The organism is Mesorhizobium sp. dw_380, from assembly GCF_018588885.1.
Taxonomy (GTDB): Bacteria; Pseudomonadota; Alphaproteobacteria; order Rhizobiales; family Rhizobiaceae; genus Mesorhizobium.
Window position 1 is genome coordinate 1 of the sequence record NZ_JAFFIW010000022.1, and the last position, 55,925, is coordinate 55,925.

The 55,925-nt window shown below is 62.8% G+C and carries 56 protein-coding genes (1 of these 56 running past the window's edge); 25 read left to right on the plus strand and 31 right to left on the minus strand.

All coding sequences use genetic code 11. The features are described from left to right. The first annotated feature begins 585 nt into the window (after positions 1-585). The 4 genes from JT360_RS20565 to JT360_RS20580 all read left to right on the plus strand — a co-directional run bounded on the left by JT360_RS20565 (position 586) and on the right by JT360_RS20580 (position 5,172). Positions 586-1,698 carry a helix-turn-helix transcriptional regulator gene (locus JT360_RS20565; protein ID WP_214473581.1) on the plus strand — a complete coding sequence of 371 codons (1,113 nt, stop codon included), beginning with the start codon at positions 586-588 and terminating at the stop codon, positions 1,696-1,698. Positions 1,699-2,146: 448 nt separating this feature from the next. Beyond that, positions 2,147-2,512 (plus strand): hypothetical protein, encoded by a 366-nt coding sequence (locus JT360_RS20570; protein WP_214473582.1) that lies wholly within the window; start codon positions 2,147-2,149, stop codon positions 2,510-2,512. Further along, positions 2,509-3,282, plus strand: coding sequence for a DUF1194 domain-containing protein (locus tag JT360_RS20575; protein ID WP_214473583.1), 774 nt, complete (start codon positions 2,509-2,511; stop codon positions 3,280-3,282). The genes JT360_RS20570 and JT360_RS20575 overlap by 4 nt, the downstream gene beginning before the upstream one ends. A gap of 714 nt (positions 3,283-3,996) precedes the next feature. Then, positions 3,997-5,172, plus strand: a complete 1,176-nt coding sequence (locus JT360_RS20580; RefSeq protein WP_214473584.1) for an MFS transporter — start codon at positions 3,997-3,999, stop codon at positions 5,170-5,172. A gap of 194 nt (positions 5,173-5,366) precedes the next feature. Here JT360_RS20580 and JT360_RS20585 read toward each other — a convergent pair whose 3' ends face one another. From JT360_RS20585 to JT360_RS20645, 13 genes are all read right to left on the minus strand, one after another. Beyond that, positions 5,367-5,744 carry a hypothetical protein gene (locus tag JT360_RS20585; RefSeq protein ID WP_214473585.1) on the minus strand — a complete coding sequence of 126 codons (378 nt, stop codon included), beginning with the start codon at positions 5,742-5,744 and terminating at the stop codon, positions 5,367-5,369. 107 nt (positions 5,745-5,851) lie between these two features. Further along, the gene (locus JT360_RS20590) at positions 5,852-6,061 is read right to left on the minus strand and encodes a YybH family protein (protein WP_214473586.1); all 210 of its coding nucleotides are present in this window, start codon (positions 6,059-6,061) and stop codon (positions 5,852-5,854) included. A gap of 15 nt (positions 6,062-6,076) precedes the next feature. Next, positions 6,077-6,304, minus strand: a complete 228-nt coding sequence (locus JT360_RS20595) for a YybH family protein (protein ID WP_214473587.1) — start codon at positions 6,302-6,304, stop codon at positions 6,077-6,079. 1 nt (position 6,305) lies between these two features. After that, the gene (locus JT360_RS20600; protein ID WP_250888950.1) at positions 6,306-6,989 is read right to left on the minus strand and encodes a DUF1194 domain-containing protein; all 684 of its coding nucleotides are present in this window, start codon (positions 6,987-6,989) and stop codon (positions 6,306-6,308) included. A gap of 170 nt (positions 6,990-7,159) precedes the next feature. Next, complete coding sequence (locus JT360_RS20605; protein WP_250888951.1) at positions 7,160-8,209, minus strand: DMT family transporter; 1,050 nt, start codon at positions 8,207-8,209, stop codon at positions 7,160-7,162. Positions 8,210-8,764: 555 nt separating this feature from the next. Further along, positions 8,765-9,061, minus strand: a complete 297-nt coding sequence (locus JT360_RS20610; RefSeq protein WP_214473589.1) for a hypothetical protein — start codon at positions 9,059-9,061, stop codon at positions 8,765-8,767. Positions 9,062-9,199: 138 nt separating this feature from the next. Next, complete coding sequence (locus JT360_RS20615) at positions 9,200-10,225, minus strand: SMP-30/gluconolactonase/LRE family protein (RefSeq protein ID WP_214473590.1); 1,026 nt, start codon at positions 10,223-10,225, stop codon at positions 9,200-9,202. A gap of 119 nt (positions 10,226-10,344) precedes the next feature. Next, entirely contained in the window at positions 10,345-10,680 is a 336-nt protein-coding gene (locus tag JT360_RS20620) for a hypothetical protein (protein ID WP_250888952.1), read from the minus strand. Between the two features lie 131 nt (positions 10,681-10,811). Continuing rightward, positions 10,812-10,958: a hypothetical protein gene (locus JT360_RS20625; protein WP_115140441.1), complete on the minus strand. Its 147-nt coding sequence runs from the start codon at positions 10,956-10,958 to the stop codon at positions 10,812-10,814. 28 nt (positions 10,959-10,986) lie between these two features. Next, positions 10,987-11,241 (minus strand): GlsB/YeaQ/YmgE family stress response membrane protein, encoded by a 255-nt coding sequence (locus tag JT360_RS20630; protein WP_214473591.1) that lies wholly within the window; start codon positions 11,239-11,241, stop codon positions 10,987-10,989. A gap of 108 nt (positions 11,242-11,349) precedes the next feature. Beyond that, positions 11,350-11,553, minus strand: coding sequence for a hypothetical protein (locus tag JT360_RS20635; protein WP_137932772.1), 204 nt, complete (start codon positions 11,551-11,553; stop codon positions 11,350-11,352). 80 nt (positions 11,554-11,633) lie between these two features. Continuing rightward, a complete protein-coding gene (locus JT360_RS20640; protein WP_214473592.1) occupies positions 11,634-12,254 on the minus strand; it encodes a ribonuclease D in 621 nt (206 codons plus the stop codon). A 78-nt stretch (positions 12,255-12,332) separates the two neighbouring features. Next, positions 12,333-13,718, minus strand: coding sequence for a M20/M25/M40 family metallo-hydrolase (locus JT360_RS20645; RefSeq protein WP_214473593.1), 1,386 nt, complete (start codon positions 13,716-13,718; stop codon positions 12,333-12,335). Between the two features lie 422 nt (positions 13,719-14,140). On the opposite strand from JT360_RS20645, the gene polA reads away from it, so the two are divergent. Beyond that, positions 14,141-17,092, plus strand: coding sequence for a DNA polymerase I (gene polA, locus JT360_RS20650; RefSeq protein ID WP_214473673.1), 2,952 nt, complete (start codon positions 14,141-14,143; stop codon positions 17,090-17,092). Positions 17,093-17,332: 240 nt separating this feature from the next. Here polA and JT360_RS20655 read toward each other — a convergent pair whose 3' ends face one another. The 8 genes from JT360_RS20655 to JT360_RS20690 form a co-directional block, all read right to left on the minus strand. Next, positions 17,333-17,737 carry a Fur family transcriptional regulator gene (locus JT360_RS20655; RefSeq protein ID WP_214473594.1) on the minus strand — a complete coding sequence of 135 codons (405 nt, stop codon included), beginning with the start codon at positions 17,735-17,737 and terminating at the stop codon, positions 17,333-17,335. 328 nt (positions 17,738-18,065) lie between these two features. Further along, positions 18,066-19,112 (minus strand): L-glyceraldehyde 3-phosphate reductase, encoded by a 1,047-nt coding sequence (mgrA, locus tag JT360_RS20660; RefSeq protein ID WP_214473595.1) that lies wholly within the window; start codon positions 19,110-19,112, stop codon positions 18,066-18,068. Positions 19,113-19,244: 132 nt separating this feature from the next. Further along, positions 19,245-20,387, minus strand: coding sequence for a Gfo/Idh/MocA family protein (locus JT360_RS20665; protein WP_214473596.1), 1,143 nt, complete (start codon positions 20,385-20,387; stop codon positions 19,245-19,247). An 11-nt stretch (positions 20,388-20,398) separates the two neighbouring features. After that, entirely contained in the window at positions 20,399-21,145 is a 747-nt protein-coding gene (locus tag JT360_RS20670; RefSeq protein WP_214473597.1) for a sugar phosphate isomerase/epimerase family protein, read from the minus strand. A gap of 39 nt (positions 21,146-21,184) precedes the next feature. After that, positions 21,185-22,285 carry an ABC transporter ATP-binding protein gene (locus JT360_RS20675; RefSeq protein ID WP_214473598.1) on the minus strand — a complete coding sequence of 367 codons (1,101 nt, stop codon included), beginning with the start codon at positions 22,283-22,285 and terminating at the stop codon, positions 21,185-21,187. After that, positions 22,285-23,220: a carbohydrate ABC transporter permease gene (locus JT360_RS20680; RefSeq protein ID WP_214473599.1), complete on the minus strand. Its 936-nt coding sequence runs from the start codon at positions 23,218-23,220 to the stop codon at positions 22,285-22,287. The genes JT360_RS20675 and JT360_RS20680 overlap by 1 nt, the downstream gene beginning before the upstream one ends. Beyond that, positions 23,217-24,113, minus strand: a complete 897-nt coding sequence (locus tag JT360_RS20685; RefSeq protein WP_214473600.1) for a carbohydrate ABC transporter permease — start codon at positions 24,111-24,113, stop codon at positions 23,217-23,219. Before JT360_RS20685 ends, JT360_RS20680 begins: the two co-directional genes overlap by 4 nt. Positions 24,114-24,303: 190 nt before the next feature. Beyond that, on the minus strand, positions 24,304-25,560 hold the full coding sequence (locus tag JT360_RS20690; RefSeq protein WP_214473601.1) for an ABC transporter substrate-binding protein: 1,257 nt from the start codon (positions 25,558-25,560) through the stop codon (positions 24,304-24,306). Between the two features lie 406 nt (positions 25,561-25,966). Here JT360_RS20690 and JT360_RS20695 point away from each other — a divergent pair, with 406 nt between their 5' ends. Next, positions 25,967-27,025 carry a LacI family transcriptional regulator gene (locus JT360_RS20695; protein WP_214473602.1) on the plus strand — a complete coding sequence of 353 codons (1,059 nt, stop codon included), beginning with the start codon at positions 25,967-25,969 and terminating at the stop codon, positions 27,023-27,025. Here the strand turns inward: JT360_RS20695 and gnd are convergent. The 6 genes from gnd to JT360_RS20725 all read right to left on the minus strand — a co-directional run bounded on the left by gnd (position 27,022) and on the right by JT360_RS20725 (position 32,863). Then, the gene (gene gnd, locus JT360_RS20700; RefSeq protein WP_214473603.1) at positions 27,022-28,449 is read right to left on the minus strand and encodes an NADP-dependent phosphogluconate dehydrogenase; all 1,428 of its coding nucleotides are present in this window, start codon (positions 28,447-28,449) and stop codon (positions 27,022-27,024) included. The genes JT360_RS20695 and gnd overlap by 4 nt on opposite strands. Positions 28,450-28,582: 133 nt before the next feature. Next, positions 28,583-30,187 carry a copper resistance CopC/CopD family protein gene (locus tag JT360_RS20705; protein WP_214473604.1) on the minus strand — a complete coding sequence of 535 codons (1,605 nt, stop codon included), beginning with the start codon at positions 30,185-30,187 and terminating at the stop codon, positions 28,583-28,585. An 88-nt stretch (positions 30,188-30,275) separates the two neighbouring features. Beyond that, on the minus strand, positions 30,276-30,794 hold the full coding sequence (locus JT360_RS20710) for a YcnI family copper-binding membrane protein (protein WP_214473605.1): 519 nt from the start codon (positions 30,792-30,794) through the stop codon (positions 30,276-30,278). Between the two features lie 35 nt (positions 30,795-30,829). Next, on the minus strand, positions 30,830-31,366 hold the full coding sequence (locus JT360_RS20715; RefSeq protein ID WP_214473606.1) for a copper chaperone PCu(A)C: 537 nt from the start codon (positions 31,364-31,366) through the stop codon (positions 30,830-30,832). 98 nt (positions 31,367-31,464) lie between these two features. Further along, on the minus strand, positions 31,465-31,821 hold the full coding sequence (locus tag JT360_RS20720; RefSeq protein ID WP_214473607.1) for a DUF2946 family protein: 357 nt from the start codon (positions 31,819-31,821) through the stop codon (positions 31,465-31,467). Positions 31,822-31,960: 139 nt separating this feature from the next. Then, the gene (locus tag JT360_RS20725; protein WP_214473608.1) at positions 31,961-32,863 is read right to left on the minus strand and encodes a GntR family transcriptional regulator; all 903 of its coding nucleotides are present in this window, start codon (positions 32,861-32,863) and stop codon (positions 31,961-31,963) included. A gap of 252 nt (positions 32,864-33,115) precedes the next feature. On the opposite strand from JT360_RS20725, the gene JT360_RS20730 reads away from it, so the two are divergent. The 6 genes from JT360_RS20730 to JT360_RS20755 all read left to right on the plus strand — a co-directional run bounded on the left by JT360_RS20730 (position 33,116) and on the right by JT360_RS20755 (position 40,760). Continuing rightward, positions 33,116-34,621, plus strand: coding sequence for a UxaA family hydrolase (locus JT360_RS20730; protein WP_214473609.1), 1,506 nt, complete (start codon positions 33,116-33,118; stop codon positions 34,619-34,621). A gap of 63 nt (positions 34,622-34,684) precedes the next feature. Continuing rightward, on the plus strand, positions 34,685-35,683 hold the full coding sequence (locus tag JT360_RS20735) for an aldo/keto reductase (RefSeq protein WP_214473610.1): 999 nt from the start codon (positions 34,685-34,687) through the stop codon (positions 35,681-35,683). 336 nt (positions 35,684-36,019) lie between these two features. Continuing rightward, positions 36,020-37,015 carry an ABC transporter substrate-binding protein gene (locus JT360_RS20740; protein ID WP_214473611.1) on the plus strand — a complete coding sequence of 332 codons (996 nt, stop codon included), beginning with the start codon at positions 36,020-36,022 and terminating at the stop codon, positions 37,013-37,015. Positions 37,016-37,152: 137 nt separating this feature from the next. After that, on the plus strand, positions 37,153-38,706 hold the full coding sequence (locus tag JT360_RS20745) for a sugar ABC transporter ATP-binding protein (RefSeq protein ID WP_214473612.1): 1,554 nt from the start codon (positions 37,153-37,155) through the stop codon (positions 38,704-38,706). Beyond that, complete coding sequence (locus tag JT360_RS20750; RefSeq protein ID WP_214473613.1) at positions 38,703-39,671, plus strand: ABC transporter permease; 969 nt, start codon at positions 38,703-38,705, stop codon at positions 39,669-39,671. Before JT360_RS20745 ends, JT360_RS20750 begins: the two co-directional genes overlap by 4 nt. A 72-nt stretch (positions 39,672-39,743) precedes the next feature. After that, a complete protein-coding gene (locus JT360_RS20755) occupies positions 39,744-40,760 on the plus strand; it encodes a zinc-binding alcohol dehydrogenase family protein (protein WP_214473614.1) in 1,017 nt (338 codons plus the stop codon). Positions 40,761-40,910: 150 nt separating this feature from the next. On the opposite strand, the gene phnF is transcribed toward JT360_RS20755, so the two are convergent. Next, positions 40,911-41,663 (minus strand): phosphonate metabolism transcriptional regulator PhnF, encoded by a 753-nt coding sequence (gene phnF, locus JT360_RS20760; RefSeq protein ID WP_214473674.1) that lies wholly within the window; start codon positions 41,661-41,663, stop codon positions 40,911-40,913. Positions 41,664-41,795: 132 nt separating this feature from the next. On the opposite strand from phnF, the gene phnG reads away from it, so the two are divergent. The 13 genes from phnG (at position 41,796) to phnE (JT360_RS20825) (ending at position 52,777) form a co-directional block, all read left to right on the plus strand. Beyond that, positions 41,796-42,257: a phosphonate C-P lyase system protein PhnG gene (gene phnG, locus JT360_RS20765; protein WP_214473615.1), complete on the plus strand. Its 462-nt coding sequence runs from the start codon at positions 41,796-41,798 to the stop codon at positions 42,255-42,257. Further along, positions 42,257-42,868 carry a phosphonate C-P lyase system protein PhnH gene (gene phnH / locus JT360_RS20770; RefSeq protein ID WP_214473616.1) on the plus strand — a complete coding sequence of 204 codons (612 nt, stop codon included), beginning with the start codon at positions 42,257-42,259 and terminating at the stop codon, positions 42,866-42,868. Before phnG ends, phnH begins: the two co-directional genes overlap by 1 nt. Before the next feature lies 1 nt (position 42,869). Then, positions 42,870-43,982 carry a carbon-phosphorus lyase complex subunit gene (locus tag JT360_RS20775; RefSeq protein WP_214473617.1) on the plus strand — a complete coding sequence of 371 codons (1,113 nt, stop codon included), beginning with the start codon at positions 42,870-42,872 and terminating at the stop codon, positions 43,980-43,982. After that, the gene (gene fosX / locus JT360_RS20780; RefSeq protein ID WP_214473618.1) at positions 43,979-44,398 is read left to right on the plus strand and encodes a FosX/FosE/FosI family fosfomycin resistance hydrolase; all 420 of its coding nucleotides are present in this window, start codon (positions 43,979-43,981) and stop codon (positions 44,396-44,398) included. The genes JT360_RS20775 and fosX overlap by 4 nt, the downstream gene beginning before the upstream one ends. Then, positions 44,395-45,276: an alpha-D-ribose 1-methylphosphonate 5-phosphate C-P-lyase PhnJ gene (locus JT360_RS20785; protein ID WP_214473619.1), complete on the plus strand. Its 882-nt coding sequence runs from the start codon at positions 44,395-44,397 to the stop codon at positions 45,274-45,276. The genes fosX and JT360_RS20785 overlap by 4 nt, the downstream gene beginning before the upstream one ends. Beyond that, positions 45,273-46,049 (plus strand): phosphonate C-P lyase system protein PhnK, encoded by a 777-nt coding sequence (phnK, locus tag JT360_RS20790; protein ID WP_015315654.1) that lies wholly within the window; start codon positions 45,273-45,275, stop codon positions 46,047-46,049. The genes JT360_RS20785 and phnK overlap by 4 nt, the downstream gene beginning before the upstream one ends. A gap of 211 nt (positions 46,050-46,260) precedes the next feature. Further along, complete coding sequence (gene phnL, locus JT360_RS20795; RefSeq protein ID WP_214473620.1) at positions 46,261-46,968, plus strand: phosphonate C-P lyase system protein PhnL; 708 nt, start codon at positions 46,261-46,263, stop codon at positions 46,966-46,968. Next, the gene (locus JT360_RS20800) at positions 46,965-47,582 is read left to right on the plus strand and encodes a DapH/DapD/GlmU-related protein (RefSeq protein WP_214473621.1); all 618 of its coding nucleotides are present in this window, start codon (positions 46,965-46,967) and stop codon (positions 47,580-47,582) included. The genes phnL and JT360_RS20800 overlap by 4 nt, the downstream gene beginning before the upstream one ends. Before the next feature lie 86 nt (positions 47,583-47,668). Further along, positions 47,669-48,379 carry a DUF1868 domain-containing protein gene (locus JT360_RS20805; RefSeq protein WP_214473622.1) on the plus strand — a complete coding sequence of 237 codons (711 nt, stop codon included), beginning with the start codon at positions 47,669-47,671 and terminating at the stop codon, positions 48,377-48,379. 131 nt (positions 48,380-48,510) lie between these two features. Further along, the gene (gene phnC, locus JT360_RS20810; protein WP_214473623.1) at positions 48,511-49,368 is read left to right on the plus strand and encodes a phosphonate ABC transporter ATP-binding protein; all 858 of its coding nucleotides are present in this window, start codon (positions 48,511-48,513) and stop codon (positions 49,366-49,368) included. 102 nt (positions 49,369-49,470) lie between these two features. Further along, the gene (gene phnD, locus JT360_RS20815; protein ID WP_214473624.1) at positions 49,471-50,379 is read left to right on the plus strand and encodes a phosphonate ABC transporter substrate-binding protein; all 909 of its coding nucleotides are present in this window, start codon (positions 49,471-49,473) and stop codon (positions 50,377-50,379) included. Positions 50,380-50,436: 57 nt separating this feature from the next. Next, entirely contained in the window at positions 50,437-51,408 is a 972-nt protein-coding gene (gene phnE, locus JT360_RS20820) for a phosphonate ABC transporter, permease protein PhnE (RefSeq protein ID WP_214473625.1), read from the plus strand. A gap of 1 nt (position 51,409) precedes the next feature. After that, positions 51,410-52,777, plus strand: a complete 1,368-nt coding sequence (gene phnE / locus JT360_RS20825) for a phosphonate ABC transporter, permease protein PhnE (protein ID WP_214473626.1) — start codon at positions 51,410-51,412, stop codon at positions 52,775-52,777. An 83-nt stretch (positions 52,778-52,860) separates the two neighbouring features. On the opposite strand, the gene JT360_RS20830 is transcribed toward phnE (JT360_RS20825), so the two are convergent. The 3 genes from JT360_RS20830 to JT360_RS20840 form a co-directional block, all read right to left on the minus strand. Next, the gene (locus JT360_RS20830) at positions 52,861-53,712 is read right to left on the minus strand and encodes a sugar phosphate isomerase/epimerase family protein (RefSeq protein WP_214473627.1); all 852 of its coding nucleotides are present in this window, start codon (positions 53,710-53,712) and stop codon (positions 52,861-52,863) included. A gap of 185 nt (positions 53,713-53,897) precedes the next feature. Further along, a complete protein-coding gene (locus tag JT360_RS20835; protein WP_214473675.1) occupies positions 53,898-55,085 on the minus strand; it encodes a Gfo/Idh/MocA family protein in 1,188 nt (395 codons plus the stop codon). A 56-nt stretch (positions 55,086-55,141) separates the two neighbouring features. Beyond that, positions 55,142-55,925, minus strand: the 3' portion of a protein-coding gene (locus JT360_RS20840) for a sugar phosphate isomerase/epimerase family protein (protein ID WP_214473628.1). Its footprint extends 272 nt past the window's final position; 784 of the gene's 1,056 nt are visible here — the last part of the coding sequence; its start codon lies off the right edge, out of view — the gene reads right to left on this strand; its stop codon occupies positions 55,142-55,144.

Sequence of the window (55,925 nt, forward strand, 5' to 3'; positions counted from 1 at the left end):
GAGTTCACAACGGGCCTTGGTGTGCTAGTTGCCCACCTGATCCACCAATCGGGGCTTATGTGAAGACGTTACCTTCCGCGATCACACCTTACTGCTGGCGGCAAGCGCGCACCGTCGACGCATTCGCCCGCCCTGCCCGCGTCGCCGTAGAGTGCGTAGGCAAGCGCCGTCGCTGGCAAGGTCCCTGTCAGGGAAAAGTGTACGGTTAATGTCGCCTTCCCTTCAATGGCGTGTGGGCGCTTGGAAGCCAAACTTCGGTGGACGCCGCAGAGGACAATGAGGTTCACGGGTATCCCGGCGAACATCCGCATAGAGCGGTCAATAGCGGATGAACTGCCCGACCAGATCCGGGTGCATGGACCCATGGTCAGGCCGAGGCGACCGATCAGAGCCTGGATTTCGAACTGGGCTTCGAGTGCCTGATGTGAACGGCGCATTGATGCAAATCCAAAACATCAAGTCTGGACATCCGGAACAAAATTCACCTCGGGAATATCCACTTTTCCACTCAATGAAGGTAGCGGAACAAAGCTTATTAGTGCATTCTAAAGTAGAGTTGTGGGGGCTTCATCGACGGGAGTGGCGATGTCCACAGCATTCGATTTTGCTGCGATCGAAGCCAGTCTGGTCGAGGCGGCTGTTGATCCCACGCGATGGAATGAGGCGCTGGAAAGGGTGGCAAAGGCCACCAGGAGCTTCGGCGCGCTGCTGTTTGACGTGGACGGCCGTTTGCCAATCCTGCCCCGTACTCGCTCGCTGGCTCGATCATTTGATGCCTACGTCAGCGGCGGCTGGATCGAACACGACGAGCGCTTCCGCCTGGTCCCCTTCCTGCGTGCCCGCGGAGTGGCCACAGATGAGGATCTTTGGACATCAAATGATGTTGCCCGCCATCCGTATTTCCAGGAATTCCTTGCCCCGTGCGGGTTGCGATGGTGCGCCCTCGTCAGGATCGCAGCAGATACTGCTTTCTGGTCGCTGTCATTGCAGAGATCCGCTGAGCAAGGGCCATACTCTGAAGACGAACTTCAGCAACTGGCGGCTCTCTCCCATCGGACCGGATCCATCGCTGCACTTGCAACCATGCTTGGCCTTGCACGTGCGGAAGCGGCACTGGATGCATTCACGGCGAGCGGCATGGCCGCCATCATGATTGGCAAGGACGGAACTGTGCTCGGAATGAACGGCGCTGCGGAGTCCCTGCGGATGCGTGGACTGGTAATAAATGGTCGCCACGTGGTCTCGGTCGACAAAGGCGCGACCGACGCATTAAACCGGGCACTGCGAGCACTCCTGCGTGGCCAGCCCTCCGCCATGTCCGCGCCGCCGATAGCGCTCCCTAGAATTCAGGGACGCCCGTTGATAGCTTACCCGGTCCGGTTGCCGCACGTTTCGTACAATTCGCTGGCTCCATGCCAAGCGATCATCACCCTTGTGGATCCGGACACCCAACGCCAGCCACCGGAGATTCACCTTCAGACTACCTTCGCCCTAACAGGCGCCGAAGCAAGTTTGGCATCCATGATGTCGACCGGCGAGTCGCTTGAGGCTTCAGCCGACAAACGCCGGATCTCTTACCAGACCGCACGCAATCAGCTGAAAGCGGTGTTTGCGAAGACCGGCACACACCGCCAGGCTGAACTTGTATCGCTGTTGGCGAGCCTTTTGCCGAAACAATCAGGCGACCGGCCATGTTGACGAAACACCGATTCGAGCCGCCGCTCGCAAATGCGGATCCGCGCAATCGGTCGCCTCAGAACGTTGATCCGGCGGACCAACATAAGCTGCAAACATTGAATTCAACGCGCCCCTGACAGGCTGGTCCACTGCCGCCTTCGCAAGGGAGGCGCCAATTGCCTGAAAGTCAAACGCTGCGCCCCCACTGATCCTGCCGCGCATGACGCAAATGGGTCATGCGCGGTATATTAGTAATCGCTTATTGTCTCTAATCAATGGGATCCGGGAGGCGCAGACGTTGTTGTTGATCGCGGCAGCCGACAAGCTAGCTGCGGCGACGATGTCTCGTCGCCGACAAGTCGGCGGCCATCCTACCCTTGCTGACGCGGGAGGTCTGCTTCGCATCGAAGCCAGCAGGCGGTCCCCCGTGCCCGCCCACAGAGCCGGCGGCGGCATAGGAACGGCCAGCATGACGAGGCGCTTCGGAATTATGGAAGATCCAAGCTGTCGCTTCTCGATCTGGGACAATCAGAAAGGCGAGGCCGTCACTCATTGCGGACGCTTGCTGTCATACTCTTTGGCAACGGATGCGGCATGGGTCACGGACACCCTAAATGCGACGGCGGAAGCAGAGCTCGATCATGGGACAATTTCGATCAACGAAGCTGTCCTTGATCCAAGCTGCCGATTTGAGGCACGGGATAATGAGGCTGGCGAACCCATCATTCATCAAGGGCGACTGCTCACATTCCCTACGACAGAACCTGCAACCAGGACGACCGATGCTCTCAACGCCGCAGAAGCGGGAGAAGCTGCTGCAGGAACGCGGCCATGAGCGGGCGCCTGTTGCAAGCTATTGTGGCATTCGGAGCCTCGGCGACGTTGGCACTGCCGGCACATTGCGCTGACCTCGACGTCGACGCGGCCATTGTGTTCGCAGTGGATATATCGGCATCGGTCGACCCGGCGACAGCCATCATGATGCGCGACGGACATGCCGAGGCACTGTACGCGCCAGAGGTCATCGCCGCTATCATGGGCAACCAACTTGGATGTATCGGGGTGACCTATTTTGAGTGGTCTAGCCACGGCCATTTGCACTTGGTTCTGCCATGGACAAGGGTGTGTGGGGTGAGCGACGGAAAGGCCGCTGCATCTGTCATTCTCAAGAACGGCCAACGAGGATATGGGCGCAGCGAAGGCGACACGTCCATATCCTTCGCCATCGACGAGGGAAGCCTGCTTCTTGACCGCTTCCCGGGAGGGGCGCTCCGCAAAGTGATCGACATCGCCGGCAACGGGACGAACAACGACGGCCCCCTTCAGCAGAGTCGACTTCAAGCGCTCGCGAAGGGCTACACGATCAACGCGATCGTACTATCCCCCCTTATGCGGGGCGTGAAGTACGACCTCACCGGCTATTTCGCTGCGAATGTCATAGGCGGACCGCGAGCCTTCCTCATCGCTCCCGTCGATAAGCGCGATTTCACCTTCGCGCTCCGCCGCAAACTGGTGGACGAGATTGGCCTGTCGATCGACGGAAATGAAAGCTGGCGAGATGGCGAGGTCAAGCTGGTGGCACCCCACATGGAAGCGAGTCGCTAACACGCTCAGGGTATTGTTACGGCCGCCGTGGTACTCGCGACATGCTCCTCCCCCTGCAAATCCGGTTTGGCAACACCGGCGCAGGATTGCCGCTCTTCGGGTAAATGAGGCCTTCGCCATGCGCCACCTACGTGAGCGCCTTGAGCTCTTACCATCGCGATTCACTAAATCGCCGCCGCATCCCTCTCTCGAACATTCTGCCCTTGGCTTGGTCGCGAGGCTCTGTGCGAGAAAGCAACAAATGAAAACGTGCAAAAGCAGGGGCGGAATGTTTGGTTGAAATTTCTGAGCGAGGGATCGGATAACAAGCACGCGCGTCGACCCCCCATGCCCCTTCTCGATCCCACAGCTTGGTACCTTGATCACGTTGCGGCAATGGTTTGGCCGTTTCCCTTGGTCGACGCGCCCGGAGAGAACTCCCGATATGCGCTCCGGCCGAGACGGAGGATACCCTGACCACCAGGTATGGCAGGGGTATACAAACCTATACCTTGGTGAACATACCGTCGTCGTGACAGCCGCCGCCGGCGAGGTTGTTGCGCTCTGTCGCCAATGCTCGTTGCGCACATATCCCTCTTGCTCCTGCACCGGCGGGTTGTATGGCATCACAGATCTTACCTTATCGAGGGTCGCCCTTACCGCTACCGAAGTTACATGTTACTCTCCTAATATAACAAAACATACCGCGCACCGCGCGGTGTTGGGAGGATCCAGGTGCGAAGCCGCTGGACCATTCTTGGCGCTTTGTTTGTTGCTCGGGCCGCCTTCGCATTTCAGTTCGGAAGTGTGGGGGCCGTCGCGCCACAGCTTAGCCAAGGCCTCGGTGCGAGCTTGGCTGACATCGGCATACTTATCGGAATCTATTTTGCACCAGGCGTCCTCCTTGCCCTGCCCGGTGGCACGATCGGACGCCGCTATGGCGACAAGGCGACTGTTCTCGCAGGGCTCCTGGCGATGCTCGCCGGCGAATTGCTTATGACCACATCGGCATCGTGGAGCATGCAGATTGCAGGCCGACTGATTGCGGGCACTGGCGGCATTCTCTTGAGCGTTCTGATGACCAAGATGGTCGCCGACTGGTTCACTGGTCGCGAAATCGCAACCGCGATGGCCATTTTCGTCAACTCGTGGCCGGTGGGCATCGCAATATCGCTCATGCTCCTGCCATGGATCGGAGCGAGATTCGGGCTTCATCTAGTCAACCTTGCCGTCGCAGGGTGGATCCTGATCGGCTTCGGCCTCATGGCTTTTGTCTATCGCGCGCCAGAGGCGGCGCTCTCCGTTGAAGGTGAGCGAGGCAGTCTGACCTCGGAAACGGTCTACGCAGTGATTGCCGCTAGCTCGATCTGGTGTCTCTACAATATCGGTTTATCGATGATCTTCAGTTTCGGACCATCGATGCTGGTTGAGCGAGGCTGGTCCATGGCTGCAGCTGGATCAACGATCAGTATCGTGCTCTGGCTCGCAGCGCTTTCGGTTCCCTTCGGTGGCTTCCTCGCCGATCAGACCAAACGTGGCGAAGCCATCATTGTCGCAGGCTGCATCGCCTTCGCCCTGCTGACAGTTCTCCTGTCGCGAAGCGGTCCGGTGCTTCCCATCGTCATTGCCGTCGGGGCTGTTTGCGGCCTCCCCGCCGGTGCGATCATGACCCTTCCAGGTCGTGTGCTCGAGCGGAAAACGCGGGCGATCGGAATGGGAGTATTCTATACGGCTTTCTACGCCGGGAGCCCGATTGGATCGGCGATCGGCGGAAAGCTTTCCACCTCGATCGGCTCCGCGGGCGCCGCGCTCGACTTCGGCGCCGTCATGCTCCTGGTTTGCCCAGCCATTCTATGGTTCTTCCGCCGTATCGTTGCTGGCCAGATTCGGCTGGCTGTTCCATCGATATAGCGCGAGAGCACCGGACCAAGAATAGCTTGCTGGCCCCATCTGTGGGCCGGACTTGCGCCCCGAGATCGGTTGTTTAGCTTAGTCGATATTTGCCCGGCTTCATCGCTGCCGCTTTTGCTGCCATTTTCCGGTGCCAGTCGGCCTATCCCGCGCTGCGTCAGCGGCCGCAGGCCACACAGTCGAGACCAGCCCAGTCAGGCCGAGATGATCGCCCACAGCTGCGTCACCCCCGTCGCGATAATGAGGATGACGCTTACTCCGATCAACAGCGCCGTAGGTATCTGCTTCAGGTGAGCGCCGAAGCGGCTGCCGGAGAAGTCGTCGACCGCATCGTCCAGCATCGCCTTTAAGTCATCCATAGCGGCCTTGGCTGCCAAGACCCCATAAACCGTGATTGAGACCACAATCGTCGCGAGCGCGAACCTGGCGGCTAGTCCCGCTGATGATGCGTACGCCAGTATCGCGAACATGGTCGCGATACTGGCGAAAAATACGATCGCATAGGTCTGCGTCAGATGGGCAAGTCGCGCAGCCGCCGCCGCCAGGTATTGATCAACGGTGAGTTTCGCCATGTGCTCCTCCGGCAGGTGACCCGCTTGGGTACCGAGCTGCAATGAACTCCACCAAATTGGCGAGGTCTATGATTGGCCATGAGGCGCTCGCCATCCAAGGCTAACCTTCATTTCCCGGGATCGGAGTTCCATATGTCCCGGTAGAGCTTCCAGCCGCCATCCTGTCCTTTCTTCCAGACCACCACATACTTCCCGGCGGCATCCACCAGCTTCGAATCCTTGCCTGGCGCCTTAAGGGAGAAAGTCCCGGACTCATATGCGAAATCTCCGCTTTCCTGGACCTCAAGCGTGGTGAGCGCGAGCTGCGATATGCCCATATCGATCGCGCCCTGCTAGAACTTCTGGATATTCTGGCGGCCGTCGACCCGCGCCATATCTGGCGGCAACGCGGCCGCATCATCCGCGTACTTCGACGCGACCCCGGCCGCATCCTTACTGTTGTACGCCTTCACGAACTCGGCATTGGCGGCTTCAATGGCTTGTTTAACAGACTGGGCCTGGGCAGATCCGAGGCAGAGTGACGTGACAGCGACGACCAAAAGACAATGCTTGAAAGTCATTTCATCCTCCCGTGTTTCGGTCTCTAGCTATTCCTTGTTTGTAGGTTATCACATTCATGCTGACCTCGATGACCAGCTTGCGGCGGAGGGCAGCTGTGTAATCGCGAGGCCCCGTCGGCGATATGACGAACGCCTGGAAGCCGCCGATGACGGACCGGGCGAAGTAGGTTGCCAGCGGTTGCTTGGGGTCCTCGTCGCTCGGTGGAATCGCTATCGCGTTGATCGTGTATCCCTTTGCAATGGCGTTCTGCCTGCTCGGCTGGACGGGAAGCCCGTCGTTGTTCTCGCCGTTGGAAGAGATGTCGATCACCTTCTTCATCGCATTCCCTGGAAACTGGTCGAGCAGAAGGCTTCCGACATCTATTGCCGCCGAAACCGACGTTCCGCCCCGGCCGCGACGAATATAGCCAGTGTCGCCTGTCCTTCTGATCACCGCCGCGGCTGCTTTGGCGTCGTCCAGGCCGCAGATGCGGGTCCAGGGCAGCACCGTGCGAGCGTGGCCGACGCTTGACCATTCAAAATAGGCCACGCCGATGCAGCCAAGGTAATTATCGGAGATGGCGCCGATGATCTCGGGCGAGGTGAGCGCCGCAGCATGCCCCTCGCGCTGCATGTCAGCGGTCCTGGGGTCGATCGAGGACGAGAAATCCACGGCGAACACGATCGCAACGTCGACGTTCGCCATCGCAGCATCGGCGTTGGCGGCATGTGCCGCCGGACAGCAAAATACCACAGCTGACACGACTGCCAGTATCAGCCAAGGACTGGACCGCGTCCCCGACCCTCCGGCTAGCCGACCCGTCAAAGTCGGCAAACTGCCGCGCACCCACGCGGAGGGAGCGTTTGATCGGGAATTCAATTGCTCATGGAGGAGTCGAACCATGTTGCACTCCGTCTCACTGAGGGATCGTTTTCGACGCGGTGCAATTGCGGCCGGGCGCAGCGGCGCGCGTTGCCGACAAGAGCCCCCAGGCCTGCCGGTGCGCCGGCAAAGCCATGGATCGGTGCCTCGGCAGCGCTGGGCTGGTTTGCAAGGGCAGGCTTGCCGCCGGCGTTCGGCTCGCAATTGCGACCGACAGAATTGAAGCGAGGATGATGGTGGCACCCAGCGTGCCTACTGCTGAACACTGCTCGCCCGAGGAAGATCGACCCGCCGAGGGCTCCGAAGACGCTTTCGGCACTGACGATGACGGCGGCATGGCTGGCTGATGTGAAGCGAAGGGCGGCAATCATTATGCCGAAAGCGACCGCTGTGGAGAACACCCCGAGCACCACCAGCTCGGGGCCAGCCGCGGAAGCCGCGGTTAACGACAGGTTGCCTTGCATCGCGCCGAGCGGAAGGGCGAGCGCGGCAGCGGCGAGGAATTGCGCGGCCGCGGCCGTGAGGGGGCGTGCATGGGTCTGCATGTGCCGCCGGAGCTCGACTGTCCAGAGCGCATAGCAGCCGGCCGACAGGAGGGCTGTGAGATCGCCGCCGCTGAGCCCGGCGACCGCACCTGAAAGAAGCAGGCAGCCGACGACTGTCGATCCGGCGGCAAGTATGAGGCCGGCCGTGGGACGTTCGCCGATCAGCAGCCAGGCCGCCAGCGGCGTTATCACCGTTGCCGTGCTGATCAGGAAGCTTGCATTGGTGACGGTGGTGCCAAGATAGCAGAGCTGCTGCAGCAGAATGGAGACGGCAAACAGCGCAACCACCCGGACCAGGCTGGAAAAATAGCGGGCGCCGGCAGGCCGCCGTCGTTCGGTGAGGACAAAGGGTAGCACAAGCAGCCCACCAATCAGGCAGCGCAGGCCAACGGCACTCAACGCATCAAGATGATCGAGCACCATCTTTTGCGCCACGTTCCCGAAGCCCCACAGCGCAGCGGCGAACAGGAGCAGCAAGTTGGCTGTGAGCTTTGACATTCTCGCCGCCCCGGAGCCCAACGTAGGCTAGGTTCTGTTGTTTCGGTAAAGGCTTCTGTTGTTGGGCCGGATATCGTCAGAGCAGCCATCATGGCGCTCAGCCTCTCGTCCCCGGTCGACTAATAGAGAAGGATACCTCCCCCGACAGAACTCCTCATGACCCAAACGGGTCATGAGGGAAAAAAGACCCAGGAGTTAAGTTCAGCAAGTCGCCCGCTGGAAAGGGAAGTTATCAACTGAAAGTCGCTACTCCTTCTGAATAAGTGGCTCCCGCATACGAATTGGGGATTCGGTGGATTATTTGTTCGATTTTGCTGCCATCGAAGCCAGTCAGGTCGAAGCAGCGCTTGGTCCGACCCGCCGGAATAAAGTGATTCAGCGAAGGCCACCGGAAGCCTCGGCGCGCTGGCGCGCGGACCACTGAGTGGGAGCGACCCGGTAAAGGCCAACAATAAAAACCAGCACTTACCTTTAAGGGCGGGTTAAGCAGGCCTTCGACCAAGCCGCTGGATTCCGTTAGGATTTTGTTAACCCCATTCCCGCCTTTGACGTCGCTCAGCGACGAGGCCGTGACCAGCCTATGCGGTCCGAAGCTTCTTCTGCCCCAGGGGAATTGCGGCCAGTGTGTTGTCTATCTTCGTGTTGTCTATCTTCGTCACGTCTTTCGATCTGATAGGTCAGCCATCGGCAGAACATGCCGGCAACCGACATGACGGCGCCGACAAGCAGGCAGGTAGCCAACAGCGGGCTTTTTGAAGCGTTTGACCAACTGACGATGCCCAGCAGGACAACGCTCAGGGTTGAAATCAAATAACCCACGCCCTTGAGCAGGTGCAAAGACGCTTTTGTCACGGCCTGAATCTCCTCGGCCTGTTCTCAGGAACATTCATTGTGCCTTGGAGTTCCGTCCCGAACGACGCGCAGACCCCGACAGAGGCATCTCATGCCTGAAGGCCTTGGCCGCCCGTATGCGGAAGTGAAGCTGCTCGTTCAGCTCGATCGAGCAGCTTCAGCCTGCGGCGGACTTGGCTCGATCCCCAGCCGCGTCCGCCCAAGGAAGGACGCCAGCGGATAGAAAGCCAGCGTCTGTTCCTCGCAGGTCACCGCGACGACGCTGCTCGACCGGTCGATATCGAGGCCCTTCGGCCCGCCTTCCTCGGGGCTGGCCCTGCCGCGCAGGAAGGTGCCTTCGTCGAGCACGGCAATCGAGCGCGCCGGCGCGCGATCCCCGCTCCAATCGCCGTCGCTGTCATAGACATGCACCATCTGGCTGCCCGCGTCGGCGACGAGCATGTGCCGATCATCCGCGGCAAAGCGCACGCCATGCGGATAGCCGGCGTGCTGCAAGACGCCGACGGGTTCGGTATCAGGCCCGAGCGAGGCGGACATCCGGTAGAGTTTCACGTCCTTGGTGCCGTGGCTGCTGACCGCGATCCATCGGCCGTCATGGCTGAGCGCTATGCCGTCCGGGATATCGAGACCCCGCTCCAGCAGCCGCTGGTTGCTTGTTGCGCGATAGCCAAGCCACCGGTTGACCACATGCCGGGTGACCAGATGCGTGTAGTTGTTGCAGACCAGCAGGCTGACGCGGCCGCGCGACTCGAGCCTGACGGCAATCGAACCCGGCGAATTCAATTTGCAAGGCCGCCTGCCCCGGACCCGGCGAATGGCTGCGATCTGGCGACTTTGGCCGGCCGGTTCTTCGTGTGGCAGGGTAAATATCGCCACCAGCCCGTCGCGGTTGGCGATCGCCAGCGTGCGGTCATCGATGAAATCCAGGCCATGGACTTCGCCCATGTTGTCGGACCTCAGCTCCATGAAATCGTGGATCGTGACATTGGGACCATCAGGTCCAGCCGCGACGTCGATGCGCAGGATCAGGCAGCGCTTGCGCGCATAGCCGGCAATCGCCAGCAATCGATTGTCAGGCGAAAAGCGCAGGTCTTCCGTGCGTCCGATCCCCGAAAGCGCCGCCCGCACAGCTTCGCTGGCCTTGAAGTCGATCCTGGGTATCATTTGCGATCCCAGGGATCGAACCGCGGGATGGATTGAGATTTGTCCTGCTGCCCTCGGCTCATTGGCGACTGTTTGCCTCGCTTTGATGTTGCCGACCAAGCTCGATGCGCCTTCGACGGTCAAGCAGAATGCGGTTTCTGGCTGGTGAACATCAGGTCCAAGCGACGTGATGACCCCCATTTTTCAGATCGGCGCACGAGATGTATCTGCCACTCGATCACATCAGGCCGGTTGAAGGCCACGGTGGCGACGACGGCGTTGCGGAATGCCTGTTGCCGTCCCTGCAATTCGCTTACCGGCGCGGATGTCCTCAGGAAGCGAAATGTGCGCCAGTGATAGCGCAGCAGCGCTTCCCGCCTTGGCGACCTGTTCAGCCGCTCCCATTCCGCAACGGTGATCCTGGGCAGATCGTCGCCCCCCGGCGCGTCGCAAGCCCCCATGTCGCGCTCCTGCATCCGCCAATCACTAAAGCGCGTCGCGTCTAATCGGACCCACGCGACGCGCTTTAGTTCTCTAGTTTATGCATGTCGCTGTCCAAACCGAGGTAACTTTTAGGCGGCATGCATTAAAGCAATTCCTGGCAAGCTCAGTTCTGCTGGATCGAAATGCCCTTGTCGTCGATCTTGAGTTCGACGCCTTTCGGCTTCGTCTGCTCGCGGTAGACATAGATGCCAAGCGCAATGACCACGACGACGAGCGCGCCGATGATGAGATAGAGCGTATTCTGCTTCATGGCGCGCTCCCTTTTCGGTTGTCGAGCCTCACGCTCGCTTCAGAACCCTGACCAGCACCAAAAGGATGATGGCGCCGATCGTGGCGTGGACGATGGAAGCGATGACGCCGCCGCCGATGGAGAAGCCGATCCGCGGGAAAAGCCAGCCGGCAATGAATGCGCCGATGATGCCGACGATGATGTTGCCGATCAGCCCGAAGCCGAAGCCGGAAACAATGAGACCGGCAAGCCAGCCGGCAATCGCACCGATGATGATGAAGACGAGCAGGCTTTCGACGCCCATGACGATTCCCTCCGAAGAGGAGCACGATTGCGCAGCGGAAGGCTCCGAATCGGCCCCGATATCAAGGGCTTCAGGCTATTCGAAAGCAGCAAGCCCCGCCAGCGGCGCTCATTGATCGTCGTCGTCGCTGGCGGCGGGCCGCCAACTGGTCGGCTCGACCTTCTTTTGCGTGTGGCTGTCGGTGTAGACCCACCAGCCGTCGTCACGGTATTGGGCGATGGATTCGTTGAGGACGCCGTCGCTGTCCTTCCAGGTGACGGTGACCTTGGAGCCGTCGGTCGGCGCGGTCGATATCGGCTTCCTGTCAGCCATGTCATCCTCCCTTTTCGACTGACGAATGCGACTGCCGGCATCCGGTTCCCGACCGGCCGTCGCGGACCGTCATCAGGCCATCAGCTATGGGCGAAGATATCCTCCTCGCCCCAGCCCATCAGGTCAAGCTTGGCCCGCGTCGGCAGGAAGCGGAAGCAGGCATCGGCTTCCTTTGTGCGTCCTTCGCGCGCCAGCCGCCCGGCCAGCACGTCGCGCAGCCGGTGCAGATAGAGCACATCGGAGGCGGCATATTCGAGCTGCTCGGGCGACAGCGTTTCGGCCGCCCAGTCCGACGATTGCTGCGCCTTGGACAGGCCGATGCCGAGAAGCTCGAAGCAGATGTCCTTCAGCCCGTGCCGGTCGGTATAGGTGCGGGTCAGCCGCGAGGCGATCTTGGTGCAGAACACCGGCTCGGGCATCACGCCAAACGCGTTGTAGAGCACGGCGAGATCGAAGCGTCCGTAGTGGAACAGCTTGGTTATGCTGCGGTTCCTCAGCAGGCTGACGAGGTTCGGCGCCTTCTTCTGGCCCGGTGCGATCTGGATGACATCGGCGCTGCCGTCGCCGGGCGAAATCTGCACCACGCAGAGCCGGTCGCGATGCGGGTTGAGGCCCAGGGTTTCCGTGTCGATGGCCACCGCTCCGACATTGTAATGCATGAGGTCGGGCAGATCATGCTTATGGAAACGGATGTCGGCCATTGTCTTCTCCGGTCGCGGCGTTACCCGTCCTCGCCGCGATCCGCTGAAAAATCAACAAGAAAACGTGTTTTCCGCCGCTCAGCGCGTCAGCGCATCCAGAATGCGTGCCCAGGAGCGCTGGCCCTTGTGGAAGGAGCTGAGCTCGTATTTCTCGTTGGGCGAGTGGATGCGGTCGTCGTCGAGGCCGAATCCGACCAGCAGCGATTCCATGCCGAGATAGGTCTGGAAATCGCCCACCACGGGAATGGAACCGCCGCTGCCGGTCGTCACCGCGGGCTTCGGCCATTCGTCGGAGAGCGCGGTCTTTGCCTTGGCGAGGAACGGCGAGTCGTAGGAAAGCTGGATTGCCGGCGAACCGCCATGCGCATGGAATTCGAGCGAACAGTCGGCCGGAATACGCTCCTCGACGAATTTGCGGAAGGCAGCGCGGATCTTCTGGGGATCCTGCTTGTGGACGAGGCGGAACGACACTTTCGCCGATGCCTCCGCGGCGATCACCGTCTTGAATCCCTTGCCGGTATAGCCGCCAATGATGCCGTTGAACTCGGCCGTCGGCCGCGCCCAGGTCAGTTCCAGCACCGAACGGCCCTTTTCGCCCGACGGGATCGAGAGGCCGACAGGCCCGAGGAACGTCTCGGCCGTCTCGCCAAGCGCCTCCCAGGATTTCAGCACCTGCGTCGGCGTCTCCTCGACGCCGTCATAAAACCCCGGAATGGTGATATGGCCGTCCTTGTCGTGGATGTCAGCCAGCACCTTGGCGAGGATGCGGATCGGGTTGGCGGCGGCCCCGCCATAGAGGCCCGAATGCAGGTCGCGGTCGGCGGCCTTGACCGTGATCTCCTCGCCAACCATTCCGCGCAGCCCGACACAGATCGACGGCGTGTCGCGATCCCACATGCCGGTATCGCAGACCAGTGCGAAGTCGGCCTTGAGTTCTTCGGCATTGGCTTCGAGGAACGGCTTCAGCGAGGGCGAGCCGGACTCCTCCTCGCCCTCGAACAGGATGGTGATGCTGCACGGCAGGCTGCCATGCACCTGCTTCCAGGCCCGGCACGCCTCGACAAAGGTCATCAGCTGGCCCTTGTCATCGGCCGAGCCGCGCCCTGATATCACCTTGTGGTCGGGCTCGACCTCCTTGATCGCAGGCGCGAACGGATCGTTTTCCCACAATTCGATCGGGTCGACCGGCTGCACGTCATAGTGGCCGTAGAACAGCACATGCGGCGCGCCGGCCGGCCCGTCATGATGCGCAACCACCATCGGATGGCCTGGCGTGTCGCGCACGCCGGCGTCGAAGCCGATCAGCTTGAGTTCCGCCACCAGCCATTCCGCCGCCTTGCGGCAGTCGGCGGCAAAGGCCGGATCGGTTGAGATCGACTTGATCCTGAGCAAGCCGAACAGCCGCTCCAGGCTTGCGTCGAGATTCTGGTCGAGACGGTCGAGGACGGGGGAAACTGCGGACATTTGGGGAGCCTTTCGATTCAGAGCCGGAACCGTAAAGGCAGCGCGGCGAAACGAAAAGCCCGGGACCATTGGACCACGATGCGAGACGGCCACCATGGGCCAAAAAAATGCCGCCGTGGTGGAGGGGGAACCACGGCGGCCTTTTACTCGAAACGTTGCGGCAGCCCGGAGAGGGGGGATAGGCTGCCGCAGTTGTCCGGGATAGGCGGGGGACGGGCCTTGCTCCGGACTTCGGCGAAAATTGCCGATGACGTGTATTTGGGTCCGTGAACGTGGCGATTCAAGGGCACCAACGTTACACTTTTGTAACGTGACCGTGAGCGGGCCTGTCTAACCCCGATCTGTCAGGGTGTTGACGGAACCGATAGCTGGCGATGTCTTTGGCATGGACCAAGCCATCGCGCCGCGCTATCCCTGCCGGCATGAAAAAAGGCGATCATCTCTTCCTTGTCGACGGCTCCGGCTACATCTTCCGAGCCTATCACGCACTGCCACCGCTGACCCGCAAGTCCGACGGCTTGCCGGTCGGTGCCGTTTCCGGTTTCTGCAACATGCTGTGGAAGCTGATGCAGGATGCCCGCAACACCGATGTAGGCATTGTGCCGACGCATTTCGCGGTCATCTTCGACTATTCCTCGAAAACCTTCCGCAACGATCTCTACCCCGAATACAAGGCCAACCGTTCGGCGCCGCCCGAGGATTTGATCCCGCAGTTCGGCCTGATCCGCCAGGCGACCAAGGCGTTCAACCTTCCTTGCATAGAGATGGAAGGCTTCGAGGCCGACGATCTCATCGCCACCTATTGCCGGCTGGCCTGCGAGGCCGGCGGCGACACCACCATCATCTCCTCCGACAAGGACCTGATGCAGCTGGTCGGCGACACGGTCGGCATGTACGACCCGATGAAGGATCGCCAGATCGGCATCCCCGAGGTCGTCGAGAAATGGGGCGTGCCACCGGAGAAGATGGTCGATCTGCAGGCGCTGACCGGCGACTCCGTCGACAATGTTCCCGGCGTGCCCGGCATTGGGCCGAAGACGGCGGCGCAGCTGCTCGAGCAGTTCGGCGACCTTGACGGACTTCTGGCCCGCGCCGGCGAGATCAAACAGGACAAGAGGCGGGAATCGATCATCGCCAACGCCGACAAGGCCCGCATCTCGCGCCAGCTGGTGACACTGAAGAACGACGTGCCAGTGCCCGACGGCTTGGACGATTTCGTCCTCCATGCGCCGGACGGGCCGAAGCTGATCGGTTTCCTCAAAACCATGGAATTCACCTCGCTGATCCGCCGCGTGGCTGAAGCGACCAGCACGGAGGCCGGCGACGTCCAGGCCGTCGCGGTGACCGTCGAACGCGCCGACAGCGCGCATGGCCCCGATGTCGGGGCCGGAGCACCACCAGTTGCCCGAAGTGCCGCCGGCACCGAGCCTGACGAGGCTGCCGGGACCGCAGAGAAGTCAAAACAAGGCGACACCCCTTCCCTGCTCGCAGCGCTGCGGCTGGAGAGTGCGGCCACCCGCAAGATCGACATATCGGCCTATCAATGCATTCGCGACATAGCGACCTTGAAAGCATGGGTCGCCGAGGCGCGCGAGACTGGCATCGCCGCCTTCGACGTCAGGGCGACGTCAGCCGATCCGATGCAGGCCGAACTGATCGGCTTGGCAATGGCCACGGCACCCGGCCGCGCCGCCTACGTTCCCCTCGCCCACAAGAGCGGCAACGGCGACCTGCTCGGCGGCGGCGCGCTCGAAAACCAGATACCTCTTCGCGAGGCGCTGGCGGAGCTGAAACCGCTGCTAGAGGACAAATCGGTCCTCAAGATCGCACAGAACCTGAAATACGATCTGGTCATCATGAGCCGCTACGGCATCGATGTTGCGCCTTTCGACGACACCATGCTGATCTCCTACGTGCTCGATGCCGGCACCCCCCATGGTCACGGCATGGAGGCGCTTGCCGAAAAATGGCTTGGTCACACCCCGCTCCAGCTCAAGGACGTGACCGGGTCCGGAAAAAACTCGGTCAGCTTCGACCAGGTCGGCATCGACAAGGCCACCGCCCACGCCGCCGAAGATGCCGACGTGACGCTGCGCCTTTGGCTGGTGCTGAAGCCCCGGCTTGCCGCCAAGGGGCTGGTCTCGGTCTATGAGCGGCTGGAGCGGCCGCTGGTGCCGGTGCTGGCGCGCATGGAACAGCGCGGCATCTCCGTCGACCGGCAGATCCTGTCGCGGCTGTCGGGCGAACTGGCGCAGGGTGCCGCCCGGCTTGAAGAGGAAATCTACCAGCTCGTCGGCGAGCGCATCAACATCGGCTCGCCGAAGCAGCTCGGCGATATATTGTTCGGCCGCATGGGCCTGCCCGGCGGTTCCAAGACCAAGACCGGCCAGTGGTCGACCTCGGCGCAGCTTCTGGAAGACCTCGCCGCCGAAGGCCACGAACTTCCCCGCAAGATCGTCGACTGGCGCCAGCTGACCAAGCTGAAATCGACCTACACCGATGCGCTGCCCGGCTTCATCCACCCGGACACCAGGCGCGTTCACACCTCCTACGCACTGGCCGCGACGACGACCGGCCGGCTGTCATCCTCCGACCCGAACCTGCAGAACATCCCGGTGCGCACCGCCGAAGGCCGCAAGATCAGGACCGCCTTCATCGCCGACAAGGGCAACCGGCTGGTCTCGGCCGACTACAGCCAGATCGAGCTGCGCGTGCTTGCCCATGTCGCCGAGATCCCGCAATTGCGGCAAGCTTTCGCCGACGGCGCCGACATCCATGCCATCACCGCCTCGGAAATGTTCAATGTGCCCGTCGAGGGCATGCCATCAGAAGTCCGCCGTCGCGCCAAGGCGATCAATTTCGGCATCATCTACGGCATCTCGGCCTTCGGCCTCGCCAACCAGCTGTCGATCCCTCGCGAGGAAGCCGGCAACTACATCAAGAAATACTTCGAGCGCTTCCCCGGCATCCGCGACTATATCGAGGAGACCAAGGCCTATGCCCGCGAGCACGGCTTCGTCGAAACGATCTTCGGCCGCCGCATCCACTATCCCGATATCAGGTCGTCCAATCCCTCGATCCGCGCGTTCAACGAACGCGCCTCGATCAATGCCCGCCTGCAAGGCACCGCCGCCGACATCATCCGCCGCGCCATGGTGCGCATGGAGGAAGCGCTGGAGAAGGCGAAGCTGTCAGCCCGCATGCTCCTGCAGGTGCATGACGAACTGATTTTCGAGACGGTCGAGGCGGAAGTCGAGGCAACGATCCCCATCGTACGCCACGTCATGGAGAACGCGGCGATGCCGGCTGTATCGATGTCGGTGCCGCTGCACGTCGACGCGCGAGCGGCGAACAACTGGGATGAGGCGCATTAGGATTTGATGGGGGCGCCCGCGGCGGGCCAGGTCGCGTTCCTTCACACCCCCCTCTGCCCTGCCGGGCATCTCCCCCGCAAGGGGGGAGATCGGATGTCATTTTTGGTTTCGCCAATCCCTAACGTTGCAGGAATGAGCGCAGCGCTGGAGCTGCCAATCTCCCCCCTTGCGGGGGAGATGTCCGGCAGGACAGAGGGGGGTGCTGTCCCTGCGGCATCGACGGTTTCTTCACGATTGACTTTAGGCCGCTTGCGCCAAACACTTCGCACACGTCCCGCGAAATTCGATCACCGCCTTCTTGGCGGCGAAGCCTGTCGAATGGACCCATTCGTTCAGCCGGTGGTCGACGTCGTGGTCGGACATTTCGGTCACCTGCCCGCATGTGTCGCAGATGGCGAAGGCGGTCATCGAGTGGCTGTGGTCGTGCGGCTCGGCGCAGGCGACAAAGGAGTTGATGCTTTCCAGCCGGTGCACGAAGCCGGATTTCACCAGCGTGTCGAGGGCGCGGTAGACCTGCAGCGGCGCGCGGAAACCGCGCTCACGCAATTGATCGAGCAAGGTATAGGCGCTGAGCGGCCCGCTGGCGGTCTCGAGTTTTTCGAGCACGCACAACTGGTTTTTCGTCAGCACATCCCTTGCCGCCATGGTCCCGTTCCAACTGTCGTGCGCCATCCCCAGGCCTGTTTGCGCATGCAAACGGCCTGATCCCATTCAGATAGCGACGAACCGTCCTCTTTGCTACTCTTCTGTTGTTGTCCAAGGGCAACCAGTAACGTGCCGGCACCTTGGTGATGGCGGGCTTAATGGCGGAAGTGGCTTCGATTTTGTGACCGATCGCGCGCCGTTTCGACAAGGCACGAGATCTGATCGCCGAACCGGCAACACCTCCTGGCACGATGCCAGGTCGGGTGCTTTCACATGAAAACGGCGGGAGATGTCCCGCCGTTTTGTTTGCCGGCTTGCCAAGGCGATCCTATTTCCTCGGCGGACCTTTGCGCTCGGCGGAGGCCGCCCACAGATTGATGTCGGATTCGCGCGCGTAGCTGTCGATCTCGGCCAATTCGGCATCGCTGAAGTCGAGCACCTTCAGGGCGCCGACGCAGTCCTCGACCTGCTCCGGCCGGCTGGCGCCGATCAGCGCCGACGTCACCTTGCCCTTGCGCAGCACCCAGGCCAGCGCCATCTGCGCCAGCGTCTGGCCGCGCTTGCCGGCGATGGCGTTGAGCGCTCTGATGTTGGCGATGGTGCGGTCGTTGATGAAGGCGGTCTTCAGCGACTTGCCCTGGGAGGCGCGGCTGCCCTCGGGAATACCGCCGAGATATTTGTCGGTCAGCATGCCTTGCGCCAGCGGCGAAAACACGATCGAGCCGACGCCGAGCCCCTCGAGCGTGTCGAGCAGGCCGTCTTCCTCGACCCAGCGGTTCAGCATCGAATAGCTCGGCTGGTGGATGATGCACGGCGTGCCGAGCCGCCTCAATATGTCGGCGGCTTCGCGGGTGCGCTGCGAATTGTAGGACGAGATGCCGGCATAGAGCGCCTTGCCCGAGCGCACCGCATGGTCGAGAGCCCCCATGGTTTCTTCCAGCGGCGTGTCGGGATCGAAGCGGTGCGAGTAGAAGATGTCGACATAGTCGAGCCCCATACGCTTCAGGCTCTGGTCAAGGCTGGCCAGCATGTATTTGCGCCCGGCCCATTCGCCGTAAGGACCGGCCCACATTTCATAACCGGCCTTGGTCGAGATGATCAGCTCGTCGCGATAACCGGCGAAGTCCGTCCGCAGTATTTTGCCGAAGGCGGTCTCGGCCGAACCGGGCGGCGGCCCGTAATTGTTGGCGAGGTCGAAATGGGTGATGCCGAGATCGAAGGCCTTGCGGGCGATCGCCTGCTTGGTCCGGTGCGGCGTGTCATTGCCGAAATTGTGCCACAGCCCGAGCGATATCGCCGGCAGCTTGAGGCCGGACCGTCCGCAACGGTTGTAGATCATCGTCTCGTAGCGGTTTTCGGCAGGGATGTAGGGCATGACAAGAATCCTCGAATTTGAACGGAAGGCGGCACGGTCATCGTCGACCGATGACAGTGTCCGCGCCCCTCCTTACCCTCTCCCCGGCCGAACGGGGAGAGGGTCAAATCAAAATTATCGATAATCCTGCGCCTACTTTGCCTTCGCCAGCAGCTCCTTGGCCGCCTTGACGCCAAGGGCGGCAGGCCGCTCGCAAGTGGTCTGCATGGCGACGAACTTGCCGGTTTCACCGGAGCGCAGGATGCCGGTCATCACATCGACGGCATGCAGCGCCAGTTCCATCGAGCAGCGGTGCGGCCGCCCCTCGGCGATCGCCAGCGCCATGTCGGCGAGGCCTGATGTGCGGTAGTTGGCCATCATGCCCTGACCATGCATCTCGTTCGGCACGCCAAACGGGTGTTTCCATTTCGGCAGCTTCTTGACCGGCTTGCCCTCTTGCGTGAAGCGCACGTCGCCACCGAAGAAGTTCGGATCCGGCACGAACACCGTGCCCGCCTCGCCGTAGAGTTCCATCGGCGCGTGACCGTGAGCCCATACATCCCAGCTGGTGTTCAGCGTCACCACGGCGCCGTTCTCGAATTCCAGCAGGCCGTGGATGGTGGTCGGCGTGTTGACCGGGATTTTTTCACCCGCGCGCGGCTTTGAGCTGATCGTCCGCTCCTTGACTGGGGTTGTCGCGAAGGCCGCCACCTGCTTCACCGGTCCGATCAGCTGGATCAGATTGGTGATATAGTACGGCCCGATATCGAGCACCGGTCCTGCCCCCGGTTGGAAGAAGAAATCCGGATTGGGATGCCAGTGTTCCATGCCATGGCCCATGACATGGCATGTGCCGCTGGTGATCTTGCCAAGCTTTCCCTCATCGATCAGTTCACGCACCAGCTGGTGCGCGCCGCCGAGGAAGGTGTCGGGCGCCGAGCCGATGCGCAGCCCCTTCTTTTCCGCCCGCGCCCTGAGGTCCAGGCCCTCGTTAAGCGACAGCACGAACGGCTTTTCCGAATAGACGTGCTTGCCGGCATCGAGCACCTGTTTCGATACCTCATAATGCACGGCCGGTATCGTCAGGTTGACGATAATGTCGATGTCATCGGCCTTGAGCAGGTTCTCGACGGTCTCGGCGCGCAGCTTGAACTCCTTCGCCCGCGCCTTGGCCACGTCCATGTTTATGTCGGCGCAGGCGCGCATCTCGATGCCGCGAAACAGCGGCGCCAGCGAAAAATACGCCTTCGAGATGTTGCCGCAGCCGATGACGCCAATACCCAGTTTCTTTGCCATGCTCATTATTCCTAGTAGTTCTTGACGGTTGCGATCGAACGACGGGCGAAGCGCTCGATATCATTGGGATTGTCCTGTTCCATGACAAAGTATTTTGCCGCGCTCTTGGCCCGCAGCACCTTGATCAGTCCGGCCCAGTCGATCGTGCCGTAGCCGACATCCGACCAGCCATCCTCATCCAGCCCCTCGTCCGGCTTGGCGATGTCCTTCACATGCACGGCGACGATGCGCTTGCCGTGCTTTTCGATCCAGGGCAACGGATCGGCGCCGCCACGTACCACCCAGGCGAGGTCCATCTCCCAGCCGATACCGGGGGCGGAAGACAGGATATGATCCTGCGGCACCGAGCCGTCGGCGAGTGCCTTGAACTCGAAATCATGGTTGTGCCAGGCAAAGCCGTAGCCGGCCTTCGACGCCACCTCGCCGACCTTCGCCAGACGCTCGCCGAAACCGCGCCAGCCGGCGGCATCGGACGGCCTGTCCTCGGCCATCAGATAGGGACAGATCAAAAGCTTGATGCCGAGCGCTTCGGCGATCCTGCGCACGCCGTCGAAATCCTTCTCCAGCGCGTCGATGGAAAAATGCCCTGTCGGCATGGAAAGGCCGTTCTTGTCGAGTTCGGCGCGAAAGGCCTTGGGATCGTCATAGACGCCGCCGAAGCCTTCGACCTCGGTGTACCCGAGCTTGCCCAGTGTGGCGAGCACGCCTTCCCAGGGCTGGAAATTGCGGGCGCTGTAAAGTTGGAATGACCAGTTCATCGTCTCTGTCCGTTTTGCTTGGGGGATGGTTGTTCGGCGTTAGATGCGGCCGCCGGTTTCGGCGTCGAAGAGCGAGGCGCGCATCGGGTCGAAGCCCAGCGTCACCGCCTCGTCGTTTTGGGGCGTGCGTTCCGAGGTGACCCGGACGCTGAATTTCTGCTGGGCAAGCTTCAGCCACACCAGCGTGTCGGAACCCATCGGCTCGACCACCTCGACATTGGCCGATGTCGAGAACGGCCAGCCCGTGCCGCTGTTCAGGCTGACATGCTCGGGCCTGATGCCGAACACGGCTGGGCCGGCTTCCGGTTGCCCGTCGAACTGATAAGTGCCGAGTGGAATCTTGAGATCTTCGGCCACAAAGGACCAGCCGTCACCGTGCTTCTCCAGCCGCCCCTCGACGAAGTTCATGGCCGGCGAACCAAGGAAGCCCGCGACGAAGCGATTGACCGGGCGGTTGTAGATGGTCTGCGGCGCATCGAGCTGCTGGATGACGCCGCCCTTCATCACCGCTATGCGGTCGGCGAGCGTCATCGCCTCGATCTGGTCGTGGGTGACATAGATCATGGTGTTCTGCAGTTTGCGGTGCAGCAGCTTGATCTCGACGCGTAGTTCCGAGCGCAGTTTGGCGTCGAGATTGGACAGCGGTTCGTCGAACAGGAAGACGTCGACATCGCGCACCAGCGCCCGCCCGATCGCCACGCGCTGGCGTTGGCCGCCGGAAAGTGCCGAGGGCTTGCGCTGCAGCAGCGGCTCGATCTGAAGGATCTCGGCGGCGCGCGCGATGCGTTTGACGATCTCGTCCCTGGGCAGGCCCGCGACACGCAGGCCGAAGGACAGGTTCTTCTCCACCGTCATCTGCGGATAGAGCGCGTAGGACTGGAACACCATGCCGATGCCCCGGTCCTTCGGCTCTTCCCAGGTGACGTTCTTGCCCTTGATGAAGATGCGACCTTCAGAGATATCGAGCAGGCCGGCGACGCAGTTGAGCAAGGTCGACTTGCCGCAGCCGGAAGGACCCAAAAGCACGACGAATTCGCCTTGGGCGACATCGAGATTGAGCGTCTTCAGAACTGACACCGCGCCGAAATTCAGCGACAGATCCTGGATCGATACGCTGGTACCGTTTTGCGCCATATCCATCAGCCTTTCACCGCGCCGGCGGCAATGCCGCGCACGAACCATCTTCCGGAGACGAAGTAGATGATCAGAGGTACCGCCGCCGTCAGAATGGTGGCCGCCATGTTGACATTGTATTCCCTCACGCCGGTCGTGGTGTTGACGATGTTGTTGAGCTGCACCGTCATCGGCCAGTTGGACCGGCCGGCGAACACGATGCCGAACAGGAAGTCGTTCCAGATGCCGGTGACTTGCAGGATGATGGCGACGACGGTGATCGGCACCGACATCGGCAGCATGATGGAGAAAAAGATGCGCCAGAACCCGGCACCGTCGACCCGCGCCGCCTTGAACAGCTCGACGGGCAATGCCGCGTAGAAATTGCGGAACAGCAGCGTCAGGATGGGCATGCCGAAGATCGTGTGGACGATGATGATGCCGGGAAGGGTCGCAAACAGCCCGACCGAGCTCAGCCCGATGATCAGCGGATAGATGACGACCTGATAGGGCACGAAGGCGCCGAAGACGAGCAAGCCGAAGAGCAGATTGGCGCCCTTGTACGGCCAGAAGGTCAGCGCGTAACCGTTGATCGACGCGCAGATGATCGAGATGATCACGCTCGGCACGGTGATCTTCAGCGAATTGTAGAAGCCCGGGCTCAGGCCGTTGCAGTCGCGGCCGGTGCAGGCATGGAGCCATGCGTCGGCCCAGGGCTGGAAGGTCGGCTCGGCCGGAAGGCTGAAAAGATGTCCCAGCCTGATCTCCGGCATCCCCTTCAGCGATGTGACGATCATGATGTAGACCGGGATGAGGAAGAAGAGAGCAGCAATGACCAGGAATACGTAGATCCCGATACGGCCAGGCGATACGTGCCGCGGTTTCGGCCCGAAGGGCGCCACGCCGGTCTGATCCTGCGCGTCCTGGACGGGTTGAATTGCGGTAATCTGGGCGGCGGTCATACGCGCGCCTCCTGCCGGCGATTTCGCCGCCACAGGACAAGTCCGCTGAAGGCCAGCACGACCAGCACCGGCAGCAGCATCATCGTTGCCGCGGCCATGCCCTGGCCGACATTCTGGCGGACGGTGATGAGCTGGATCACATAGACCGCCGGCATCGAGGTGGCGATGCCGGGACCGCCGCCGGTCATGGCAATGACCAGATCATAGACGCGCACCACACCGACACATTGCAGAACGAAGGCGGTGGCGAAGGCACCCTTCATCATCGGCGCCACGATGGACAAATGCGTGCGCCAGGTCGGGATGCCGTCGACCCTTGCCGCCTTCCAGATCTCCTCGTCGACGCCGCGCAAGCCGGCAAGCAGGATCGCCATCGTCACGCCCGAGCCCTGCCAGATGCCGGCGACGACCAGCGCGTAGATCGCGGTGTTGGCGTCAACCAGGGGGGCGAAGCTGAAGCTCGACCAACCCAGATTGCGCATTGCCGCCTGCAGGCCGAGATTGGGATCGAGCACCCATTGCCATACGAGGCCGGTGACGATCAGCGACATGGCGAAAGGATAGAGGAAGATCGAGCGGAACAGGTCTTCCTGGCGGATGCGCTGGTCCATGAAAACGGCGAGCAGATAGCCGAACACCATGTTGCAGCTGATGGACATCAAGCCGAAGAACCAGATGTTGTTGACCGAGACCAACCAGCGACTGTCGGCCCAAAGGCGCCTGTACTGCGCCAGGCCGACGAAATCGTAGGTTGGGAAGAGCTTCGAGCTGGTGAAAGACCAGAGCACCGAGAAGCCGATGCCGATCACGAACACGCCGACGGCAACGAGAATCATCGGTATCGTGCCGATGACGGCGGGCAGGTGAAATCTCCGCCTCCAACTCCTCTGCATCGTCCGTTTTTCTCCGCTTCTACCGACACGCCGGGCCATCTGCCGGCGCGCAAGTCCGCACCGCCGGATTCCGAACCGCAACGGCTTCCGTTCCGGCGACTGTCAGCTCGCCGACAAAGCCTTCTTGCTTGGCGAGCGAGTTAGGCCGAGGCGCCGCCGCAAATGCGGCGCCTCGGATGCTGATCGGCTCCTAGTCGGAATTGCCGATGATGGTGGCGAACTTCGCGGTGGCGTCGTCAGCTGTCATGGAGTCGTCGGCGAAGAATTGCGCGACGAGTTCATTGAGCTGCTGGTTGGTGTTCTCGGTGATGAACCGGTTCGTCGCGGTGACGATGTTGGCCGGGTCTTCCACTGCTTTCAGCGACTTCTGCATGCACGGATCGGCCGTCGACATGTCGACATCGCCACGCACCGGCATGGACCCCTTTGCGTTGTTGAAGGCGACCTGCACCTCCGGGCTGATGAGCAGTGCGGCAAGACGCTTCTGCGCTGCCTCGACATCAGGATTGTTCTGCTTGAAAAACACGATGATGTCGCCGTCGGTGCTGACCACCGGCTTGGCCTCGTTCAGGCCGATCATGCAGCCGAAATCCTTGACGCCGGTCATGCCGGCGGCCGCGAATTCGCCGCGCGCCCAGTCGCCCATCACCTGAAGTCCGGCCTTGCCGGTGATCACCAGATTGGTGGTGTCGTTCCAGTTGCGGTTGGCGTAGCCATTGTCGGTGAACTGCTTCAGCGCCCTCAACTGCGTGAAGACGCCTTTCATCTCGGGGCCGCCGGCGATTTCGGCGCTCTTCTTGGTATACATCTCGTCACGCTTGGCGACACCGAGAGCCTCGGTGACCATGTCCTGGAAGAGCAACTGGATCTGCCAGCCGTTTCCGTCGCCGCCAATGGCGAAGGGAATGAAGCCGGCTTCCTTGATCTTCGGCGCCGCCGCGATGAAATCGGCCAGGCTCTTCGGCTCCGGCACGCCGGCTTTCTCGAACACCGGCTTGGAATACCAGGCCCAGTAATTCGAGTGAATGTTGACCGGAACGCACCACCAGTGGCCATCAACGAGGCAGGCGCTGCCGATCGCCTTCGGTCGAATGACCTGATCCCACTTGCCGGCGGTCGCGATGTCGGTGAGGTCGAGCAGCTTGCCGCCCGAAATCAGTTCCTCGTACTGCCGACCGGGATTGAACTGGGCCGCACCGGGCGGATCGCCGCCGAGCACGCGCTGCATGACGGTCGAGCGGGCGGTTTCGCCCAGGGCAATCGCGCTGTCCACCCACTTGTCGCCATGGCCGTCATTGTCAAAGGCCTTTGCGAACTGCGAGACCGCAGCCGACTCGCCCTTCGACGTCCACCAGTGGATGACTTCCAGGTCCGCGGCCCTGGCTGGGCCGCCAAACTGCAGCGCGGCCGATGCTGCCAGCGCAGCGGTCAAAATCCTGTATCGCATTTCGGTTCCTCCCAGAATCTGAAACGTTACAGATTTTGGATAAGGCAATTGCAGGGACGACGCAACCCTGGGCAGGCGGCCCGCCCGATATTTTTTCGAGCCGCGAATAAAATACACTGCCGATCACCTCGTTGTGCGCCGCAATATGAGCCATCGCAGTGCAAAACAAACCGTTCTACCCCGGAAGTCGGCAAAATGAGCGCCGGGGGGACGCTTCGCCTTATATTCTCAAGAGAAATCACGACCCCGTGTCCGCCTGCCCATTCGCCATCTGGCAATCGAGATTGGCAATCTGTAACGTTTCAGTATATTGCCAGCTTCGCCGGGTTTGAAATTGTGCAACGCCGCAAATCGTGGCGATTGCCGACCCGCCCTGCGACTGCTATGCGCCTGACGGGCGGGACGAATGGACAAACGGCGTACGGAAAAGAACGACGAGACGTCGGCCAAGGAACGGCCAACGCTGAAGACGCTTGCCTTCATGACCGGGCTCGGCGTCACCACCGTGTCCCGCGCCTTGAAGGATGCCCCCGAAATCGGCGCCGAAACCAGGCGCCGCGTCCAGCTCGTCGCCAAGCAGATCGGCTATCGGCCGAACCGCGCCGGCGTGCGCCTGCGCACCGGCAAGACCAATGTCATCAGCCTCGTGCTCAACACCGAGCAGGAGATCATGAGTTTCGTCTCCGACATCATCTATGGCGTCTCGGAGGTCATTGCCGACACGCCCTACCATCTGATCGTCACGCCCTATTCGCGCTCGCAGGATCCGCTCGACCCGATACGCTATCTGGTCGAGACAGGCTCCGCCGACGGCGTCATCATCTCCCGCACGCAGCCGAACGATGCCAGGGCCCGCTACATGCTGGAGCGCGGCATTCCCTTTGCCACGCATGGCCGCACCGAAATGGGGCTGGTTCATCCCTATCATGATTTCGACAATTACGCCTTCGCGGCGGAGGCCGTGCGGAGCCTGGCCGGCAACGGCCGCCGCAGGCTCGCTCTGCTTTCACCGCCCGTCGGGCTGACCTATCACAGCCACACGGTCAATGGTTTTGCCGATGCGCTGAGCGAGGTCGGCGCCAGCGAGATCCCGTTCAGCACCGTATCGATCGACCATTCGATCGAGCGGATCAGGACGAGGACCGCGCAGCTGATGCGCCGCGATATCAGGCCGGACGGCTTCGTCAGCAGCGCCGCCGCCGCGACGCTCGCGCTCGTCGCCGGCATCGAGGACGCCGGCCTCAAGCTTGGCCGCGACGTCGACATCGTCTCCAAACAGTCGTCGGACCTTTTGCACCTGTTCCGGCCGGAGCTGCTGATCGTCAACGAGAACTTCCGGCTGGCGGGCTCCGAGCTCGCCCGCGCCGTGCTGGGCTGGATCGGCGGCGCCGCACCCGGTTCGCTGCAAAGCCTCAGCGTACCGGGCGAGGTCCTGGCCTACCGGCGTTCAGACGGATCGAGCTAACCCGCCGCGCCGCTGCCCCAGGGGCCGTGGAACGCACCTTGCTCGCCGATGCGTTCGAAGCCGTGCGCGCCGAAGAAGTCGCGCTGCGCCTGGATCAGGTTCGAGGTGCCGCGGCCCTGGCGGTAGCTGTCGAAATAGGCAAGCGCCGAAGACAGCGCCGGCACCGGCGCGCCGGCCTCGGAAGCCCTGGCCACGATACGCCGCAGCGACGGATGCGCCTCCTTCATCATCGTAATGAAGGCAGGTGCCATCAAAAGATTGGTGGACGCGCCGCCGGAGCCCAAGGCCTCGGCCATCGTGTCCAGCATCTGCGAGCGGATGATGCAGCCGGCACGCCAGATCTTGGCGATGGTCGGCATCGGCAGGTTCCAGTGGAATTCCTTCGAGGCGCCGCTCATCACCGCGAAGCCTTGCGCATAGGCGGCGATCTTCCCGGCAAACAGCGCAAGTTCGAGGTCTTTCAGCAACGCGTCCTTGTCGCCCGAAATCTTCGTCACGCCGATATTGCCATAGGCCTTTTCCGCAACCTGCCGCTCGTCCTTGATCGACGACAGCACGCGCGCCGCTACCGCCGCCTCGATCGCGGTCGCCGGAATGCCGAGCTGCTGCGCCTCGATGACAGACCATTTGCCGGTGCCCTTCTGGCCGGCACGGTCGAGGATGACGTCGACCACCGGCTTGCCGGTCTTCGGATCGTCGGCGGCGAGCACCTTGGCGGTGATCTCGATCAGGTAGGAGTTGAGCCGGCCCTTGTTCCAGTTGGAAAATACCGTGCCGATCTCCTTCGGCCCCATGCCCAGCCCATCGCGCAGGATGCCGTAGATCTCGGCGATCATCTGCATGTCGGCATATTCGATGCCGTTGTGGATGGTCTTGACGAAATGGCCGGCACCGTCCGTGCCGAGCCAGGCGGCACAAGGTTCATCCTTGAATTTGGCGGAGATGGCGGTCAGCACCTTCTCGACGCGCTTCCAGGACTCTTCGGTGCCGCCGACCATGATCGATGGCCCGTGGCGTGCACCCTCCTCGCCGCCCGACACACCCATGCCGATGAAGGTCAGGCCCGAGCCGGACAGCTCGGAGAAGCGCCGCATCGTGTCACGAAAATTGGCATTGCCGGCATCGATGACGATATCATTGGCAGACAGCACGCCGCGCAGGGCTTCGATCTGTTCGTCGACCGGCTTGCCGGCCACCACCATGATGATGATCGGGCGCGGCGGCCGGATCGCGGCGGCGAGTTCTTCCAGGCTGTAGCAGGGGACTACCATGTCCCTGAGCGCGCCGGCATTCTCGACGAAAGCGTCGGTGCGGGCCTTGGTGCGGTTGAAGACGGCGATGCGGTGCCCGTGTTCGGCGATGTTGAGCGCCAGGTTGGAGCCCATCGTGCCAAGGCCGATCAGGCCGATTTCGGCTTTTTCCATCGTTTCTTCCCTGCTTTCGGATCGCCTGTTGAACCGCGATTTGCGGCGATACCATTCTTGCCCAGATGATTGACGGGCGTTTCGGGCCGCGTCAACCGCCTCGCCGAATTGTGTTGCGACGAGGTGCTTGGCCTCACGGCCTGATGTCCACCGGCGCCTCGATCTTCACCATCTCGAAGTCCGAGACCAGGATGTCGATGCGCACCGTCCAGCGGCCGGGAACCGGGATGACGAGGTTGTCGACACGCCAGCTGCCGTCGCCGGGCTTGGTCGCCGCGCGTTTCAGCGGCTCGATGCCGGAATCGGGTTTCGACAGCACCAGCGTCACTTCCTTGGCGTCGAGCGGTCCGAAGTCACCGGTCATGATGATCATCGAGGCGGCGACCGCCCCGGCATGGCCGGGCGTGATGCTGAGATCGGCCATCGCCTGCAGCGCATGGATGTGAATGGAGACCGGCTGCGCCGCGGCGATCGCCAGGGCCCGCGGCGGCGGCGTGAAGCGCCAGCCCGCGGCAATGCCGAAGATCGCCAGCACGATCAACATTTCGACGCCGATAGAGCGGGTGAGCCGGCGCTGCACCTCCGTCGCGCCAGCTTCGGCCGAGGTGGTCAGTTTCCAGCGATTGACGGCGGCCAGAGTGAACAGGAAGACCAGCAGGGCGAGCTTGACCAGCAGCAGCCTGCCATAGGCGGTGTTGACCAGCGCCGCTGGCGTCTGCACCTGGATGACGGCGAGTACGATGCCGGCCGCGGCAAGCACGGCCACGACAGGCATGATTGTCCATGAGAAGCGGCGCAGGAAGGCAACGGCACCGGCCTTTTGACGCTTCAGCGCGAGCCCGAGCGGTATCAGTGCGCCGGCCCAGAAGGCAATGCCGACGCCATGCACGAACACCAACGGCCGCGTCAGCCATTGCGGCTCCGCCGCGCTGGCGTGGCCGCTGGCGGCGAGCGCGACACCGACACCGGCGAGCCCCGCAAGGGCAAATGGCCTGGCGGCCCAGCGCGGCCCGGCCAGAGACAGCAGGCCGAGCCCCAGCGCGATCAGGGCGATCAGCACCGTCCAGCCGAAGCTGGTGCCGAGCCCGGTTCGCCAGATCACCGGCTGCGCCAGATGAGAAAGCGGCGCGCCGAGCGCATCGAGACCCTGAAAGCCCAGCGACAGGGGCGCCGCCACCAAGCCACACAGGATCGCGGCGGAGACAAAACGTTGACCGGCGCGGCCAGGTCCGGCCAGCCAGGCAAGGGCGGAGACACCGCCGACGCCGAGGAAAAGGCCTATGTAGAGAAATACCTTGCCGATCCAGATCGCCGACCGCAGCGGCCAGTCGACCGCTTCGGACACGGCGGGCGGCTCGCTCGGCGCGCCGACGGAAAAAAGCAGCGAGCCGCCGACGGGATGACCGTCGGCGGAAATGACGCGCCAGCTCAGCACATGCGTGCCGGACTTGAGCACCTGTGGATTGTCGATCTCGACGGTCTGGTCGGTCAGACGGAAGGAGGTTAGCGGTACCGGCGTGCCATCGGGCTTCACCAGCGTCAGCACCAAGGGCGAGACTGGCTCGCTGAAAGTCAATGAGAACTGGGCGGGAGCCTGTGCCAGCACCGCGCCGTCGGCCGGATCGGTCTTGATCAGCGCGGCATGGGCAAAGGCCTGATTTGCCGAAGCCAACACGATGAGCGCCATGAGCACGGCGAGCAGCCCGCCGGCGGCCCAGCCGATGCCTTTGCTGGCCATAACGGCCCTCTGAAATCGGAATATCGCGTTCATGTCCTCGCCATCGAAACTGGCGGCGCACTTTGCGAACAGAGCGCGCCGCCGGAGATCATTTCTTCGGTGTGAGTTTGATGCCGGGCGCCGGGTTTTCCAGCGCGTCTTCATCCTGTCCCGCCGCCGGAATCTCGATCCAGCGCTCGGCGGCGTCGCCGCATTCCTGCACCACGGGGAAGTAGAGCTTCTGGCCGACGGGCAAATCCGCCGTCAGCGTCGCGCGGAAGACGAACTCGTCGTAGAATTCATCCGGCAGGTTGCCACCGGTAAACTCGACTTCCTTGACCCCATCGGTCACCGCCTGGCCATAAAGCTGATAGGATTTTTCGTACTTGCCCTTCTTGGTCTGCAACGTCCAGCCCGGCTTCGGCATCGGCTTGACCGCGATCACCCCTTCCGGGATCTGCACGCGCACGGCGGTCGTTGCCTTGCCGTCGCAACCATGCGGCACGCGTAGCACTGCCTTGTAGGTCGACCCGACGGCCGCTTCCTGGGTTTCGAGCGTGATGTGCGCGAAGGCGGCATTTGTCCCCAGCACGAGGATCGCGCCGGCCGCCAAAAGATATCTGTTCATGATGGTCCCTCTAGAATCTTGATACGATGGCCGGTTCAATCGTTGTCTTCTTGGGCCGCCGCGCTGCCGATGCCTTGCACGGCGAATTCGACCGTCACCGCCCCGGCCTTTTCGAAGGTCAGCGTGGCGGCGAATTTTTCGCCTTGCTTGGGCTGCCGCTTCAGGCCGATGAACATCAGGTGATAGCCGCCGGGCGCCAGCGCCACCTTGGCGCCCGCGGGGACTTCCAGCCCGCCGGAAACCGGCCGCATGGTCATGACGCCGTCCTTGACGCCCATCTCATGCAGCTCGGCCTTTTCGGAGACGTCGGAGGAAATCGACAGCAGCCGGTCCGGTGTGCTGCCCTTGTTGATGATGGTGAAATAGCCGCCGGCCACCTTGGCGCCGGCCGGCGTGGCGCGCGACCAGGGGTGCTCGATCTCCAAATCGCCGATCTTGAATTCATGCGCCAGGACAGTCTGGGCGCCGGCGAGCATGATCGCAAGAGCCAGCGCGACAATGCCGAGATGCTCCTGGAAGCGAGACAGAATGCGGCTGAACGGAAGGCCCGCCGCTACAGGGGAATGGGACATGGTTGCTCCATGAAGTGATGATCGCGCCGTTGCCGGACGCGAGCCGTTTTGATCTTTGGATGGATGCGCCCGCGAAAAGTTCCGCCGGGCAAGCAGGCTCAGGCCGCCAGCGGCGGCGCGCGTGGGTTCGACGGCGAGCGTTCGCGCGCGAAGCCGAGATGAATGCTCGCCGGAAAGACGAACGCGACCGTCTCAAAGGAAAGGCTGCCCAGGGCCAGTCCGGCATCGGCCGGCGGCGCAAAGGCCGATGAAAACATGCCGCAGCCAAGCGTGCAGCAGGCCGGCAGATGGGACGGGCGCTGGTCGCCGCCGGGAAGCTGGGTGGCGCCATCGCGGGTGCAGATGACGTTGCCGAAAGCGTCAAGCTGCGCGGCATTCGGGCCGGTGCCGAAGGCAAATGCACCGAGCGTCGACGGGAGCAGCAGCAAACAGGCCGCGACAAGCGCGGCCGGCATGCTCCAGCATCTGCCCCTCTTGTTCAAATGACTTGCCTGTTCAAACCATCCGCCTCTTCAAGCAATCCTGGAAAGATACCTATCACGGCAGCGGCAGGTCGAAAATCGCGAAATCGACACCTGCGGCAACGCGGCAAGCTCAGGATTTTTGCGGCAAGCGGTTTTCGGGGATCGACGTCAGCAATGTCTGGCGCGCCGACTTCAAGTGCTTGCGGCAGGCGGCATCGACCTTGCCAAGGTCGCGCGATTTGAGCGCCTCGATATAGGCAAGGTGCTCACCGACCGCGACTTCATTGCGCTCGCGTTCCTGCGCCTTGTTCCACTGGTAATGGTAATGGAAGATCATGGCGATGACGTCGTAGAAATCGACGATGAAGCGGTTGCGCGAGGCGCGATGGATGAGCCGGTGGAAACGCTCGTCCAGCTCGGAAAACTCGTTGAAGCGCGTGGCGATCTCGCGCGCCAACAGACGGTGCTCGTCTTCCAGCCCGTTGAGATCGGCCCAGACCGGGCTGTCCTGCGGCAGGGCCGCGAAGGCAGCCGCCGAGCGCAGCTCGAACATTTCGCGGATCTCGGTCAGTTCGAGCGCGAAGGCCCGGGTAAAACCCTTCAGCACCCAATGGCTGTTGCGGCGCTTCTCGATCAGGCCGAAGCGCGAGAAGCGGATCAGGAACTCGCGCACGCTGGTGGTGCCGACGCCGATCTCGCGCGCCAGTTCGAGCTCGTTGATCTGCATGCCGGCCTCGGCGCCGCTGGCGAGCAGCCGCCGCATGAACGAGCGCTCGATGATATCGGCCAGCGTGTCGGTCTCTTCTTCGGGGAAGAAATCGTCGGGAACCGGGTCGCGAAGCACCGTCTTGGCGCGCTTGTTCCACGTGATCAGCCTGGTTTCCTCCATGCGCGCCAGGATGCTTCGCACGGTCGTGCGGCTGACACCGAGCAGCGTGCCCAACTCAGGCTCCGAGGGCAGGCTGCGCGTTTCATCGAGCAGCCGCAGGCAGCGGTTGTAGGCGTCCTTGTAGACGTTGTTGCTCTTCGACATCCCCTGACCCATTCAGCCGACGCTTGCGGCGGCCGGCTTGAAGCGCAATATGGCATCCCCACGACTTGAAAAGCCGGAATCGCTTTCGCGGGGGGTTGGTTCATTGTTTGCAGCGCCATCACTCATCCGGCGACACGCTAAACGCCGACGAAAAAACAATTGACGCAAAACTGTTTTTTCACGATAAAAGACATTAACTCTTAACAGGCGCGTGTCAATCCGCGCATCCCAGGATCACCCAGGAAACCGCTCGTGAACGCCTCGAACACCATTCTTCTGTCACCCGCAGACAATGTCGCCGTCGCCAATGGCCGTATCGAGATCGGCACCGCCCTGCCGGGCGGCGCACTCGCCGCAGCTGTCATCGAGCCCGGCCATAAGGTGGCGATCAAGCCGATTGCCGCCGGTGAAGCGGTGGTCAAATACGCCCAGGCGATCGGCCGCGCCACGCAGGACATCGCGCCTGGCGAGCATGTCCATTCCCACAATCTGGTGTTCGAAGCTGGCCGATTGCCGGTGGTGCCGCCGAGCGAAGCCGAGCACGCGACCGAAGCCGACCGCGCCCGCACCTTCATGGGTTACCGCCGCGCCGATGGCCGCGCCGGCACGCGCAACTTCATCGGCATCATCGCCAGCGTCAATTGCTCGGCCACCGTCTGCCATTCCATCGCCGACACCGCCAACCGCACCTTGCTGCCGAAATATCCCGGCATTGACGGTTTCGTGCCCATCGTCCACGGCCAGGGTTGCGGCATGAGCGCCACCGGCGACGGCATGATGGTGCTGCACCGCACGCTCGCCGGCTATGCGCGGCACCCGAATTTCGGCGGCGTGCTGATGGTCGGCCTCGGCTGCGAAGTCAACCAGCTCACCCTCTACGGCCAGAAGGGCGCGGCCGCCGGCAAGCGCCACTTCAACATCCAGGACGCCGGCGGGTCGCGCAAATCGGTCGAAAAGGCGATGGGCGTGCTGGCCGAGATCGCCGAGGAAGTCGGCCAATTGAAACGTGAGCCGATCCCGGTCAGCGAGATCGTCGTCGGCCTGCAATGCGGCGGCTCCGACGGCATGTCGGGCATCACCGCCAATCCGGCGCTGGGTGCGGCCGTCGACATATTGGCCGGCGTCGGCGGCATCGGCATCCTTTCCGAAACCACGGAAATCTACGGCGCCGAACATCTGCTCGCCTATCGCGCGGCGACGCCCGAAATCGCCAAGAAGCTCGATGGCTATGTGAAGTGGTGGGAAGACCATGTCGCCAAGCATGGCGCCTCGATCGACAACAATCCCTCGCCCGGCAACAAGCGCGGCGGCCTCACCACCATCCTGGAAAAGTCGCTGGGCGCGGTAGCCAAGGGCGGCCAGACGCCTCTCAACGGCGTGTTCGGCTATGCCGAGAAGGTCACCGGCAACGGACTGGTGTTCATGGACACGCCCGGCTACGACCCGGTCTCGGCCACTGGCCAGGTCGCGGGCGGCGCCAATGTCATCGTCTTTACCACCGGTCGCGGTTCCTGCTTCGGCTGCCGGCCGACACCGTCGATCAAGGTCGCCACCAACTCGACCATGTATCACCAGATGGAAGAGGACATGGATGTCAATTGCGGCGTCATCGCCTCGGGTGAAAAGACCATCGCCGGCATGGGCCGCGAGATCTTCGAACTGATCGTCGAGACGGCTTCGGGCCGCAAGACCAAGAGCGAGGATTTTGGTTACGGCGACAATGAGTTCGTGCCCTGGCATCTCGGCGCGACGCTCTAAGGTTAACTGAATATCTGGTAGAATTGCCGGGCCGGACAATGGCTGGGAACGGGGAGGTTGTGCATGGAGAAACGTCGCATCGGCCAGACGGCGCTCGAGGTCACCGAAGTCAGTTTCGGCGGCGCGGCGATCGGCGGCCTCTACCGCGCCTGTTCGCGCGAGGCGGCGATGGAGACGCTGCAAGGCGCCTGGGAGGCGGGCTTGCGCTATTTCGACACCGCCCCCTTCTACGGTTTCGGCCTGTCGGAGCGGCGCTTCGGCGATTTCCTGCGCTACAAGCCGCGCGACTCCTATGTGCTGTCCACCAAGGTCGGACGCCTGTTCCGCCCGGTGCCTGAGGACCAGGTGCCTGATCACTCCTATGTCGATCCGCTGCCCTTCGCGCTCGACTACGACTATTCCTATGACGGCATCATGCGCTCGGTCGACTTCAGCTATGCGCGGCTCGGCCTGAACAAGATCGACATTCTGTATGTGCACGACATCGGCGTCTACACGCATGGCGTTGAGAAGACCAAGCTGCACTTTCGCCAGCTGATGGACGGTGGGCTGAGGGCGCTCGAGGAGCTGAAGCGGGCCGGCACGATTTCCGCCTACGGGCTCGGCGTCAACGAAGTCCAGATCTGCCTGGACGTGATGCGCCGCGCGCCGCTCGATTGCATCCTGCTTGCCAGCCGCTATTCCTTGCTCGATCGCAGCGCGGAAGCCGAGCTGCTGCCGCTGTGCCGGGCCAAGCAGACGTCGCTGGTGATCGGCGGCGTGTTCAACTCCGGCATATTGGCGACCGGGCCGGTGCAAGGCGCGCATTTCGACTACCAGCCCGCCGACCGCGATGTGCTCGACCGCGTCGACGCCATGGAGAAGATCGCCGGCGAAGGCGGTTACCCGCTGGCGGCGGCCGCATTCCAGTTCCCCCTGCACGAGCCAGCCGTCGCCACCGTGCTGACCGGCACGGCAAAATTGGCGAACCTGACACGCAATCTCGAACTGCTCGATGTCGACGTACCGGAAACGGAATACGCCAGATATCGTCCCTACACGGTCGTGCAGAAGCTGGCGTGAAGCCGGCACTATGCTGCAGGCTTTGATGGGAGTCGCGACTTCACAAATCCGCGACGCCACAAAAAGAATGAATGTTCCATGTTGACTAAGATATGGAATTAATATTCCATATCTTTTCGGAACGGAACGGGAGAGTTTGATTGCGTCCAGGGAGGAGCGACGTGCGAATGGTCTCCGTCTGGCATGGCAGGTCAGGCGCGAAACACCGCTTGCATCGTCCAGATCGATGCACTATCAAAATAGCGTAATGTTTTTTATTGATAAAGTTCTGTTTGGGCCACGCCTATCCGAACGGAGCTTCCGTAACGTTCACCGGGCGACTTAGGGAGGAATCCTATGAAATTCGTGACCAGCATTCTCAACCGCCGCGCTGTCATGGCGCTGGCAGCAGCCTCGATGCTCGCCGGCGTCATGCATTCGGCGCCGGTTTCGGCGGCGGACGTGACCATTCCGATCATCGTCAAGGACACCACGTCCTTCTACTGGCAGATCGTGCTCGCCGGCGCCCGCAAGGCCGGCAAGGATCTCGGCGTCAACGTGCCTGAGCTCGGCGCCCAGGCTGAAACCGACGTCAACGGCCAGATCTCGATCCTCGAGAACGCCGTCGCCGGCAGCCCGGCCGCGGTCGTCATCGCGCCGACGGAAGCCAAGGCGCTCGGCAAGCCGATCGACGAGGCAGCGAGCAAGGTCAAGATCATCGGCATCGACTCCAGCGCCGACTCCAAGGCCTTCACCTCGTTCCTGACCACCGACAACGTCCAGGGCGGCCGCGTCGCAGCGGACGGTCTTGCGGCGGCCATCGGCGCGGCCAATGGCGGCAAGGTCGAAGGCAAGGTTGCGTTGATCACGGCACTGCCCGGCGCCGGCTCGCTCGAGCAGCGCGCCCAGGGCTTCAAGGAACAGCTCAAGGCCAAATATCCCGGTCTTGAACTGGTCGCCGACAAATATGCCGACGGCCAGGCCACGACCGGCCTCAACATCGCGACCGACCTGATCACCGCCAATCCGGACCTGAAGGGCATCTTCGCGTCCAACCTGATCATGGCGCAGGGCGTCGGCCAGGCGATCGCCGAGAACAACCTTGCCGGCAAGGTTGGGCTGATCGGCTTCGACAGCGACGAGAAGCTGATCAAGTTCTTGAATGACGGCGTCATTTCCGGCCTCGTCGTCCAGGATCCGTACCGTATGGGCTATGACGGCATCAAGACCGCGCTCGCCGCCTCGAAGGGTGAAAAGGTCGAGGCCAATGTCGACACCGGCGCCAACCTCGTCACCAAGGCCAACATGAAAGAGCCGAAGATCGACGCGCTGCTCAATCCGAAGCTCAAGTAACCTCGGTACAGCCGCACAGTTTCCGGGGCCTCGTGCCCCGGAAGCGACATCATATCGCTTGGAAATCCGCCAGCCTGGGCTAGGCTGCTGAGGCCAATCTGGGAGGCCCGTTTGGGAAGCCCATTGGGAGGATTGTCATGACATCGACGGCGCAAGACCTGCACCCTGCCCCTGTTCTGGAGCCCGGCAGGACGATCCTGGAACTACAGGGGCTGGAGAAGAAATATCCGGGCACCCATGCGCTGAAGCCGGTGACCCTCGCCTTCAAGGCGGGTGAGATCCACGCCATCGTCGGCGAGAACGGTGCCGGCAAATCCACACTGATCAAGCTTCTCACCGGCGTCATGCCACGCACCTCAGGCGAGGTCATCTGGGAAGGCAAACCGGCAGCACTTGCGACCCCGCATGAGGCGATGGCGCTCGGCATCAATGCCGTCCACCAGGAAGTCGTGCTCTGCCGCCACCTGACCGTCGCCGCCAATATGTTCCTCGGCGAGGAGAATTCGCGCTTCGGCATCCTGCAGCAGCGCGCCATGGTCAAGGAAGCACAGAAGATCATCGACGATCTCGGCTTCGACCTGCCGGCGCATGTCGTGCTCGGCGACCTCACCATCGGCCAGCAGCAGTTGATCGCCGCCGCCCGCGCCACCGTGCGCGGCACCAAATTCCTCATCTTCGACGAGCCGACCGCCTACCTGACCCGCAAGGAGGCCGACCAGCTTTTCACCCTGATCCGCCGGCTGAAATCCGAAGGCGTGACCATCATCTACATCAGCCACCGCATGGAGGAAGTGTTCGAACTGGCCGATCGCGTCTCCGTGCTGCGCGACGGCACGCTGGTCGGTACCAGGAACATCGCCGAGACCAACGACGCCGAACTGGTCAAACTGATGATCAACCGCTCGATCGAGCAGATCTACCACAAGGAGCATTTCACACCGGGTGCGGCGATCATCGAGACGAAGAGCTTGTCTGGCAAAGGCTTCGAAAACGTCTCGATGGCGGTCCGCGCCGGCGAGATCGTCGGACTCTACGGCCTGATCGGCGCCGGGCGCAGCGAATTCGTCACCACCGTCTACGGCCGCCACCGCAAATCGGCCGGCCAGATCCTGTGGGAAGGCAAGGACGTCCAGATCAATTCCGAGCACGACGCGATCAGGCTGGGCATGGCGCTGGCGCCGGAAAGCCGCCGCGATCAGGGCCTCTGCCTCAATCTGCCGGTCGGCTTCAATCTCAACTTGCCGATCTACAAGCGCATCTCGAACAATCTGCTGATCTCCGGCGTGCAGGAAAAGACCCAGGCCGATCGTCAGATCGCCGACCTCAGGATCAAGACGCCGACGCGCAATGCACTGGCCTCCAGCCTGTCGGGCGGCAACCAGCAGAAGATCGTCATCGGCAAATGGCTGGCACACGGCGCCAAGCTGTTCATCTTCGACGAGCCGACGGTCGGCGTCGATGTCGGCACCAAGGCCGAGATCTACCGGCTGTTCAGCGCGCTCTTGTCGAAGGGTGCCGGCATCATCCTGATCTCGTCCTATCTGCCGGAGGTCTACGAACTTGCGGACACGCTGCATGTGTTCCGCCGCGGCAAACTGGTGGCGACACACGGGTTCCGCACCGCCGATCACGAGGAAATTCTCACTCAGGCGCTCGCCGAGAAACAAGAAAAACTGGGAGGACAGATATGAGCACCGAGGCGATTCCTGCCGAGAAACCAAAGCGCAACTACAACGCTCTGTTCGGGCTGACGCTGCTGGCGCTGTTGGTGCTCCTGTGGGTCATCCTGTCAGTGGCGACATCGAGCTTCGCCTCGGCCAACAACATCTCCAACCTCTTGCGCCAGGGTTCGATGATCGCCATCCTGGCTGTCGGCCAGACCTTCGTCATCATCACCGGCGGCATCGACCTTTCCGTCGGCGCCGTGGTCGGCTTCGCCACCGTCATTGCCGCGATGCTGATCAATGCCGGCATACCGGTCTTCCTCGCAATCCTGATCACGCTGCTGGTCGGCGTCGCCATCGGCCTCTTCCATGGCTTCGGCATCGTCAAGATGGGACTGCCGCCCTTCATCATCACGCTGGCAACGCTGACATCGCTGCGCGGCATCGGCCTTCTGATGACCAACGGCAACTCGATCTCGATCAACAACGATGCCTTCCAGGTATTCTCGCGCAACTCCTTCCTTGGCGTCCCCAACTTGTTCTGGATGGTCATCCTGGTCGGCATCCCGGCGTACGTCTTCCTGCATCACAGCCGCTGGGGCCGCTATCTCTTCTCGGTCGGCTCCAACGCCGAAGCCTCGCGCCTGTCCGGCGTCAATGTCCAGCGCACCATCTACATGGCCTACACGCTGTCGGGTCTGTGCGCTGCCTTCGTCGGCGTGCTGTTGGCATCGCGCATCGGCATCGGCAATCCTACCCAGGCCGAGGGCTGGGAACTGCAGGCGATTGCCTCGTCGGTGATCGGCGGCACCTCGCTGTTCGGCGCGGTCGGCTCGGTGCATGGCCCGCTGCTCGGCGCCTTCATTCTCGCCACCATCAACAACGGCGCCAATCTCTTGAACGTCAACGCCTTCTGGCAACGCATCATCACCGGCGTTCTGATCATCGTCATCGTCTATTTCGACGGCCTGCGCCGCCGCGGTGGCAAATGACCCGCCACTGAAATCGATCGCCGGCTCGCATGAAGATGGGCCGGCGACTTCATGACCGACTGGAATAAAAGCATGAAAGCCGTCATCTGCCGCTCGCCCGGCGAGCTCGTCCTGGAAGATCGCCCGGCACCAGGAGCACCCCCTGCCGGCTGGGCGCTGGTCGCGGTCAGCCATGTCGGCATCTGCGGCACCGACTATCACATCTTCGAAGGAAAGCACCCGTTCCTCGCCTATCCCCGCATCATGGGCCATGAAGTGTCGGGAACGATCGTCGAGACCGGCGAAGGCGTCGACCTGGCCATTGGCGAGCCGGTCGTCATCAACCCCTATCTGTCCTGCGGCAAGTGCATCGCCTGCCGGCACGGCAAACCGAATTGCTGCGTCAGCATCGAGGTGCTCGGCGTCCATCGCGACGGCGCCATGTGCGAGCGTATTCTTGTCCCGGCGCAAAATCTTTATCCGGCAAACGGCCTGTCGCTCGCGGACGCCGCCGCCGTCGAATTCCTCGCTATCGGCGCGCATGCCGTACGGCGCGCGCGCGCGGATCCCGGTGCCCGCGCGCTGGTCATCGGCGCCGGCCCGATCGGGCTCGGCACCGCCATCTTCGCCCGCATCGCCGGGCTCGAGGTGACACTGCTCGATATGAGCAGTGAGCGGCTCGCCTTCGCCGCAACCGAACTCGATTTCAAGACCCTCGACGGCTCACGCGGCGCCGTGCCCGATCTGGTCAGGCAGGCGACATCAGGCGAAGGTTTCGACGTGGTCTTCGACGCTACCGGCAACACCCAGTCGGTGCAGTCTGCCTTCGCCCATGTCGCTCACGGCGGCACACTGGTGCTGGTCAGCGTCGTCAAGGACGACATCGTCTTTTCCGATCCGGAATTCCACAAGCGCGAGATGACGCTGATCGGCAGCCGCAATGCCTTGCGCGCCGACTTCGACCATGTCGCCGACTCGATCGGCAACGGTGCGGTGCCGTTGGCCAAGCTCGTCACCCATCGCACGACGCTCGACGGCACGCCGCGCGATCTCGCCCGCTGGACGCGCGAGAAATCCGGCCTGATCAAGGCCGTGATCGAGATCGGGTAAGATATCGGTTCCACACGAAATTCGGCGGATCGTGCGGACTTTAACAGATCGCATGCCTTGGCGACTGGCCGAAACATCAATCGCTTCGTCCTATGGCGGAGCAAGGAGCGAAGCGACGCGGCGCAGACCATAGGATGACGACGTTGGGGGCTAGTTGTTCACCGACAGCTTCAGCTCCACCCGCTCGGCCGGAAAGCGAGACTCGGAAAACTGGATCGGCTGGCCGTCCGGCGTGACGTTGACGGCCACCGTGACCAGCACGATGGCCCCCGGCTGCAGGTCGAGATCGGCAAGGTCGGCCGCGTCGGCATGGCGGGCCGACAGCACGGTCGACTGCCGGAGATAATCGTCAATGCCGAAACGCGCCAGCGACGCGGTGATCGACCCCGTCTCGGCCATCGCCTTGTCGATGCCGGCGAAGCGCCTGGCATCGAACCAGCCGGCGGCACGTGATACCGGCCGCCCGTCGGCTTCGCCGCGTGTCTCCAACCTAATCACCTCGGCGCCCCTGGCCAGCCCAAGCCCTTCGGCGACACGCTGGCTGGCCGGCTCGACCGACGAAGAGAGCAGGACAATGTGCCGTTCCGACGTCTGCCCTTGCAGACCTGCCGAGAAGCGTGTGCGCGCGCCGATCGGATAGGACAGCAGCTTGCGCGACAGCACGAAAGTGCCGCGCCCCTGCTCGGCCCGCAGCACCCCTTCCTGCACGAGGGCCGATATGGCGCTTCGCACGGTGTGGCGATTGACGCCGTAGCGCTCAGCCAGCGCCACCTCGGGCGGCAGAGCCGTATTCTCGGCGAAATCGCCGGTGGCGATCGCCTGCAGGATCCTGTCGGCGATCTGCCGCCACAGCGAGACGCCGCTGCGCCGCTCGATGCTGTCGGCTTCCTGTCGCCCGATCATGACCTGCCCAGCCTTTGCCGCCAGCTTTCTGGCTGTTGTCACGCACCCGTCATGGACTCGCGCTAGATAATAAGTATAATTTGTATAGTTGTCTATATCAATAGACAAATTTAGCAAAGAGGAATGCTGCCCATGCGAGGACAGGAAGCCCGCGACCAGGCCGAGCGCAAGGCCGCCATGGCAACGCTGGCGCAATCGAGCGGCGACGACATCGTCCGGCTGTGGAACGAAGCCGGCCTGCCTTCCCAAGTCGAGCTGCTGCGCGGCCCCGAGACCGGCCTGGTCACCCTGCGTGGCCGCATCGGCGGCGACGGCGCGCCGTTCAATGTCGGCGAGGCGACCGTCACCCGCGCCACCGTTCGTCTGCCGTCCGGACAGGTCGGTCATTGCTACGCGCTTGGCCGTGACAAGCAGAAGGCGAAGCTGGCGGCAATCGCGGACGCGCTGTGGCAGGATCCGGCCCGCCGCACCGAGGTCGAGACCAGGCTGATCGCGCCTTTGAGGTCGGCCCTGACGACTGCCCAGGAAAAACGCCACGCCGAGACGGCGGCAACGAAGGTGGACTTCTTCACCATGGTTCGCGGAGAAGACTGATGGACATCGCAGCGCAATCGATCGAGGGCGGTTTCGCCGATCCGGTCTTCAACGCCCAGACCGTGTTTCGTGCAATCATGGACGCCATGGCGCGGCCGGGCAGCGTGCAGCCTTGGCCGGCCTTGGCCCGCCCGCCAGCGCCGCTTTCGGCCACCGCTGGCGCCATCACGCTGGCGCTCTGTGACACCGACACGCCGCTCTGGCTCGACCCGGCCCTGCACGCCTCCGCCGCGATCGCATCCTGGCTTGGCTTTCACACAGGCGCGCCGCTGGCCAACACGCCAGCCGACGCGCATTTCGCGTTTGTCGCCACCCCGGCCGAGATGATGGCGCTCGACGGCTTTTCGCAAGGCACCCAGGATTATCCCGATCGCTCGACCACGCTCATCCTGCAGGTCAGCGATCTCGTGTCGGGCACCCCGCTCTTGCTTGAGGGCCCCGGCATCGAAACCAGTGCCACCCTCGCACCGGCGCAGATGCCACGTCACTTCGTCGAACAGTGGAAGCAGAACATCAAGCGCTTTCCGCGTGGCGTCGACATCATCCTCGCCACATCAGAAGGCATAGCCTGCCTGCCGCGCACGACGCGCATCAAGACGATGGAGGCATAAGATGTATGTCGCGGTAAAAGGCGGCGAGGCCGCGATTGCCAACGCCCACAGCCTGCTTGCCGATCGCCGGCGCGGCGACCGTTCGGTGCCCGCACTTCGCCTGGATCAGATCGTCGAGCAGCTGGCACTCGGCGTCGATCGGGTGATGAGCGAGGGCTCGCTCTACGACCGCGAACTCGCTGCGCTCGCCATCGTCCAGGCGCGCGGCGACATGATCGAGGCGATTTTCCTCGTGCGCGCCTACCGCACCACGCTGCCGCGCTTCGGCTACAGCAAGCCGATCGACACCGGCGCCATGCGGGTCGAGCGGCGTGTCTCGGCCACCTACAAAGACCTGCCCGGCGGCCAGCTGCTTGGACCCACCTTCGACTATACCCACCGGCTGCTCGATCCCGAGCTTGCTGCCGGCGCCGATGTCGCCGAGCCGCTGCGGCGCGAGACCGAGGCGCAGGCTATGCCGCGCGTCTCCGCCATCCTCGCCCACGAAGGCCTGATCGAGCCGGATGGCGAGATGCCGCAGGACCATGTCCCCGGCGACATCACCCGCGAGCCGCTGGAATTCCCGATGGCGCGCGACATCCGCCTGCAGGCGCTGTCACGCGGCGACGAGGGTTTCCTCCTAGCGCTCGGCTATTCCACCCAGCGCGGCTATGCACGCAACCACCCCTTCGTCGGCGAAATCCGCATCGGCGAGGTCGAGCTGGAGCTTGACGTCCCCGAACTGCCCTTTGCCGCCCCGCTCGGCACGGTGCGGGTCACTGAATGCCAGATGGTCAACCAGTTCAAGGGCTCGGCCAAGGCACCGCCGCAGTTCACGCGCGGCTATGGCCTCGTCTTCGGCCAGAGCGAGCGCAAGGCGATGGCCATGGCGCTCTGCGACCGGGCGCTGCGCGCTTCGGAACTAGGCGAAGACATTGTCGCCGCCGCCCAGGACGAGGAATTCGTCATCTCGCATTCCGACAACGTCCAGGCGACCGGTTTCGTCGAGCATCTGAAGCTGCCGCATTATGTCGACTTCCAGGCCGAACTCGACCTCGTGCGCCGCATGCGCGCCGAATATGAGGCCCGAGAAGATCCTGCGAAGATCGAAGAGAAGAGGGAGGCTGCGGAATGATCGAAGGCCTCTCCCACATCACCTTCATCGTCAGGGATCTGGAGCGGATGACCGCGATCCTGACCGAAGTTTTCGATGCGCGCGAGGTCTATGCCAGCGATACCGAACAATTCTCGCTGTCGCGCGAAAAATTCTTCCTGATCGGCGACATCTGGATCGCCATCATGGAAGGCGAGCCCCTGCCCGCGCGCAGCTACAATCACATCGCCTTCAAGATCGACGAGACCGATTTCGACCGCTACGCCGAACGCGTCGGCAAGCTTGGGCTGGAGATGCGCCCGCCGCGACCACGCGTCGAGGGTGAAGGCCGCTCGATCTATTTCTACGACGACGACAATCACATGTTCGAACTGCACACAGGCACGCTCGCGGAACGGCTCAAGCGCTACGCCAAGGGACTTGAGGTCGCATCATGACCGACATCGCCACCTACAACTTCGCCTATCTCGACGAGCAGACCAAAAGGATGATCCGCCGCGCGATCCTCAAGGGCATCGCCATCCCCGGCTACCAGGTGCCGTTCGCCTCGCGCGAAATGCCGATGCCCTATGGCTGGGGCACCGGCGGCGTCCAGGTCACCGCATCGATCATCGGCCCTGATGATGTGCTGAAGGTTATCGACCAGGGCGCCGACGACACCACCAACGCCGTCTCGATCCGCGCCTTCTTCAAGAAGGTCGCCAATGTCGCTGTCACCACCGATACTGCCACTGCCACCATCATCCAGACCCGCCACCGCATCCCTGAGCATCCGCTGACGGCAGGCCAGGTGCTGGTCTATCAGGTGCCGATCCCCGAACCCCTGCGCTTCCTCGAACCGCGTGAGACCGAAACGCGAAAAATGCATGCGCTGGAGGAATACGGTCTCATGCATGTCAAGCTCTACGAGGACATCGCCAAGCACGGCCGCATCGCCACCACCTATGCCTATCCGGTGAAGGTCGAGGGCCGCTATGTGATGGACCCCTCGCCGACGCCGAAATTCGACAATCCCAAGATGCACCGCTCACCGGCTCTGCAGCTGTTCGGCGCCGGCCGCGAGAAGCGCATTTATGCGGTGCCGCCCTTCACCGACGTCGTCAGCCTCGACTTCGAGGACCATCCGTTCGAGGTGCAAACCTTCGATCAGCCCTGCGCGTTATGCGCTGCCGAGAACGTCTATCTCGACGAGGTCATCCTCGACGACCATGGCGGCCACATGTTCGTCTGCTCCGACACCGACCATTGCGAGAAGCGGCGGGCCGACGGCCATCGTGGCCATTTGGCACCAGAAACTACGGAGCCGGCGCAATGACCGACGAACCGCTTCTGCGCGTCTCGGCGCTCTCCAAATTCTACGGCTCGCGCGTCGGCTGCGACAATGTTTCGTTCGACCTCTGGCCGGGCGAAGTGCTCGCCGTCGTCGGCGAATCCGGCTCCGGTAAGACGACACTGCTCAACTGCCTGTCGACGCGGTTGCTGCCTTCCTCGGGCACTGCCAGCTACCGCATGCGCGACGGCCAGTTTCGCGAGCTCTACCGCATGAGCGAGGCCGAGCGCCGCTTCCTCATGCGCACCGACTGGGGTTTCGTCCATCAGAACCCGGCCGACGGCCTGCGCATGACGGTGTCGGCCGGCGCCAATGTCGGCGAGCGGCTGATGGCGGTCGGCGACCGCCACTACGGCAAGATCCGCGCCACGGCCGTCGACTGGCTGTCGCGCGTCGAAATCGAGGAAGACCGCATCGACGACGAGCCCCGCGCCTTTTCCGGCGGCATGCGCCAGCGCTTGCAGATCGCCCGCAACCTCGTCACCGGCCCGCGGCTGGTGTTCATGGATGAACCGACCGGCGGCCTCGACGTCTCGGTGCAGGCGCGCCTGCTCGACCTCTTGCGCGGGCTGGTCACCGATCTCGGTCTCGCCGCCATCGTCGTCACCCACGACCTCGCCGTGGCGCGCCTCCTGTCGCAGCGCATGATGGTGATGAAGGACGGTCGCGTCGTCGAAAGCGGCCTCACCGACCGCGTGCTCGACGATCCGCGCGCACCCTATACGCAGTTGCTTGTTTCCTCGATTCTACAGGTTTGACGATGAGTGCTCCGGCGTACCCCCCTCTGGCCTGCCGGCCATCTCCCCCTCAAGGGGGGAGATTAGCTGTCGCTCTCGGTTTCGCCACTCTTCAACGTTGCAGAACGGGCGCAACGAAAAAGCTGCCAATCTCCCCCCTTGAGGGGGAGATGCCTGGCAAGGCAGAGGGGGGCGCTGGCCCGCGAACCAACGACGGTTGGAGGACCTTCTGATGCCCACCCCCCTCGTTGTTTCCGACGTCGCCAAGAGCTTCACCATGCATCTGCGCGACGGCATCAAACTGCCTGTTGTCGCTGGCGTCTCATTCTCGATCCGCGCCGGCGAATGCACCGTGCTCGGCGGCCCGTCCGGTGCCGGCAAGAGCTCGATCCTGAAGATGCTCTACGGCAATTATGCCGTCGACGAAGGCCAGATCATCGTCAACCATGAGGACGGACTGATCGATCTCGCCAATGCCAGCCCGCGCACCGTGCTTGCCGTGCGCCGGCAAACGATCGGCTATGTCAGCCAGTTCCTGCGCACCGTGCCGCGCGTCTCGGCGCTGGATGTGGTTGCCGAACCGCTGGTCGAGCGCGGCGAGAACCGCGAGACGGCAAGAGGCAAGGCGCGTGCCTTGCTGGCGCAGCTCAACCTGCCTGAAAAACTCTGGGCGCTGCCGCCGGCGACCTTCTCCGGCGGCGAGCAGCAGCGCGTCAACATCGCGCGCGGCTTCATCACCGAGCACCCGATCCTGCTGCTCGATGAGCCGACCGCCTCGCTCGACGCCACCAACCGCGACGTGGTGATCGAACTCATCGCCGCCAAGAAGGCGGCCGGTGTCGCCCTGCTCGGTATCTTCCACGACCACGATGTGCGTGAGGCGGTTGCCGACCGCATCATCGACGTCACCGCTTTCGCCCCCGGAAAACTCGCCGCATGACCAGGAAATTGTCGGAGACGCCGCTGATCCATCCGACGGCGGAGGTACATAACTCGACGCTCGGCCGCTGGACCGAGATCGCCGACCGCAGCCGGATTTCGGAAAGCGAATTTGGCGACTATTCCTACATGATGCAGGACTGCTCCGTCTGGTGCACGACGATCGGGAAGTTCGCCAACATCGCGGCAGCAGTGCGTATCAACGCCACCAACCATCCGACCTGGCGGCCGACGCTGCACCATTTCACCTATCGCGCCTCGGACTATTGGGACGACGCCGAGCATGAGAGCGAATTCTTCGCAGAGCGCCGTGCCAAGCGCGTCACCGTCGGCCATGACACCTGGCTTGGCCACGGCTCGACCATCCTGCCCGGCGTCACAATCGGCGATGGCGCGGCGGTCGGCGCCGGAGCCGTCGTATCGAAGGACGTGCCCCCCTATACCATCGTCGCCGGCGTGCCGGCCAAGCCGATCCGCGAGCGCTTCGACCGCCGCGCCGCCGAGCGTTACCAGGCGCTTGCCTGGTGGGACTGGGACCACGCTAGGCTGCGCGCCTCGCTCGACGATTTCCGCGAGCTGTCCGCCGAAGCGTTCCTGGAAAGATACGAGGGTTAATCCCTCACATCATCGTCATGGGCGAGCCCGTTTCACATCCCTGACACATCAAGGAGGCAGGACCCGGTCTTTCCCTGGAGATCGCAATGGCCGACACAATCAGACCTTCGCTCGCCGGCTTCTTTGCCGGCTCCAATCCGACCGCTCCGGCGCATCTCGGCACACGCTATGACACGTCGGGCAACTTTCTGAGCGAGCCCGGCAACACCGTCGTCTGCCACCTGGTCAGCGGCTCGCCGTCGCAGGCCGTGGTGCTCGCGGTGCGCGATAGGATGCTGGCAATGCCTGATGCCGACAGGCTTGCCTTCACGCCCGTCTCCAGCCTGCACATGACGCTGTTCCAAGGCATCATCGAATATCGCCGCCGCTTGCCCTACTGGCCGCAGGACGTGCCGCTCGACACCAGCATCGAGGCCATGACCCGCCTCTATCTGGAACGGCTGAAAGGTTTCGAGGGCTCTGGCCCGTTCAACATCAAGGTCGTCGAAATCGTGCCGACCGGCCTTACCGTCGCCGGCGCGACCGACGATGACGTGCGCATCATGCGCGAATGGCGCGATGCCCTGGCGGTGCCGTTCGGCTACCGCCACCCTGATCACGACGCTTACGTCTTCCACATCACCTTCGCCTATCAGATCCAGCGCCTTGCCGACGACCGGGCGGCCGCATGGCAGGCGCTGTTCGACGATTGCCTGGCGCTTTTCGCGCGGCAGGCGCCGCTGATCGACATCAAGGGGCCCGCCTTCTGCAGCTTCCGCGACATGGAGCATTTCGAGGAATTGCAGGTGCTCGGCTGATCGCCGAAACAGGCGCATGGCGCAGCGCCTGTGGAGCGTAACAAAACTGACATCGAGGCGACATGGCAGGTTCACGTGGCTGCGTTAGGCGAGAGGCTGACGATCAACATGGTCCTGACGGGAACCTGCCCATGCCAGCAGCCTCAGCCACGCTCGAAATCCGCGGCGTCACCCGACGATTTGGCAAGAACACCGCTGTCAGCGATATCAGCATCTCGATCCCGCAGGGTCAGATGGTCGGCGTCATTGGCCGTTCGGGCGCCGGCAAATCGACCCTTCTTCGCATGATCAACCGTCTCATCGATCCCAGCCAGGGATCGATTTTTTTTGACGGCGCCGAAGTCTCCAAGCTGCAGGGTTCGCCGTTGCGGCGCTGGCAGCGCGACTGCGCCATGATCTTCCAGCAGTTCAACCTGGTGCCGCGCCTCGATGTCCTGACCAACGTGCTGCTCGGCAAGCTGAACCACCGTTCGACCCTGTCCAACCTTCTCGGCATGTTTTCCCGCGCCGAATGCGCCGAGGCGGTCGCCGCCCTCGAGCGGCTCGACATCGCCAGTGCGGCACTGCAGCCCGCCGGCACGCTTTCGGGCGGACAGCAGCAGCGCGTCGCTATTGCGCGCGCCATGATGCAGCAGCCCAGGGTGATCCTCGCCGATGAGCCGATCGCCTCGCTCGATCCGCTCAATGCCAAGGTGGTGATGGATTCACTGCAGGACATCAATCTGCGCGAGGGCATCACCGTCGTCACCAACCTGCATACGCTCGACACCGCCCGCACCTATTGCAACCGCATCATCGGCATGGCCGCCGGCAAGGTCGTCTTCGATGGCGCGCCCGAAGAGCTCGACCGTGAAGCCGTGCGTCTCGTCTATGGTGCCGACAGCAATGGCGGCGAAATTTCGGAGGCCATCACCTCCACCAGCGTTGCCTTCAAGCGAAAGATCGCCGCATCCGCCGGACCGCTCGAATCTGCATTCCCAGGTTACTGAGTTCAAGAAAGAGCGGCTCGGATCGTCCGCCCGCGTCAAGGGCACTTGTCAAAATCGATAACGCTGCCGGCGCGGGGCCGGAACCTACAGGAGAGATATCAGATGTTCAGGAAGATGGTTTTCAGCGCCGTTTCGGTGCTCGCCATGGCCACCAGCATGGCTCACGCCGCCGACATGAAGGAATTCCGCGTCGGCATTCTCGGCGGCGAGAACGAAACCGACCGGCTGCGCAACTACCAGTGCCTGGCCGACCATTTGAAGGCCGAATTCGGCTTCGAGAAGGTCTCGCTGTTCCCGGCCGCCGACTATGACGGCGTCATCCAGGGCCTGCTCGGCGGCACGCTCGACTTCGCCGAACTCGGCGCTTCCGGCTACGCCAGCGTCGCGCTGAAGGACCCGAAGGCCGTCACGCCGATCCTCACCACCCAGCAGACCGATGGCGCCACCGGTTATTATTCGGTCGGACTGGCGCTCAAGTCCTCCGGCATCACCGATATCAAGTCGGCCAAGGGCAAGAAGCTCGGCTACGCCGATCCGGATTCGACCTCGGGCTACCTGATCCCGCTGACCCAGATCCCGAAGGACACCGGCGCCTCGAACGAGACCTTCTTCGCCTCGACCCAGTTCAACGGCGGCCATGAGAACAACGTCCTGGCCGTGCGCGATGGCAAGGTCGACGTCGCGGTCGATGATTCCTCGGGCATCGGCGACTTCAAGAACGGCTACACCTCCGGCACCTTCCACAAGGAAGTCGCAAAGGGCGCCGTCGATCCCAACGACTTCGTCGAAGTCTGGCGCTCCGGCCTGATCCCGAACGGCCCGCTGGTCGTGAGCACCGCGCTCGGCGACGACATGACCGCCAAGCTGGCCGCCTTCTTCACCGACCTGCCCAAGAAGGACAAGGCTTGCTTTGAAGGCGTCGAGGGCGGCGATTTCACCGGCTATGTTCCGGTGAAGGCGGACTTCTACAAGGTGATCGTCGAAGCCCGTAAGGCAGCCATCGGCGGCTAACGGCGAAATCAAAAAAGGGCGATGTTCAAAACATCGCCCTTTTTTGCATCTCCGATCATGACCATTTCCGTGACGGCCCCGTCCGTGCCAGCCGCCTCTGGCGCCACCGACCAGATGGCCGATACCTGGCGGCGCCAGACGTCGCTGCGCCGGTTCTATACAGCGCTTGGCGTCGCCCTGCTGCTTGTCGCGATGTTCGCCAGCATGTGGTTCGCCGACGAAGCCAATGCCGGCCACTTCTTCGACCGGCTGCCGCACATTCTGGATTTCCTGAGCTGGCTCGTTCCCAAGGACTGGAACGATGTCTGGCGGGCGCTGTTCGACATCGCCTCGCCGCATGACACCGGCACCCAAGAATTCAACTTCCCGCTTGGCCGCGTCTATGTCTGGGGCGGGTTCTACGTCCCCGAATATTTCGAGCTGATGCTGACCACTGTGAACGTGGCGCTGGTCTCGACCTTCATCGGCTTCGTCTTCGCTGTGCCTTTTTCCTTCATCGCGGCGCGCAACCTGACGCCGCACCCGGTGCTGCGGCTCGTCGTCAAACGCTTCATGGAGCTGCTGCGCGCCTTCCCCGAGATCGTCATCGCCGGCCTGTTCGCGGCCATCGTTTCGATCGGCCCGGTCGCCGCCATCATCGCCATCGGCCTGCATTCCATCGGCGCGCTGGGCAAGTTGTTCTACGAGATCAACGAGAACATCGACATGCGGGCCGAGGAAGGGCTGCGGGCGGTTGGCGCCAATTGGTTCGAGCGGGTGCGCTTTGCCGGCCTGCCGCAGGTGCTGCCCAACTTCATGTCCTACACATTGCTCCGGATCGAGATCAACGTTCGCATCTCGACCATCATGGGCGCCGTCGGCGGCGGCGGCATCGGCGAGGAGCTGAAGCTTTCCATCTCGCGCGGCTTCGGCGCCAAGACGCTGGCGCTGGTGCTGCTCCTGTTCACCACCATCTTCATCGTAGACCAGTTCTCCGCCTGGCTGCGCCGCAAGCTGGTCGGCGAGCAAGCTTTTTTGATGGGGGCTTGATATGGCAACGATGACGTCGGACGAAATCAGCGCGATCGAGGACCGCTTCCCGCAGGTGTTCCGGCGCCCGCCCTACAAGCGCTTCGGCCCGCTGCTCCTGCTTCTGGGCACCGTGCTCTACCTCGCCTATGCGATGTGGTTCTTCAGCCTGCCACAGGTGCTGCGGGAATCGCACTGGGAGCGCCTGCCGCTCTTCCTGTCGCAGTGGATCAGCTATGATCTGCAGCCGGAGTTCCGCCTCGACCAGCCCGAGATCACACCCAAATACCCGCGCTTTTCCGCGCTTGGCGAAAACCCTGACCCCGACTGGGTCATCAAGAACCCGGACGGCACTTTCACCGTGCAGATCGACGGGCCGGCTAAATCCGTCACCTTCGACAAGACGCAGGCGACGATCGTGGCCAATGGCCAGACCGTGCCGGTCTCACTGACCAGCGGCAAGCCGATAGTCACGGGTCCGGTACCGAACTGGATCACCGCGCATGACGACGAAATCGTGGCCAAGATGGGCTTCGCCGGCGAAGTGCGCGTCACCGTCGACCGGGTCAAGGTGCGCAAACGCTTCCTCGGCTGGGCGAATTTCGTCTTCGACACACGCTCGCCCTTCTTCGGCAAATCCGCTGGGGAAGTGATCTCGCTGATCGTGTCCGGGCCCGAACTGAAACCGGGCACCTCGAACCTCGCGCTGGCCGGCGACAACATCTGGAACAACGCCCAGTGGCAGCATGGCGACGTCTGGACGAAGCTTTTGCAGACCATCGTCATGGCGTTTCTCGGCACGCTGCTCGGCGGTATCGTTGCCTTCCCGCTGGCCTTCTTCGCCGCCCGCAACATCACGCCGAGCGGCGTGCTCAGTCAGGTGCTCAAGCGCTTCTTCGACTTCATGCGTTCGGTCGACATGCTGATCTGGGCGCTGTTCTTCACCCGCGCCTTCGGACCGGGACCGCTGGCCGGCAGTGCGGCGATCTTCTTCACCGAGATCGGCACGCTCGGCAAAACCTACTCCGAAGCCTTGGAGAACATCGACGACAAGCCGCGCGAGGGCGTTGTCTCGACCGGCGCCAACGGCCTCCTGGTGCAGCGCTACGGCGTGATACCGGAAGTGGTGCCCGTGTTCATCAGCCAGACGCTCTACCAGTGGGAATCCAACACCCGCGGCGCCACCATCATCGGCGCCGTCGGCGCCGGCGGCATCGGCTTGAAACTATGGGAAGCGATGCGCACCAACTCCAACTGGGCCAACGTCTTCTACATGGTGCTGTTGACGCTGCTGGTCGTCTTCATCTTCGACAACATCTCCAACTTCCTGCGCCGCCGCCTGAGCCGCACCATCCACGACTACAACAGGATCCAGGCCGAGCGGGGTTAGTTAATTTGGCGAACCCCCGCGCCTTCGTCATCCTCGGGTCTGCGCCGCGTCGCTTCCGCTCCGCCCGTGGATGACGAAGAAAGCTAAGCCGCTTTCTTCCACCCGTTTTTGATATGCTTATACCCCTCGCGATAAACCGCTTCCGGGCTCTCGGAAAAATCGCGCCACACCTTGGTCGCCGCCGCCAGATCCTTGAGCGAACGGCCGAAAGCTTCGATCGTCAGCCAGTCATCGTAGCCGCTCTTGCGGATCGCTGAAAAGGTTTCCTTCCACGGGATGTTGCCGCGCCCCGGCACGCCGCGGTCGTTCTCCGAGATGTGAATGTGGACGACATTCCTGCGGTGCTTCGTGTAGGCGCCGATCGGATCGGCCTCCTCGATATTGGCATGGAAGGTGTCGTACATCGCCTTGATGTGGGGTCGGTCGATGGCGTCGATATGCTCCGACAGGTCGGCCATCGTGTTGAGAAGATAGCATTCGAAGCGGTTGAGCGCCTCGAGCCCGATGGTTACGCTCCGTTTGCCGGCATGGTCGCCGATCGCGCGTTGCGAGGCGACCGAGCGCTTCTTCTCGGCGGCCGTCGGCCCGGAGCCGGAAAAGGCGCCCAGCGTCGAATGCAGCGGGCCGCTCAGCGTGCTTGCGCCAAGCGCCTCGGCGCAATCGACAGCCCATTTCATGTACTCGATACCGGCCCTGCGCGTTGCCGCATCGGCCGAGATCAGGTTCATCGCGGGATCGCCCATCGCTGAAACAGCTGTCCGCTCCAAGCCGATGCGGTCGAGCAGCTCGCCCAATTTCCTGTAGTCGTCCGGCGTGCCGGAAAAGATCGGTATCTCGACGCCATCGAAGCCGGTCGCCTTGATGTCGCGAAGCAACGGCTCGTGCTTCTTCGACACCGCCGTCGTCCACAAGAACATGCACATGCCGATTTTCATCGACGCCCCTCCCATTTGATGGCGCGTCCTGGCTGTTCCCGCCAGCTTCGCGCAAAATCCCCCTCATCCGACCGCTTCGCGGCCACCTTCTCCCCGAGGAGAGAAGAGACTTAGCATCGGCGCCGGCACCTCCTCTCCCCTCGGAGAGGGGTCCGGGTGAGGCGGACCCTTGTTACCCGCCGCCGCTACAGCCTGGTCCACGCTCCATTCTTCTTCGAAGACTTCACACAGGCCTCGATGAAAGCCATGCCTTCGACGCCATCCTGGATGGTCGGGAAGGCGACATCCTTTGCCGGCTTGCCACCCTTGCGGCGCGCCGCACGGATGGCCCGCGCGGCCTCCTGGTAGATGTTGGCGAAGCCTTCGAGATAGCCCTCGGGATGGCCCGATGGAACGCGGCTGACACGGCCCGCCACCGGCAGCGCGCCGGCGCCGTTGCGGGTGATCAACTGCTTCGGCTGGCCGAACGGCGTGTACCAGAGATAGTTGGGGTCGGCCTGCACCCATTCCAGGCCGCCCTTCGAGCCATAGATGCGCAGCTTCAGCCCGTTCTCATGCCCGGGCGCCACCTGGCTCGCCCAGATCATGCCCTTGGCCGGATGCGTCTTGCCGGCGGGCCTGAAGCGCAGCATGACATTGACATTGTCGTCGAGCAGCCGGCCCGGCACGAAGGCGTCGAGATCGGCCGAGAGCGAATCCAGCTCCAGCCCGGAGACGAACCGGGCGAGATTGTAGGCATGGGTGCCGATGTCGCCCAGCGCACCGCCCGCCCCCGCCTGTTTCGGATCGCCGCGCCAGGATGCCTGCTTCTGGCCGGTGGCGGCGAGGTCCTCGGTCAGCCAGTCCTGCGGATATTCGGACTGCACGATGCGGATATCGCCGAGCACGCCCTTGGCCACCATCTCGCGCGCCTGCCGCACCATCGGATAGGCGGTGTAGTTGTGGGTGAGCACGAATACCTTGCCGGTCTTTTCGACGATCGCCGCGAGTTTCTTCGCCTCGGCCAGTGTCGTTGCCAGCGGCTTGTCGCAGATCACGTGGATGCCGGCCTCGAGAAACGCCTTGGCCGCCGGCACATGCACATTGTTCGGCGTGACGATCGCCACCGCCTCGATGCCGTCGGGCCGCTTGGCCTCGGCCTTGGCCATCTCGGCGTAGGACGCGTAGCTGCGGTCCGGATCGAGGCCGAGTTCGGCGGCCGAAGCCTTGGCACGCTCGGGATTGGCAGACAGCGCGCCAGCCACCAGCACGAAATCATTGTCCATGCGCGCCGCGATCCGGTGCACCGCGCCGATGAACGCGCCTTGCCCGCCACCGACCATGCCGTAGCGGATCGGGCCGCCTCCCGTTTCCGACTTCGATGCGCCGACCATGTCTTTCTCCCTCATGTCTTGGATGCTCCTCCCCATCGAGGAAAGGGTAAGTCGTGTCAGATACCCATCATGGCGCGCAACAGCTTCTTGTCGGTGGTGCCGGCGGCGAAATCGTCAAATGCCTTCTCGGTCACGCGGATAATGTGGTGCTGGATGAAAGGTGCCCCTTCGGCCGCACCGTCCTCGGGATGCTTCAGGCAGCATTCCCACTCCAGCACGGCCCAGGAATCGTAATTGTACTGCGTCAGCTTGGAGAAGATGCCGCCGAAATCCACCTGCCCGTCGCCGAGTGAACGGAAGCGGCCGGCGCGGTTGGTCCAGCTTTGATAGCCGGAATAGACGCCCTGCCGGCCGGTCGGATTGAACTCGGCGTCCTTGACGTGGAACGCCTTGATGCGCTCGTGATAGATGTCGATGAATTCGAGATAATCGAGCTGCTGCAGCAGGAAGTGTGACGGGTCGTAATTGATGTTGCAGCGCTTGTGGCCGCCGACCGCGTCGAGGAACATCTCGAAGGTGGCGCCATCGAAAACGTCTTCAGAGGGGTGAATTTCGTAGCCGACATCGACGCCGTTGTCTTCATAGGCATCGAGAATCGGCTTCCAGCGTTTGCCGAGCTCGCCGAACGCTTCCTCAATGAGTCCAGCCGGCCGCTGCGGGAACGGATAGAGGTAAGGGAAAGCCAGCGAGCCGGTAAACGACACTGAAGCATTCAGGCCCAGATTGCGCGATGCTTTAGCGCCGAACTTCATCTGTTCGACAGCCCACTTCTGCCGGGCTGTGGGATTATTGTGCACCGATGGCGGCGCAAAGCCATCCATCTGGGCATCATAGGCCGGA

What these genes read in the sequence shown, in the direction of transcription:
- JT360_RS20565 (WP_214473581.1), top strand. Translation starts at nt 586, where the DNA reads ATGTCCACAGCATTCGATTTTGCTGCGATCGAAGCCAGTCTGGTCGAG.
- JT360_RS20710 (WP_214473605.1), bottom strand. Translation starts at nt 30,794, where the DNA reads ATGAACAGATATCTTTTGGCGGCCGGCGCGATCCTCGTGCTGGGGACA.
- JT360_RS20695 (WP_214473602.1), top strand. Translation starts at nt 25,967, where the DNA reads ATGGACAAACGGCGTACGGAAAAGAACGACGAGACGTCGGCCAAGGAA.
- JT360_RS20835 (WP_214473675.1), bottom strand. Translation starts at nt 55,085, where the DNA reads ATGGTCGGCGCATCGAAGTCGGAAACGGGAGGCGGCCCGATCCGCTAC.
- JT360_RS20600 (WP_250888950.1), bottom strand. Translation starts at nt 6,989, where the DNA reads ATGGCGAACGTCGACGTTGCGATCGTGTTCGCCGTGGATTTCTCGTCC.
- JT360_RS20680 (WP_214473599.1), bottom strand. Translation starts at nt 23,220, where the DNA reads ATGACCGCCGCCCAGATTACCGCAATTCAACCCGTCCAGGACGCGCAG.
- JT360_RS20590 (WP_214473586.1), bottom strand. Translation starts at nt 6,061, where the DNA reads ATGGGCATATCGCAGCTCGCGCTCACCACGCTTGAGGTCCAGGAAAGC.
- phnL (WP_214473620.1), top strand. Translation starts at nt 46,261, where the DNA reads ATGCCCACCCCCCTCGTTGTTTCCGACGTCGCCAAGAGCTTCACCATG.
- JT360_RS20745 (WP_214473612.1), top strand. Translation starts at nt 37,153, where the DNA reads ATGACATCGACGGCGCAAGACCTGCACCCTGCCCCTGTTCTGGAGCCC.
- JT360_RS20675 (WP_214473598.1), bottom strand. Translation starts at nt 22,285, where the DNA reads ATGGATATGGCGCAAAACGGTACCAGCGTATCGATCCAGGATCTGTCG.
- JT360_RS20750 (WP_214473613.1), top strand. Translation starts at nt 38,703, where the DNA reads ATGAGCACCGAGGCGATTCCTGCCGAGAAACCAAAGCGCAACTACAAC.
- JT360_RS20625 (WP_115140441.1), bottom strand. Translation starts at nt 10,958, where the DNA reads ATGAAGCAGAATACGCTCTATCTCATCATCGGCGCGCTCGTCGTCGTG.
- JT360_RS20575 (WP_214473583.1), top strand. Translation starts at nt 2,509, where the DNA reads ATGAGCGGGCGCCTGTTGCAAGCTATTGTGGCATTCGGAGCCTCGGCG.
- JT360_RS20735 (WP_214473610.1), top strand. Translation starts at nt 34,685, where the DNA reads ATGGAGAAACGTCGCATCGGCCAGACGGCGCTCGAGGTCACCGAAGTC.
- JT360_RS20630 (WP_214473591.1), bottom strand. Translation starts at nt 11,241, where the DNA reads ATGGGCGTCGAAAGCCTGCTCGTCTTCATCATCATCGGTGCGATTGCC.
- JT360_RS20715 (WP_214473606.1), bottom strand. Translation starts at nt 31,366, where the DNA reads ATGTCCCATTCCCCTGTAGCGGCGGGCCTTCCGTTCAGCCGCATTCTG.
- phnK (WP_015315654.1), top strand. Translation starts at nt 45,273, where the DNA reads ATGACCGACGAACCGCTTCTGCGCGTCTCGGCGCTCTCCAAATTCTAC.
- JT360_RS20615 (WP_214473590.1), bottom strand. Translation starts at nt 10,225, where the DNA reads ATGATACCCAGGATCGACTTCAAGGCCAGCGAAGCTGTGCGGGCGGCG.
- JT360_RS20785 (WP_214473619.1), top strand. Translation starts at nt 44,395, where the DNA reads ATGACCGACATCGCCACCTACAACTTCGCCTATCTCGACGAGCAGACC.
- mgrA (WP_214473595.1), bottom strand. Translation starts at nt 19,112, where the DNA reads ATGCCCTACATCCCTGCCGAAAACCGCTACGAGACGATGATCTACAAC.
- JT360_RS20805 (WP_214473622.1), top strand. Translation starts at nt 47,669, where the DNA reads ATGGCCGACACAATCAGACCTTCGCTCGCCGGCTTCTTTGCCGGCTCC.
- JT360_RS20595 (WP_214473587.1), bottom strand. Translation starts at nt 6,304, where the DNA reads ATGACTTTCAAGCATTGTCTTTTGGTCGTCGCTGTCACGTCACTCTGC.
- JT360_RS20800 (WP_214473621.1), top strand. Translation starts at nt 46,965, where the DNA reads ATGACCAGGAAATTGTCGGAGACGCCGCTGATCCATCCGACGGCGGAG.
- phnH (WP_214473616.1), top strand. Translation starts at nt 42,257, where the DNA reads ATGGACATCGCAGCGCAATCGATCGAGGGCGGTTTCGCCGATCCGGTC.
- JT360_RS20585 (WP_214473585.1), bottom strand. Translation starts at nt 5,744, where the DNA reads ATGGCGAAACTCACCGTTGATCAATACCTGGCGGCGGCGGCTGCGCGA.
- JT360_RS20645 (WP_214473593.1), bottom strand. Translation starts at nt 13,718, where the DNA reads ATGTCCGCAGTTTCCCCCGTCCTCGACCGTCTCGACCAGAATCTCGAC.
- fosX (WP_214473618.1), top strand. Translation starts at nt 43,979, where the DNA reads ATGATCGAAGGCCTCTCCCACATCACCTTCATCGTCAGGGATCTGGAG.
- JT360_RS20755 (WP_214473614.1), top strand. Translation starts at nt 39,744, where the DNA reads ATGAAAGCCGTCATCTGCCGCTCGCCCGGCGAGCTCGTCCTGGAAGAT.
- JT360_RS20605 (WP_250888951.1), bottom strand. Translation starts at nt 8,209, where the DNA reads ATGTCAAAGCTCACAGCCAACTTGCTGCTCCTGTTCGCCGCTGCGCTG.
- JT360_RS20685 (WP_214473600.1), bottom strand. Translation starts at nt 24,113, where the DNA reads ATGCAGAGGAGTTGGAGGCGGAGATTTCACCTGCCCGCCGTCATCGGC.
- JT360_RS20725 (WP_214473608.1), bottom strand. Translation starts at nt 32,863, where the DNA reads ATGTCGAAGAGCAACAACGTCTACAAGGACGCCTACAACCGCTGCCTG.
- JT360_RS20705 (WP_214473604.1), bottom strand. Translation starts at nt 30,187, where the DNA reads ATGGCCAGCAAAGGCATCGGCTGGGCCGCCGGCGGGCTGCTCGCCGTG.
- phnG (WP_214473615.1), top strand. Translation starts at nt 41,796, where the DNA reads ATGCGAGGACAGGAAGCCCGCGACCAGGCCGAGCGCAAGGCCGCCATG.
- JT360_RS20655 (WP_214473594.1), bottom strand. Translation starts at nt 17,737, where the DNA reads ATGGCGGCAAGGGATGTGCTGACGAAAAACCAGTTGTGCGTGCTCGAA.
- phnF (WP_214473674.1), bottom strand. Translation starts at nt 41,663, where the DNA reads ATGATCGGGCGACAGGAAGCCGACAGCATCGAGCGGCGCAGCGGCGTC.
- JT360_RS20830 (WP_214473627.1), bottom strand. Translation starts at nt 53,712, where the DNA reads ATGAAAATCGGCATGTGCATGTTCTTGTGGACGACGGCGGTGTCGAAG.
- JT360_RS20640 (WP_214473592.1), bottom strand. Translation starts at nt 12,254, where the DNA reads ATGGCCGACATCCGTTTCCATAAGCATGATCTGCCCGACCTCATGCAT.
- JT360_RS20670 (WP_214473597.1), bottom strand. Translation starts at nt 21,145, where the DNA reads ATGAACTGGTCATTCCAACTTTACAGCGCCCGCAATTTCCAGCCCTGG.
- JT360_RS20665 (WP_214473596.1), bottom strand. Translation starts at nt 20,387, where the DNA reads ATGGCAAAGAAACTGGGTATTGGCGTCATCGGCTGCGGCAACATCTCG.
- JT360_RS20570 (WP_214473582.1), top strand. Translation starts at nt 2,147, where the DNA reads ATGACGAGGCGCTTCGGAATTATGGAAGATCCAAGCTGTCGCTTCTCG.
- JT360_RS20635 (WP_137932772.1), bottom strand. Translation starts at nt 11,553, where the DNA reads ATGGCTGACAGGAAGCCGATATCGACCGCGCCGACCGACGGCTCCAAG.
- JT360_RS20620 (WP_250888952.1), bottom strand. Translation starts at nt 10,680, where the DNA reads ATGCAGGAGCGCGACATGGGGGCTTGCGACGCGCCGGGGGGCGACGAT.
- phnC (WP_214473623.1), top strand. Translation starts at nt 48,511, where the DNA reads ATGCCAGCAGCCTCAGCCACGCTCGAAATCCGCGGCGTCACCCGACGA.
- polA (WP_214473673.1), top strand. Translation starts at nt 14,141, where the DNA reads ATGAAAAAAGGCGATCATCTCTTCCTTGTCGACGGCTCCGGCTACATC.
- phnE (WP_214473626.1), top strand. Translation starts at nt 51,410, where the DNA reads ATGGCAACGATGACGTCGGACGAAATCAGCGCGATCGAGGACCGCTTC.
- JT360_RS20720 (WP_214473607.1), bottom strand. Translation starts at nt 31,821, where the DNA reads ATGCCGGCCGCGCTTGTCGCGGCCTGTTTGCTGCTGCTCCCGTCGACG.
- gnd (WP_214473603.1), bottom strand. Translation starts at nt 28,449, where the DNA reads ATGGAAAAAGCCGAAATCGGCCTGATCGGCCTTGGCACGATGGGCTCC.
- JT360_RS20690 (WP_214473601.1), bottom strand. Translation starts at nt 25,560, where the DNA reads ATGCGATACAGGATTTTGACCGCTGCGCTGGCAGCATCGGCCGCGCTG.
- phnE (WP_214473625.1), top strand. Translation starts at nt 50,437, where the DNA reads ATGACCATTTCCGTGACGGCCCCGTCCGTGCCAGCCGCCTCTGGCGCC.
- JT360_RS20775 (WP_214473617.1), top strand. Translation starts at nt 42,870, where the DNA reads ATGTATGTCGCGGTAAAAGGCGGCGAGGCCGCGATTGCCAACGCCCAC.
- JT360_RS20740 (WP_214473611.1), top strand. Translation starts at nt 36,020, where the DNA reads ATGAAATTCGTGACCAGCATTCTCAACCGCCGCGCTGTCATGGCGCTG.
- phnD (WP_214473624.1), top strand. Translation starts at nt 49,471, where the DNA reads ATGTTCAGGAAGATGGTTTTCAGCGCCGTTTCGGTGCTCGCCATGGCC.